The 57235-nt window shown below is 69.4% G+C and carries 54 protein-coding genes; 33 read left to right on the forward strand and 21 right to left on the reverse strand.

Annotated elements, in window-relative coordinates; genetic code table 11:
• Nucleotides 1-373 precede the first annotated feature (373 nt).
• From ABZ721_RS32185 to ABZ721_RS32200, 4 genes are all read right to left on the reverse strand, one after another.
• Nucleotides 374-1099 carry a hypothetical protein gene (locus ABZ721_RS32185; protein WP_358792300.1) on the reverse strand — a complete coding sequence of 242 codons (726 nt, stop codon included), beginning with the start codon at nucleotides 1097-1099 and terminating at the stop codon, nucleotides 374-376.
• The gene (locus ABZ721_RS32190) at nucleotides 1096-1557 is read right to left on the reverse strand and encodes a hypothetical protein (RefSeq protein ID WP_358792301.1); all 462 of its coding nucleotides are present in this window, start codon (nucleotides 1555-1557) and stop codon (nucleotides 1096-1098) included. Before ABZ721_RS32190 ends, ABZ721_RS32185 begins: the two co-directional genes overlap by 4 nt.
• Nucleotides 1558-1821: 264 nt before the next feature.
• Nucleotides 1822-2127, reverse strand: coding sequence for a hypothetical protein (locus ABZ721_RS32195; RefSeq protein WP_358792358.1), 306 nt, complete (start codon nucleotides 2125-2127; stop codon nucleotides 1822-1824).
• Nucleotides 2018-2635 (reverse strand): DUF3846 domain-containing protein, encoded by a 618-nt coding sequence (locus ABZ721_RS32200; protein WP_358792355.1) that lies wholly within the window; start codon nucleotides 2633-2635, stop codon nucleotides 2018-2020. The genes ABZ721_RS32195 and ABZ721_RS32200 overlap by 110 nt, the downstream gene beginning before the upstream one ends.
• A gap of 261 nt (nucleotides 2636-2896) precedes the next feature.
• Here ABZ721_RS32200 and ABZ721_RS32205 point away from each other — a divergent pair.
• A protein-coding gene (locus ABZ721_RS32205) for an IS3 family transposase (RefSeq protein ID WP_358792302.1) occupies nucleotides 2897-4065 on the forward strand; the annotation gives its coding sequence in 2 pieces (ribosomal slippage) (nucleotides 2897-3149 and nucleotides 3149-4065; 1170 coding nt in all).
• Nucleotides 4066-5054: 989 nt separating this feature from the next.
• Here ABZ721_RS32205 and ABZ721_RS32210 read toward each other — a convergent pair.
• Nucleotides 5055-6122, reverse strand: coding sequence for a DUF6292 family protein (locus ABZ721_RS32210; RefSeq protein WP_358792303.1), 1068 nt, complete (start codon nucleotides 6120-6122; stop codon nucleotides 5055-5057).
• 64 nt (nucleotides 6123-6186) lie between these two features.
• Nucleotides 6187-6576, reverse strand: coding sequence for a hypothetical protein (locus tag ABZ721_RS32215; protein WP_358792304.1), 390 nt, complete (start codon nucleotides 6574-6576; stop codon nucleotides 6187-6189).
• 698 nt (nucleotides 6577-7274) lie between these two features.
• On the opposite strand from ABZ721_RS32215, the gene ABZ721_RS32220 reads away from it, so the two are divergent.
• From ABZ721_RS32220 to ABZ721_RS32270, 11 genes are all read left to right on the forward strand, one after another.
• The gene (locus tag ABZ721_RS32220; RefSeq protein ID WP_358792305.1) at nucleotides 7275-8147 is read left to right on the forward strand and encodes a hypothetical protein; all 873 of its coding nucleotides are present in this window, start codon (nucleotides 7275-7277) and stop codon (nucleotides 8145-8147) included.
• A gap of 137 nt (nucleotides 8148-8284) precedes the next feature.
• Complete coding sequence (locus ABZ721_RS32225; RefSeq protein ID WP_358792306.1) at nucleotides 8285-8524, forward strand: hypothetical protein; 240 nt, start codon at nucleotides 8285-8287, stop codon at nucleotides 8522-8524.
• The gene (locus ABZ721_RS32230; RefSeq protein WP_358792307.1) at nucleotides 8521-9621 is read left to right on the forward strand and encodes a conjugal transfer protein; all 1101 of its coding nucleotides are present in this window, start codon (nucleotides 8521-8523) and stop codon (nucleotides 9619-9621) included. The genes ABZ721_RS32225 and ABZ721_RS32230 overlap by 4 nt, the downstream gene beginning before the upstream one ends.
• Before the next feature lie 35 nt (nucleotides 9622-9656).
• The gene (locus tag ABZ721_RS32235; RefSeq protein ID WP_358792308.1) at nucleotides 9657-9977 is read left to right on the forward strand and encodes a hypothetical protein; all 321 of its coding nucleotides are present in this window, start codon (nucleotides 9657-9659) and stop codon (nucleotides 9975-9977) included.
• A complete protein-coding gene (locus ABZ721_RS32240) occupies nucleotides 9974-10561 on the forward strand; it encodes a hypothetical protein (RefSeq protein ID WP_358792309.1) in 588 nt (195 codons plus the stop codon). The genes ABZ721_RS32235 and ABZ721_RS32240 overlap by 4 nt, the downstream gene beginning before the upstream one ends.
• Nucleotides 10558-13104, forward strand: coding sequence for an ATP-binding protein (locus ABZ721_RS32245; protein WP_358792310.1), 2547 nt, complete (start codon nucleotides 10558-10560; stop codon nucleotides 13102-13104). The genes ABZ721_RS32240 and ABZ721_RS32245 overlap by 4 nt, the downstream gene beginning before the upstream one ends.
• Nucleotides 13101-15434 carry a hypothetical protein gene (locus ABZ721_RS32250; protein ID WP_358792311.1) on the forward strand — a complete coding sequence of 778 codons (2334 nt, stop codon included), beginning with the start codon at nucleotides 13101-13103 and terminating at the stop codon, nucleotides 15432-15434. Before ABZ721_RS32245 ends, ABZ721_RS32250 begins: the two co-directional genes overlap by 4 nt.
• Nucleotides 15431-16528, forward strand: coding sequence for an NlpC/P60 family protein (locus ABZ721_RS32255; RefSeq protein ID WP_358792312.1), 1098 nt, complete (start codon nucleotides 15431-15433; stop codon nucleotides 16526-16528). Before ABZ721_RS32250 ends, ABZ721_RS32255 begins: the two co-directional genes overlap by 4 nt.
• 187 nt (nucleotides 16529-16715) lie before the next feature.
• Complete coding sequence (locus ABZ721_RS32260; protein ID WP_358792313.1) at nucleotides 16716-17237, forward strand: hypothetical protein; 522 nt, start codon at nucleotides 16716-16718, stop codon at nucleotides 17235-17237.
• The gene (locus tag ABZ721_RS32265; protein WP_358792314.1) at nucleotides 17237-19516 is read left to right on the forward strand and encodes an ATP/GTP-binding protein; all 2280 of its coding nucleotides are present in this window, start codon (nucleotides 17237-17239) and stop codon (nucleotides 19514-19516) included. Before ABZ721_RS32260 ends, ABZ721_RS32265 begins: the two co-directional genes overlap by 1 nt.
• Nucleotides 19516-20475 carry a replication-relaxation family protein gene (locus tag ABZ721_RS32270; RefSeq protein WP_358792315.1) on the forward strand — a complete coding sequence of 320 codons (960 nt, stop codon included), beginning with the start codon at nucleotides 19516-19518 and terminating at the stop codon, nucleotides 20473-20475. The genes ABZ721_RS32265 and ABZ721_RS32270 overlap by 1 nt, the downstream gene beginning before the upstream one ends.
• Before the next feature lie 497 nt (nucleotides 20476-20972).
• On the opposite strand, the gene ABZ721_RS32275 is transcribed toward ABZ721_RS32270, so the two are convergent.
• The 4 genes from ABZ721_RS32275 to ABZ721_RS32290 all read right to left on the reverse strand — a co-directional run bounded on the left by ABZ721_RS32275 (nucleotide 20973) and on the right by ABZ721_RS32290 (nucleotide 24938).
• A complete protein-coding gene (locus ABZ721_RS32275) occupies nucleotides 20973-21725 on the reverse strand; it encodes a hypothetical protein (protein WP_358792316.1) in 753 nt (250 codons plus the stop codon).
• Nucleotides 21726-21727: 2 nt separating this feature from the next.
• Nucleotides 21728-22303, reverse strand: a complete 576-nt coding sequence (locus ABZ721_RS32280; protein ID WP_358792317.1) for a sigma-70 family RNA polymerase sigma factor — start codon at nucleotides 22301-22303, stop codon at nucleotides 21728-21730.
• 536 nt (nucleotides 22304-22839) lie between these two features.
• The gene (locus ABZ721_RS32285; RefSeq protein WP_358792318.1) at nucleotides 22840-24168 is read right to left on the reverse strand and encodes a hypothetical protein; all 1329 of its coding nucleotides are present in this window, start codon (nucleotides 24166-24168) and stop codon (nucleotides 22840-22842) included.
• Between the two features lie 11 nt (nucleotides 24169-24179).
• Entirely contained in the window at nucleotides 24180-24938 is a 759-nt protein-coding gene (locus ABZ721_RS32290) for a hypothetical protein (protein WP_358792319.1), read from the reverse strand.
• A gap of 60 nt (nucleotides 24939-24998) precedes the next feature.
• Between ABZ721_RS32290 and ABZ721_RS32295 the strand changes: the two genes are divergently transcribed.
• Nucleotides 24999-25829, forward strand: coding sequence for a glycosyltransferase family 2 protein (locus ABZ721_RS32295; protein WP_358792356.1), 831 nt, complete (start codon nucleotides 24999-25001; stop codon nucleotides 25827-25829).
• Nucleotides 25830-25834: 5 nt separating this feature from the next.
• Here ABZ721_RS32295 and ABZ721_RS32300 read toward each other — a convergent pair whose 3' ends face one another.
• Complete coding sequence (locus ABZ721_RS32300; protein WP_358792320.1) at nucleotides 25835-26881, reverse strand: NAD-dependent epimerase/dehydratase family protein; 1047 nt, start codon at nucleotides 26879-26881, stop codon at nucleotides 25835-25837.
• Nucleotides 26882-27128: 247 nt separating this feature from the next.
• On the opposite strand from ABZ721_RS32300, the gene ABZ721_RS32305 reads away from it, so the two are divergent.
• The 14 genes from ABZ721_RS32305 to ABZ721_RS32370 all read left to right on the forward strand — a co-directional run bounded on the left by ABZ721_RS32305 (nucleotide 27129) and on the right by ABZ721_RS32370 (nucleotide 42459).
• Nucleotides 27129-28391 carry an XRE family transcriptional regulator gene (locus tag ABZ721_RS32305; RefSeq protein WP_358792321.1) on the forward strand — a complete coding sequence of 421 codons (1263 nt, stop codon included), beginning with the start codon at nucleotides 27129-27131 and terminating at the stop codon, nucleotides 28389-28391.
• A 206-nt stretch (nucleotides 28392-28597) separates the two neighbouring features.
• A complete protein-coding gene (locus ABZ721_RS32310; RefSeq protein ID WP_358792322.1) occupies nucleotides 28598-29944 on the forward strand; it encodes a hypothetical protein in 1347 nt (448 codons plus the stop codon).
• A 1139-nt stretch (nucleotides 29945-31083) separates the two neighbouring features.
• The gene (locus tag ABZ721_RS32315; RefSeq protein ID WP_358792323.1) at nucleotides 31084-31512 is read left to right on the forward strand and encodes a hypothetical protein; all 429 of its coding nucleotides are present in this window, start codon (nucleotides 31084-31086) and stop codon (nucleotides 31510-31512) included.
• Nucleotides 31513-31799: 287 nt separating this feature from the next.
• Entirely contained in the window at nucleotides 31800-32360 is a 561-nt protein-coding gene (locus ABZ721_RS32320; protein ID WP_358792324.1) for an ATP/GTP-binding protein, read from the forward strand.
• Between the two features lie 225 nt (nucleotides 32361-32585).
• Nucleotides 32586-33083: an SAF domain-containing protein gene (locus ABZ721_RS32325; protein ID WP_358792325.1), complete on the forward strand. Its 498-nt coding sequence runs from the start codon at nucleotides 32586-32588 to the stop codon at nucleotides 33081-33083.
• The gene (locus ABZ721_RS32330; RefSeq protein WP_358792326.1) at nucleotides 33083-33955 is read left to right on the forward strand and encodes a hypothetical protein; all 873 of its coding nucleotides are present in this window, start codon (nucleotides 33083-33085) and stop codon (nucleotides 33953-33955) included. The genes ABZ721_RS32325 and ABZ721_RS32330 overlap by 1 nt, the downstream gene beginning before the upstream one ends.
• Nucleotides 33948-35504: a CpaF/VirB11 family protein gene (locus tag ABZ721_RS32335; protein ID WP_358792327.1), complete on the forward strand. Its 1557-nt coding sequence runs from the start codon at nucleotides 33948-33950 to the stop codon at nucleotides 35502-35504. The genes ABZ721_RS32330 and ABZ721_RS32335 overlap by 8 nt, the downstream gene beginning before the upstream one ends.
• Before the next feature lie 112 nt (nucleotides 35505-35616).
• Nucleotides 35617-36531 (forward strand): type II secretion system F family protein, encoded by a 915-nt coding sequence (locus ABZ721_RS32340; RefSeq protein WP_358792328.1) that lies wholly within the window; start codon nucleotides 35617-35619, stop codon nucleotides 36529-36531.
• Nucleotides 36528-37421, forward strand: a complete 894-nt coding sequence (locus ABZ721_RS32345; protein WP_358792329.1) for a type II secretion system F family protein — start codon at nucleotides 36528-36530, stop codon at nucleotides 37419-37421. The genes ABZ721_RS32340 and ABZ721_RS32345 overlap by 4 nt, the downstream gene beginning before the upstream one ends.
• Nucleotides 37422-37443: 22 nt before the next feature.
• Nucleotides 37444-37632 (forward strand): hypothetical protein, encoded by a 189-nt coding sequence (locus ABZ721_RS32350; RefSeq protein ID WP_250980537.1) that lies wholly within the window; start codon nucleotides 37444-37446, stop codon nucleotides 37630-37632.
• A gap of 39 nt (nucleotides 37633-37671) precedes the next feature.
• Nucleotides 37672-38085: a TadE/TadG family type IV pilus assembly protein gene (locus ABZ721_RS32355; RefSeq protein ID WP_358792330.1), complete on the forward strand. Its 414-nt coding sequence runs from the start codon at nucleotides 37672-37674 to the stop codon at nucleotides 38083-38085.
• On the forward strand, nucleotides 38082-38534 hold the full coding sequence (locus ABZ721_RS32360) for a TadE/TadG family type IV pilus assembly protein (protein ID WP_358792331.1): 453 nt from the start codon (nucleotides 38082-38084) through the stop codon (nucleotides 38532-38534). Before ABZ721_RS32355 ends, ABZ721_RS32360 begins: the two co-directional genes overlap by 4 nt.
• 62 nt (nucleotides 38535-38596) lie before the next feature.
• Nucleotides 38597-38983: a pilus assembly protein TadG-related protein gene (locus ABZ721_RS32365; protein ID WP_358792332.1), complete on the forward strand. Its 387-nt coding sequence runs from the start codon at nucleotides 38597-38599 to the stop codon at nucleotides 38981-38983.
• Between the two features lie 8 nt (nucleotides 38984-38991).
• Entirely contained in the window at nucleotides 38992-42459 is a 3468-nt protein-coding gene (locus tag ABZ721_RS32370; protein WP_358792333.1) for a LysM peptidoglycan-binding domain-containing protein, read from the forward strand.
• Between the two features lie 206 nt (nucleotides 42460-42665).
• On the opposite strand, the gene ABZ721_RS32375 is transcribed toward ABZ721_RS32370, so the two are convergent.
• The 4 genes from ABZ721_RS32375 to ABZ721_RS32390 form a co-directional block, all read right to left on the reverse strand.
• Nucleotides 42666-42899 (reverse strand): hypothetical protein, encoded by a 234-nt coding sequence (locus ABZ721_RS32375; RefSeq protein ID WP_358792334.1) that lies wholly within the window; start codon nucleotides 42897-42899, stop codon nucleotides 42666-42668.
• Between the two features lie 238 nt (nucleotides 42900-43137).
• Nucleotides 43138-43692 (reverse strand): XRE family transcriptional regulator, encoded by a 555-nt coding sequence (locus ABZ721_RS32380; RefSeq protein ID WP_358792335.1) that lies wholly within the window; start codon nucleotides 43690-43692, stop codon nucleotides 43138-43140.
• A 3-nt stretch (nucleotides 43693-43695) separates the two neighbouring features.
• Nucleotides 43696-45813: a helix-turn-helix transcriptional regulator gene (locus ABZ721_RS32385; protein WP_358792336.1), complete on the reverse strand. Its 2118-nt coding sequence runs from the start codon at nucleotides 45811-45813 to the stop codon at nucleotides 43696-43698.
• Between the two features lie 133 nt (nucleotides 45814-45946).
• Nucleotides 45947-47119 carry a hypothetical protein gene (locus ABZ721_RS32390; protein ID WP_358792337.1) on the reverse strand — a complete coding sequence of 391 codons (1173 nt, stop codon included), beginning with the start codon at nucleotides 47117-47119 and terminating at the stop codon, nucleotides 45947-45949.
• An 830-nt stretch (nucleotides 47120-47949) separates the two neighbouring features.
• Between ABZ721_RS32390 and ABZ721_RS32395 the strand changes: the two genes are divergently transcribed.
• Both ABZ721_RS32395 and ABZ721_RS32400 read left to right on the forward strand, forming a co-directional pair.
• On the forward strand, nucleotides 47950-48237 hold the full coding sequence (locus ABZ721_RS32395) for a hypothetical protein (RefSeq protein WP_358792338.1): 288 nt from the start codon (nucleotides 47950-47952) through the stop codon (nucleotides 48235-48237).
• Entirely contained in the window at nucleotides 48234-48995 is a 762-nt protein-coding gene (locus ABZ721_RS32400; protein WP_358792339.1) for a hypothetical protein, read from the forward strand. The genes ABZ721_RS32395 and ABZ721_RS32400 overlap by 4 nt, the downstream gene beginning before the upstream one ends.
• 292 nt (nucleotides 48996-49287) lie before the next feature.
• Here ABZ721_RS32400 and ABZ721_RS32405 read toward each other — a convergent pair whose 3' ends face one another.
• Nucleotides 49288-49692 (reverse strand): DUF6233 domain-containing protein, encoded by a 405-nt coding sequence (locus tag ABZ721_RS32405; RefSeq protein WP_358792340.1) that lies wholly within the window; start codon nucleotides 49690-49692, stop codon nucleotides 49288-49290.
• Nucleotides 49693-49803: 111 nt separating this feature from the next.
• Between ABZ721_RS32405 and ABZ721_RS32410 the strand changes: the two genes are divergently transcribed.
• A complete protein-coding gene (locus ABZ721_RS32410; protein ID WP_358792341.1) occupies nucleotides 49804-50133 on the forward strand; it encodes a hypothetical protein in 330 nt (109 codons plus the stop codon).
• 23 nt (nucleotides 50134-50156) lie between these two features.
• Here the strand turns inward: ABZ721_RS32410 and ABZ721_RS32415 are convergent, their stop codons facing one another.
• The 4 genes from ABZ721_RS32415 to ABZ721_RS32430 all read right to left on the reverse strand — a co-directional run bounded on the left by ABZ721_RS32415 (nucleotide 50157) and on the right by ABZ721_RS32430 (nucleotide 53724).
• On the reverse strand, nucleotides 50157-51179 hold the full coding sequence (locus ABZ721_RS32415; protein WP_358792342.1) for a Ku protein: 1023 nt from the start codon (nucleotides 51177-51179) through the stop codon (nucleotides 50157-50159).
• Between the two features lie 124 nt (nucleotides 51180-51303).
• Entirely contained in the window at nucleotides 51304-52563 is a 1260-nt protein-coding gene (locus tag ABZ721_RS32420; RefSeq protein WP_358792343.1) for a PIN domain-containing protein, read from the reverse strand.
• Between the two features lie 70 nt (nucleotides 52564-52633).
• Nucleotides 52634-53476, reverse strand: coding sequence for a diaminopimelate epimerase (gene dapF / locus ABZ721_RS32425; RefSeq protein ID WP_358792357.1), 843 nt, complete (start codon nucleotides 53474-53476; stop codon nucleotides 52634-52636).
• Nucleotides 53477-53493: 17 nt separating this feature from the next.
• Nucleotides 53494-53724, reverse strand: a complete 231-nt coding sequence (locus ABZ721_RS32430; protein WP_358792344.1) for a hypothetical protein — start codon at nucleotides 53722-53724, stop codon at nucleotides 53494-53496.
• A gap of 140 nt (nucleotides 53725-53864) precedes the next feature.
• On the opposite strand from ABZ721_RS32430, the gene ABZ721_RS32435 reads away from it, so the two are divergent.
• From ABZ721_RS32435 to ABZ721_RS32445, 3 genes are all read left to right on the forward strand, one after another.
• Nucleotides 53865-54632 carry a GntR family transcriptional regulator gene (locus tag ABZ721_RS32435; protein WP_358792345.1) on the forward strand — a complete coding sequence of 256 codons (768 nt, stop codon included), beginning with the start codon at nucleotides 53865-53867 and terminating at the stop codon, nucleotides 54630-54632.
• Nucleotides 54633-54699: 67 nt separating this feature from the next.
• On the forward strand, nucleotides 54700-55650 hold the full coding sequence (locus tag ABZ721_RS32440) for a hypothetical protein (RefSeq protein ID WP_358792346.1): 951 nt from the start codon (nucleotides 54700-54702) through the stop codon (nucleotides 55648-55650).
• Nucleotides 55651-55690: 40 nt separating this feature from the next.
• Nucleotides 55691-56599, forward strand: a complete 909-nt coding sequence (locus ABZ721_RS32445) for a hypothetical protein (protein ID WP_358792347.1) — start codon at nucleotides 55691-55693, stop codon at nucleotides 56597-56599.
• A 154-nt stretch (nucleotides 56600-56753) separates the two neighbouring features.
• On the opposite strand, the gene ABZ721_RS32450 is transcribed toward ABZ721_RS32445, so the two are convergent.
• On the reverse strand, nucleotides 56754-56939 hold the full coding sequence (locus ABZ721_RS32450; RefSeq protein ID WP_358792348.1) for a hypothetical protein: 186 nt from the start codon (nucleotides 56937-56939) through the stop codon (nucleotides 56754-56756).
• Between the last annotated feature and the right edge of the window lie 296 nt (nucleotides 56940-57235).

The raw sequence follows: 57235 nt of genomic DNA on the forward strand, positions 1-57235 counted from the left end.
GCACCCCGGGAAGGTGTTCCGCGTCCGCGATCTGCACGAGCACCTTGGCCTGCCCACCGACGAGCCCTCGATCAACGTCACCCGCTCCCGCCTGGGACGACTCGTCCGCCAGGGATTCCTCACCCAGCCCGGACGAGGCCGATACCAGAAACGGACTTAACGTCCTCTCAGTACGAACCCGCCAGGCGGGCGCCAGGGGCCCGTGGAGGTTCCTGACGAAGGGAAGGGCGCGCCGCGTACTTCTTGATCCCGGAGTCGCACGGTCGCGCAGATGCGAGTCGTGGGCCGCGCCCCGCTGCGCACCGACCCGGCACGGCGGAAGGGGCGCGCTCTAGCCCGGGCCCGCGACAGCAGAGGGCCCGGGGACACACGGTTAGAGCCGCTGCTCCCTGGCGCGTAGGGCGCTCAGTGGCAGGGGCCGGCTGGTGCCGCCTCGGCGGTCGCGGAGGATGGCCACATCACCGAGCAGGTCGCGCAGCTCGTTCTCTTCGGACTCGGCTCGGGCGTACCGGTCGGGGAGGGTGGCCAGCAGATGTTTCCACTGGCGTTGTCCTGCTCGTACGCAGACACCCCCGCAGTTGTTGTGGGAGAAGCCGAGTTCGTAGAGCCGGGGCGGCGTGACGCCAAGGCGGCGCACTTCGGCGAGCAACTCTTCTTTGGTGGCGTCCGGGCCGTCGGCGAGAGGGAAGCGCACCGGCCAGGGCTGCCAATTGCGGACGATGGCAGGGATACGGCGGCGGTCGCGGTCGTTGGGTTCGATGCCGACGTATGCGATGGAGTCGTCCGCCGGCGCGTGCTGTTCCATCCAGCGGCGGCACGGCTTCTGCTTGAGGATGGTCGTGCAGGGCGCCAGTCGGTCGTTTCCCAGGAAGCGCTGGTCCCGGAAGACCTCCCAGGGGTTGCGGCCGTCGCGGACGATGGTCAGCGGCACTCCCAGGAAGGCGGCTGCGTCATCCGAGAAGCGCCATAGGTCCTCGTCCTCGGCGCGGGTGTCGGCGATCAAGAGCGTCATGTCAGCGGTGCCGTACTCCTCCGCGACACGGACTGCGACCAGGAAGGATCCGACTCCGCCCGAGAACTGGATGACGTGGCTGGTCATGCGCTCGCTCCCAGGTCGTGCAGCTCGATGCGGCGCGCGTAGCGGATGAGGTTGACCTCGAACAGGCGCAGCGTGGACAGGTCAATGTGGCCCTGCTGCGTCGCGATCAGCCACGCATGGTGCCTGCGGACGCAGTCGCCGGTAGGCAGCACGGCCGGGCCGCGATCGAAGCGGAAGAAGCGCTCCGCCGTGTGCGCACCCTCGGGCAGCTCCGGCGGTGTGGTGGCCTGGCCGGGCCCGGGAAGGTCGTCGTACGTGATGACGCGCTCGGTGCGGTCGATGATGTGCTCGGTCAGCTCCACCCGGTCAACGAAGGGCCTCTCGTCCCAGTAGCCGTACCAGCGAGAGGCGGCGTCGGCCGTCTCCAGAGACGCAGAGGTACACACCGGTCGGCCGCTGCGGTCGCGGGCTTCGCCGGTCCACCAGGCCTTGCGTGTCGCAGTATCGACAGAGCTCATGATTCCTCATTTCTCGTGCGGTGTTCTCGGTTGGGGTGGCTGCCACTGCCACCCCCTGTTGCTTTCGCGCTGGCCCGGCAGCCCGGGCCAGCGCGACCGGTCAAACGGCGTGCGGCGCGGCGCTCCTGTTCGTAGGTGCGTTCTCCGCCGCTGCTTCGGGTGCCCGCTGGCTCGCCTGGGCGTGGTCGGCTGATGATCGGGCCACCCGATTCCTCGCCCCGGCCGGGGCTGGCCCTGTCCCGCCCCAACGGCGGCGGGGCAGGGTCAACCCCAGGTGATGCACAGACCTTGGACCTGCGCGTATTCGGCGAGCTCACGCAGCTCATGCAGCCGCGATTCGGTGTAGCCCTGGGGCCGACCGCAGTCGGTGAAGCGCCCGTCCGCGATGGCCGGGCGTCCGGCGTCCTCGGGGTCGAGCGCAAGCGCGATCAGAACTCTGCCCAGGAAGAGCCGAGCATCCTCATCGCCACACAGCTCGGAGTAGCCGAGGGCATCCAGCACTCGGGCGGCGTTGGAGTTCGTCATGTTGACCGGCTCTCCGGCGAGTTCGGCAGTGAAGGTGACCGACATGGTGAGCACCTCTCGGAGGGTGGGTGGGGTTGCCAGACGGGGCCGCGCTGGGCCGGAACGGCCGTGAGACCGTTCCGGCCGGGGGATCAGAGTTCGTCGAGGCTGGTGAGCAGCCCGAGGAGCCCGTCCTGAGCGGCACCGTTTCGCCTTCGGAGTCAGCTCCACCGGTCAGCAACACGGGACCGTGGTACTCCTGCCACGTAAAGCCGAAACGCATAGCCAGGAGGGTCGCTACCTTGTTGACCGGGTGGTTGTAAATCCCCTCGTCGTCCAGCCACATGTCCAGCCGGTCCGTCAGCGCCACCACATCCACGCGCTCGCAGCGGATCACGGCCCGCATGACCACCAATCGGTCGTCCGGGCCGGGCAGGTCGATCGGGATGATGTCCGCTTCGGGGGTGATGAGCAAGGCGCCGGGTGTGCGGTTCATGGATGACTCCCTTTTCGCGGGTGTGTGTTCGGTGTTGGGCGACTGCCACCGCCGACCAACAAGACAACTATATCCCATATGAATCACCGAGTAAAGCGAAACGCTTGCCCAAGCCGCTTTTGCTGACACCTATTTCGCTCACTCGTAGCGCGAATGAAGCGCGCCATAGGCTGCAACTCGCCCTCAATACGAAACCGTGGGCGGATGCGCCGATACATTCCACTCACACTCGCCGCAGTACTGCTTATGGCGGGCTGCGCCTCAGTAGCTCTGAGGGGCCCCGAGGTTCTCGGACAGCGGTCCGTATAAGATCGCAGTTCGAAACGTTGGAGAGAGAACGTGGCACAAAGCCGTAGGAAATTTAGCCCTGAATTCAGGGACGAGGCGGTCAAGATGGTCGTGGTGGAGTCCAGACCGATCGCTGAGGTCGCCCGCGATATTCAGGTCAACGAGGGAACTCTAGGAACCTGGGTCAGCCGCTACCGCCAGGAGCACGTCGGCGAGGAGCCACCCTTGAACATCAGTGAACGCGCTCGTTTGCGCGAGCTAGAACGCGAGAACCGAGAACTCAGATTGAAGACTGAATTCCTGGGAAAAGCGGCGGCCTTCTTCGCCCAGGAATACCGGTGACGGAGAAGTACGAGTTCATCGACGGCGAGGCCGGCACATATCCCGTGCGATCGATGTGCATCTGGGCGGGTGTCTCCACATCAGGCTTTTACCACTGGCGGTCGCGGCCCGTCTCGGCCACCGCCGAGCGGCGCGCAGGGCTCAAGTCCATCATCCGTCAGGTCTTCCACGACTCCCACGAGACCTACGGCCACCGGCGCGTCCATGCGATGCTCCAGCGGATGAACGTGCAGGCCGGACCGGAGCTGGTCCGGCTACTGATGCGGGAGCTGGGCCTCGTTGCGTGCCAGCCGCGGCCCTGGCGGCTCACCACCGTGGCCGACGAGTCCGCACCGTCGACCCCCGACCTGCTGACCCGCGACTTCACCGCTGAGGCACCCGGCCGTAAACTCGTCAGCGATATAACCTACGTCCACACCTGGGCTGGCTTCCTCTATCTAGCGACCATCATCGACTGCCACACCAAAGCAGTCGTCGGCTGGTCCATGGCTGACCATATGAAGAGCTCCCTCATCGCGGACGCACTCGACATGGCGAACCGGAACCTGGATCTCGCCGACGACTGCATATTCCACTCGGATCGCGGAAGTCAGTACACTTCCCAGGAACTTCGCAGCAAACTACGCTCCTTGGGAATGCGGGCATCCGTCGGCCGCACGGGCGTCTGCTGGGATAATGCCATGGCCGAATCGTTTTTCGGTGCCCTGAAGAACGAACTCGTTCACCGCACTGCGTTCCCGACGCGCGCGCACGCCCAACGCGCGATCGTCCGCTACATCGAAGTGTTCTACAACCGTCAACGCCTCCACTCGGGGCTCGGCTACAGGACCCCCTCAGAGGTCCAAGCCGACTATGAGCAACGGCAATTCGCAGCATAGAAGCCCATCAAACCGCTGTCCGAGAAGCACAAGGCCCCTCACTCCCTTGAACACGAAGACGGGCCGCGACCTTGATCCGGCAGGCCGCCCCTCTCCTGCCGCTACGGCGACCTGGCCGAAGCCGGTACCGGCTCCCCTTCACGCGGAGCTCGCGATGGTCGGCCCCGGTAGCGCGTCGCCCGTTGATGTGAGCTCCGTTGAGGCGACCTCCGGTGGGCCAGCCGATCACGCGCGTCCCATCGCGTCCGGCACGCGCCCGTACCGAGGCACGATGAAGGGCCCGGGCCGTCCGGCGCGCCGCCCGGTCCAGGCTGCTCCTCGGTCGCAGTCGCGGCGCGGGACGGCGACCCGGCCGAACGTCACCTACGACAGCGGAATCGTCTGCTCCTGGGCAAAGAGCAGCGGCTTGGATCCCGCTGTCGTCAGCGCCTGTCGCCAGCAGCTCGGTCATCGCTGACACGAGGATCAGTTCTTCATCCGCGACTGCCGTTCGCACGGCGGCCCCTCCCGGTTCCGAAGGCCCGGATGGGCCCGGCCGGCGCCGACGGCGAGGAGCGGCAGAGCAGGACGTAGGACAGGAAGTAGGAATGGCTGTATTGACTTCTGTGCTGAGCACCGCTCGCCCGGCGGGGAGGGAAGCAGATTCCTCTCCCGGGTATACCGGGAAGAGGTGTCAATCTGGGAAGGGCGGTTGCACTCACCCGGTGACCTGCGCAAACGCGGAGGCGCCGAGTCAGGCGGCGAAACCTGCCGCGAAACCCCGTACGAAACCTCCTACGAAACCTCGTACGAAACCTGCCGCGAAACCTGCCGCGAAACCAGGTGGTCGCCCTGGTCGGCAGCGTTGCACCGCCGTTGAATGGCCCCGTCGTGGCTGCCGAGCGCACGGGTGATGGGTGTTCCTGAAGTGCAGCGCTCGCGTGCGATCCAGGATCCGAGCCGGTCGCGGAGCGGCGAAGCGCATTCAGTTGGCAGGAGGCTGGCGTTCCTCATCCTGCGGAGGGCTTGGGCCGCTTGGAGCCCTTGCGTCCGTCAGCAAGTGCTTCTAGCAGTTCGGCCGGCTCCGGCCTCGGGCTGCTGCTGAGGTAGCGGATCCCTTCCCCCTCGGGTGCCGTTCCGGATTCCTTGCCGAGCGGGTGGCGTCGGCTGTTGGCCGTTCGCCACCCGTAGCGCTCGTCCCAGACCAGCGCTGGTGCGGGCTGAGCCGCGGTGAGCGGGACGGCGGCCGCCAGGTGCTCGCCGGGCAGCTGCTGTACCTCGACCTCCATCGGTTCCGCGACGCCGGCCTCGGCCAGCGCATCAGCAACACGCTGCAGGTACGGATGTGCCTGCCGGGCGCGCTGCTCGGCCACCGTGACGGCCAGCGCGCGCCGGCGGGCGACGACCGGGTAGCCGAGGTGTTCGGCTGCTTCCTCGGCGGTGAGCTGTGGTTCGGCCTCGAGGAGGTCGGCGATGCGCCGGCCGCGCAGTTGCGCCAGGCCGCTCATGGCGGTGGTCGAGGCGACCTTCAGCTCGTCGACGACTGCGGCCGCGGTGACGGCCGGGTCCAGGTCGAGCAGCTCGGCGATGCGCGGCAGGATCTCTTCGCGCGGGACCATGTCGCCGCTGCCCTTGGGCCGGCCGGAGGTGGGCGACTGGCCCTTGCCCGGTCGGGCGGCCTTGAAGGCGCGGACCACGCTGCGCGGCCAGTGCTCCGTGCCTTCCTCGCCTGCCGTGCTCGCTGGGATCCGGACGACGTGCTCGGCCAGCTTCGATTCGTGCTTGTACTTGTTCCAGCTGGCCGGTGACACCCCGAGCTCGGCTGCTGCCTCGTGACGGTCCAGCAGGTCCTCGTCGCTGTCCACGGCCGGGAGCTGCGGGATGGGCTTGCCGGCGTAGAAGGCTTTGGTCTGCTCGCTGTCCCACAGCAGCGCCCGCGACTTCGGGGAGCTGATCGGGGCAGGGTGGCCTTCCTGGGCGTGGGGCTTCTTGTTGCGGAAGGTGCCCAGGGGCATGCCGAGCGCTGAGGCCAGGTCGGCCATGGTCTGGGCGTACTTGCGGCGGCCGGCGCGAATCATCTGGGGGCTTCTCCATCACAGGGCGGGCGGGGCGCCGTTGTCGGCGTCCCGCCCGGGTCGGGTGTTACGTGGTTGAGGGGTTCGGTACGCAGTTCGGGAGGCAGAGCTCGTTCGGGTCGGCGCCGCATCCCTCGCAGCCGCGGGTGGCTGCGTCGATGAGCGGCTGGAGGTACAGGAGGACTCCCCCGACATGGGTCAGCGGGACCAGGTCGTCGGCGGTGATGACGTACAGGGCGTGCGGGGTGTGGCCCGTGGTGTGCACGCGGATGCCGGCCCGCTCCGGGCCGCTGGCGAGAGTCGGCAGTACGAGGTCCCGGCCGTCGCGCTCCACGATGACGCCGGCGTCGACCAGCGCGGCGGCGAGCTGGTCGAGTTCGGCCGTGGCGGCCGCGGCGGTGGTCGGCCAGGCCAGTCGGGCTCGGTGATCTCTCGCCCAGGCGGCGGCGTGGCCCACGACAGTGCCTCGATTTCCCGGACTCGGTCCTTGAGGTCGTGCTGGGTGCGGTAGACGGGCATGCGGGTCTCCTTGCGGTGGGGCGTTTTCGGTGGTGGTGCGCTGCCACAACGCTCCATCGAAAAAACAATACCCCTCTTACGTCATTCACAGCAAGGATGCACGTATCCAGCACCGTGTCGGGCGGCTAGACTCGCGGACGAGACCGCCTCTCGGGTTCTCCCGCGGAGTGTGTGTTTTCGGTTGGCCGGCGCCCTTGCCACCCGCTTCGGCGGAAGTGGGCGCCGGCCGCTTACGTTTCCTGCCAGGCCCGCTCTCCTCGGAGTCCGGCTCCGCCGACACTCCCTTTCCACAGGCGATGCTGCCGTGGTGACTGCCGCCTTGGCAGGCGAACCCCCGCCGGATGGCCGGCCCTGGGCATCAACGACCCATTCTTCGTTCCGCAGCAAAGCCAGCCGCCAAGTCGAGCCCGTTCCCTAGTGCCAGCGGCAGCGGTGGTCGACGTGCACGCCCCCCGTTCTGGAGTCCCCCCTTCCTGTTAATGCGAGTGCAACCGCCTGCCCGGTTGCACTCGGCTCGTCCGAGCGGGTGATTTCAAAGTGCAACCGGTTGACCTGCAAAAACGGCGATTTTTGCAAGGAAGAGTGCAAGGGGTGGTGAGGAGAGTTCACGGCACCTAGACCGAAAGGGGCCGTGCCGTGACCAGCCACATCGTCGACTCCGTCGACCATCTGAACGCCGAGTGGTCGGTACTGTCCGCCGATTCCTCAAAGGCGGCGGCGGTGGCCGGCTGGCTCGTCGACGCAGGTGTCTTCACGCCCGACGAGGCGCCGACTGACCTCCGCACGCTGCTGAAAGAACTGAACCTCCGCGACCGCGTTCTCGGACGCGACCACACCGATTGGTGGATGGGCGCGCTGCTGCAGCACGCGATCGGCCCCGGTGAGACAGGGCGGTTGGCAGCTCGGGTGGTCATGCAGGCGATGTTGCCCGGAGCGGTCAAAACTGCGCGCCGGATGCAGAAGTTCGACCGCCCCTACGCCGAGGTCACCCACATCGTTGTCGCCTCACTGTTCGAAGTGGTGCGGCACTATCCGCTACACCGAAGGCCGGTCAAGATCGCAGCGAATCTGCTGATGGACACCGTACGGATCTCCTGCCGAGAGCTGCGGTGGGACGGGCCGTGGCTCCCGGGCAGCAGCCAAGCGCCGCTGGACGACGCGCGCCATTTGAGCGAGGACACCAACCAGGAACCGGAGCAGTGGGCGCTGCGCAGCGAGTTGGCTGCAGCCGCAGCGACCAGTGGCCTGCCGGGGCTGGAGTGCACCGCGGAGGACTTGGTCGGGTCCCGTCGCGACGTGGTCGATCTGCTGCTGTGGGCGTTGTCGGAGCGGGTCGTGGGTCCCGGCGGCGTCGCCGCCATCAGCGACCAATACCAGGGCGCGGTGGTGCCGGACGAGCTGGCGGCCCGAAGGGCGGGCGTGCGCCCTGCGGCATGGCGCCAACGCCGATCGCGCGCGGTGAGCCAGTTGCGGCAGTCGGCAGGGATCTGGCTGGAGCAGACCGCATGAACACCCGGGTGCCGCAGGACGGCGGCCGGGACGTGCAGACGCCTGGTGGCGGATTAGCCGACGCCAGGACACATCACACAGGAGAGGCGGCCGGGGTGGCTACAGGGTCGGAACAAGATCGGGACGGGAAGCAGGGCGTGCCGACGGAACAAGAGCGACAGCTGGTGGCAGCCCGCAAGCTCGCGACACGAGCGGCGGTGGCGCTGGTGCGCGAGCCGTTCGCGCCGGACACGGTCACCGCGGTGCAGGCGTATCTGGCTGATGCCGGGCAGGCCCTGGCTTCCTACGCGCAGTTGCAGATGCTGCCGTCCGAGGTCGTGCGGGCGCGGATCGCGGAACTGACCCGGGGCGGCCGGAGCGGGGAGGCCTGCTCATGAGCCGGCGGTGGCGGCGCAGCGAGCGCGCGGTCGACCCCGAGTGGGCCGATGAGGGAGTGGTTGGGGAGGCCGAGTGGGACGCGTCGCCGGTGGTCGGCGGCTGGTCGATGACCAGCGGTGCGGCCGCGAACCGGGCCGCGCTGGCACGGTGGGCGGCCTGGGCCGTGATCGTGGCCGGTCCGCTGCTCGGTGTCGGAGCGCTGTTGGCCATTCCCGCATCGGCTGGCAGCACCGTGCCCTCGGCAGCGGTGCAGCCCAGTGCGCCGGCTCCGGCGGGGACGGGCCCAGCGGGGTTCGCCGAACTGTTCGTCACGCAGTACGTATCCGCCGGCGAGGGCGACCAGTCGGCGTTGGCAGCCTTTTGGCCCGGCGCCCGGTCGGTGACCTTCGAAGGGGCGCCAGGCCGTCGGCAGGTGACCCAGATCGCGACCGTCAGGACAATTCCGCTGAGTGGCGGCCTGTGGTCGGTGACCGTCGGCGCGCGGGTGATCGAGCCCGATGCTCACCCGGCCTCCACCTCGGACGCTGCTGCCCCACGGGCTGCGGCGGGTCCCGAGGTGCGGTACTTCCAGGTCGCTCTCGCCTCCAGCGGGGAGTCAGCGGCGGGAGTGCCGTTCGGCTACGCGGCGCTGGCCGCCCCGGCCGAGGTCGCCGCTCCCGGGCAAGCCGCGGCCCCGCAGCTGGAGTACGGGGTGATGAAGTCCGCGGCCGCCACGGACGTGCGGGTGCAGACCGTCGGCCAGTTCCTGACCGCCTATCTGGCTGGCGGTGATCTGACGCGCTTCCTCACTCCGGGGGTGCAGATGACCGGCATCACCCCGGCTCCGTACACCGCGGTGGCTGTCGACCAGGTCGCCGCCGCCGGTCTCGGGTCCGATGCCGACACGGCTGGATCGCGCGTGCCGGACGACGGCACCCGGCAGGACGTGCTGGTGACGGTGCGGGCCACCGGCGGCGACGGCATCCGCACGCCGTTGTCCTACGCGCTGAGCCTGACCGCGCGGGCCGGCCGCTGGGAGATCACCGCGCTGAACGCCGCCCCCGTCCCTGCACTGGCCCCGGTCCCCACAACTGTTCCGTCCTCCTCGGCACGCTGACCGCGCGCCGCCCCTTTGAGAAAGCGAGCACACCGATGCATACCCTCCCCCAGACATTGGCCACCGGTTGGATCGAAACCGGCACCAACCTCGGGACCGAGTTCAAGACATTCCTGCTCTACATCGTCATTCCGATCATCGCGCTGATCGGCGTGATCCTCACGTGGTGGAAGACGCATTCCACCCCGGCCGCCATCGTCGCGCTCATCATGGGCTGCGCCGTGTGGTGGGGCGCCCTCCACATGGACATGCTGCGCGACAAGACCGGTGATGACATCAACCGCTCCAACACCGTCAGCACCACCTCCGGCGCAGGCACCGCCAACAGCGGCCCGCTGGGCACAGGCGCACGATGAGCACCGCCACCACGACCAACGCCAGCGACGAGCTAGTCGGCCGCTGCTACACCGAGGCGCGCCGCTTCCCGCTGGCCGTCGGTCGCCTCGCATCGGGGGGCCGGATCCCAGGCGGCCCGTACACCATGACGCAGCTGGCGGTCATGGTCGGGGGTTTCGTGTTGCTGGTGGTGACCCGCCCGCTGTGGGGCACCAACCCCCTGCTGGACGCGGCGGTCGTGGTGGCGGTCCCCTTCCCGGTGGGGTGGACGGTCGGCCGGGTGCAGATCGACCACCGCAACCCCCTGGCGGCACTGGTGAGTCTGGCCAGCCGCACCGCTGCGCCGGCAGCAGGCCGTCTGCACGGCCGGCCCTACCAGCAGCGCCCGCCCCGCCGTATCGCCCCGGTCGCCACCGTCGACTTCACCACGACGGCCCGGCCGGACGCTGGCGAACTGAGCGCGGAGCCGGAGCAGGCCGCCAGCACTGACGTCATTCCGCCTGCCCCCGCGCCCTCGGCGTCAGCCCCGGCGCCGGTGGTGTCTGGGGTTCAAGCCCTGCTCGCCCAACGGGCCGCACGCGCACGACAAGGAGCACGATCGTGAAACTCCCGATCCGGCACGTCGCCGGGAACGTCGCCTGGACGACGCACGGCACCGCCTGGGGGATCTGGCGGGTCAGCGCAGCAAACTACTCCCACTCCTCAGCCACCGCCAAGAAGACACGGCTGCGCACCATCGAAGCGTTCGTGAAGGCGCTCCCGACCGGGGGTGAGCCGATCCTGCTGTCGCTGTGCCCGCAGGTGGATCCGCGCAGCGTGGTGCGCGCCATGACGGCCGACGTCGATTTGGACCGCAGCCAGGAATACCAGGACCTCGCGGACCGGGTGCTGACCCAGCTGGAGAGCATGGAGCTGTCCGCGCGCACCGACTGGCTGGCCGTTCCGCTGCCGGCCGGAGGCCGCCTCCAGGCACTGGCTGATCTAGCCGATGCCACCCGGGCTGGGCTGGCGTTGACGCTCGGTCTGGTGCCCGCCGGGGTGAGCGCGAGCGAGCAGGATCGGCGTATCGCTCAGGCCGCTGCGCTGGCTGCGACCTGGCCGTCCGGGGTGGGTCTGCGGCCGGCCACCGAGGCGGAGATCTTGTGGATGTACGGGCATGCCGCCCGGCGCGGCACCGCGGGGCCGCTGCTGCCCGCGCCCGGCGATGAGCAGCCTGTCCTGGGCCGCGGCCGCGGGGTGGCCGCGCTAGCGGAAGTTCTGCTGGCCGAGGGAGGCCGCCCCCGGGACGAGGAGCCGAGCGGCCGGCGGATGCCTGGCAATCCCTTCGCCAACCGGCATCTGCAGGTGGCGACCGAGTGGGGCACCGCGTATCAGGCGCTGCTGGCGCTCGCGCAGATGCCCAAGCGTTTCGCGTTCCCCGGCAGCGAGTACCTGGCAAGCCTGGACGAGTTCGACTTCCCCATCGACTGGACGTGCCGGCTGGCGATCTCGTCCGGGGCGACCGCCCTGCGGCGGACCAAGCAGCGCGCCCGCAACGTCGCCCACCAGGACAAGGAGTACGAGCACGAGCCAACGGGGGTGCCGCCCACGCAGGTGGAGGCGGTGGCTGATCTGGCGGAGAACCGGGAGCGGCTGGCCTCATCCCACACGGAGGTCGACATCCGGTCCATGGTCACGCTGTGCGTGTGGGGGCCGACCCCTGCCGAGGCGCACGCGCGTGCGGAAGCCGTCCAGCACCACTTCGGGGGCGCCGACTACACCTTGGCCCGTCCTGTCGGCGAGCAGGAGAACCTTTGGTACGCCATGCTGCCCGGCACCCGCGCCCCCAAGGTATTGGCGTCGTATGCGCAGTACCTGCTGGCGCGGGACTGGGCCATGGCGATGCCGTGGTGCGGGGCCCAGCTCGGCGACGACAGCGGCCCCCTGTACGGGGTGCAGCTCACCGGCGGCGGCGAACGGCCCGTCCTGGTCGACTTCAGCCGCGGCCCGGCCGAGAACGCTTCCGCCTGCGCGGCGTTCATCGGGGAGCTCGGCGCCGGCAAGTCGGTCGCCTTGAAGACCGCCATGTTCTCGGTGCTCGCTGCCGGGCGCCGGGTGAACTGGCCGGGATCCCGGGGCCGGGTCGTGGTCGTGGACCGCACCGAGGACCGCGAATGGGAGCGGTTCGCGCGGGCCTGCCCCGGCACCACCCAGGTCATCACCGTCGACGACTCCGCGGAGATCTCCCTCGACCCGCTGCGGATCTTCGCCCCCGAACAGCGCTCGAGACGGACGAAGAGCTTCCTGACGCTGCTGCTCGGCATCAAGCCCATGGACATCGAGGGCGTCGTCCTGACCGAAGCCATCAAGGCCGTGCTGTCCCGCGACGGGGCAAGCATGCAGGCCCTGACCACCGAACTCGCCACACGCGGTGCCCACGATGCGACGGCCAGCATGCTGGCCCGCAAGCTCGCGGCCGCCGCCGAGGAGGACCTGGCCCGGGTCATCTTCGACCCATCGCTCCCGCCGGTCGCCACCGTCACCGCGGACAGCGTGGTCTTCTCCGTCAGCTCCCTGCAGCTGCCCAAGAAGAGCGAGCTGGAGAGCGAATTCCGCATGGAGCGCATGGAGACCGAGAAGATCATCGGCCGCGCTCTGATGTACCTCGTCGCTGCGTTGTGCCGCGAGATCACCTTCGGGTCGAAGGACGAATTCGCGGTCAGCGTCTGGGATGAATGCTGGTGGCTGACCTCCTCCCCCGAGGGCCAGGAACTGCTCCTGGAGCAGCTGCGCGACGGCCGCAAGCACCGTGCCGGGGCGCTGCTGGGTACCCACGACTCCTACGACATCGGCCCGGCGGACAGTCATCTCGGCGCGGTCCTGCGCGGTCTGATCCCGCACCGGTTCTTGTTCCGGCAGACCGACGAGACCCTCGCCGTGCGGGGCCTCGAGTTTTTGGGCCTGGACTCCGCCGACCGGAACTTGGTCGACCTGGTCACGACGGGCCTGTCCCCGATGGACCTGTCCGCTGAGGAGAAGGCGGTGCGAGCCGGCGAGTGCCTGTATCGGGACCTCAACAAGAGGGTCGGGACCATGCGCGTGCTCCTGCCGGCGGACCCCAAGGCGGCGGCGCAAATCCACTCCACCCCCGGCCGGAGCGCCGCATGATCCGCCGACTGCGGGCAGCGACCCGGGGCGCGTTCGGCCGGCGACAGATCGGCGTACTGCTCGCCCTGGCCGCGCTCACCGCCGTGCTGTGGACCGCCGGCAACGCCCACGCCGACCCACCCGTGCCCCGCCCGACCGTCAGTCCCACCACCCCAGCACCGACAACAGCACCGACCACGCCGGCGGCCGGGCCGACGGCCGGCAGCACCACGCCTCCCGTCGACGGATCCGGCGCCGGCGGGGGCGGCGGTCTCCCCCGTATCAGCGACCAGGACATCACCAAGCGCCTGCAGCAGGCCCAGAACATGAGTGAAGCGTTCTCGACCGCGACCCAGCGGGTGCTGATGGACCAGGCCACAGAGCAGCTGCGCAAAGAGCTGCCCGACGAGGGCGGCGTCCTAGGCGTCTTCAACACCACCGACCAGTACGGGGTCCCGATCCAGGTCTACACGATCAACCCGGACACCGGCGGTTGGTCCGACTGGTCCCTGAAGGTCTACGGCTTCCTGATCGAGATCTGCTTCGCGGCCACGAAGTGGATGATCGCCTTCGCATGCTGGCTGATCACCTGGGCGCTGAGCTTCGGCCTGGCGAAGATCCTCCTCAAACCGGTGCTGGCCATCGCGTCCAGCCTGCACTCCCAGGTCATCGTGGAACTCGGCCTGCCGGGCCTGTTCCTGGTAGTCGCAGCGACCGTGTGCGCGTGGCACATCATGGTCGGCGACCGGGTCCGCGGGGTCGGCGAAGCCGCACTCACCCTGGTCATCGCCGCGCTCTGCGCGACCGCGTTGGTCTCTCCCCCCGAGCAGCTCATGGGCGGCGAGAACGGCGGGATACTCGGGGCCGCCCAGGGATTCAGCCTGGAAGTGGCCGGCATCATCATCAACAGCGGCCACACCACCGGCACCCGCTCCCCGGTCTCCACCAACGACGTCAGCGCCCTGGCCCGGCCGATCAGCGACAGCCTGGTCGATGCCCTGATCGTGAAACCGGCCGAGCTCCTGCAGTACGGACGCACCTTCGACCGCGACTGCTCCAAGGCCTACGCCGAGGCGAAAATCCAGCAACTGGCGTGGGACCGGCAGGCCGACAGCAACATCCAGTGGATCAAGGACCACGACTCCCTCTCCCGCCTCACCGGGGCCCCCAGCCCCTTGGACCCGACGGGGATTCAGCAGTGGGGCACGGACCAGGTCGTCGGCATCGTCGGCGGGTGGGTCAAGGACCACTACGGCAAGCCCCCGATGGGCGCTTTCGAGGCCAAGTGCGTGCCTGGCGACGTCGCCTCCGCGAAGAAGGCCTCGGTCGACAAGCTCGCCGGCGCGCTGTTCGTCGCGCTGGCCGCGCTCATCGTCACCTTCTTCATCTGCCGCCTGGCCGGCAGTTTGCTGGCCGCGCAGTGCCGCATCGCGCTGGAAGCGATCCGCGGCGAGGGCGTCCTGGTCGCCGGCACCCTGCCGGGAGGTGGCCGCACCCTGCTGTGGCAGTGGTGCGCCAACCTGCTGAAGGTCTTCCAGACCCTGATCATGTCGGTGCTGCTGCTCGCGGTGTTCCTCGTCTTCATCACCACACTGCTGGACCCGTCCCTGGACGATGCGTTCCTCGGCAGCCTCGCCTTGCGGTTCCTTGTGCTGGACATCGTGTGCATCGCCGCCTTCGTCTACCGCAAGAAGGTCGCCACCGCGGCCCGGCGCGCTGCGGGTAATTTCCGTACCCGCATGGACGGCAACCGGGTCGGCGGCGCTGGCAAGGCGATCTTCCGGGCCGGCTACGGCGACGACTCCAGCCAGCGCAGCGGAGCCCTGGGGCGGGGCGCGCTCACCCTCGGGGCACTGGCCATCAGCGGCGGCACCGCCACCACCCTGCGCGGCACCGGCGCCCGTCTCGCCCGCCGCCTGCACACGGCCCCCCGGCGCGGTCCTCGGCCCGTTCCCCGCCCACCGCAGCGGCGCCCCAACGGCCGCGGCCCGAACCACACACCGCCGGCGCAGCCGCAGCCTCAAGGGCCGCCGACGCAGGCCGGACCCTACCGCCCGGCCGCCCCGCAGCTGGTCATGCCACCGCAGCCCAACAACCAGCCGCAGCCCACCACACCTCCTCAGCCCACGTCGCCGCCTCAGCCCCGAACGCCACCGAGGCCGCGGCCGCGACCTCGCCCCGGACCGCTGCCGCTTCCGCGCCCCGGGCCACGCCGGGTGCCCGCACCCGTCCCTCCCTCCACCCCGCCGCCCAACTCCACCCGGCAGGCCGAGCTCCGCCGGCGGCTGGCGCGCCGCACCCCGCCCGGCGCGCCCGCGCTCCGGCCCCGCCCGCGCGGTGGCAGCACGTGAGCCGCCGCACCTGGACGATCAGCGGAGGCGTCGCGCTCGCCTCGATCCTGGCGCTGTTCGGGGTCTTGGTGCTGTTCATCGCGATAGCCACCGGGACCGGCAACGCCGCCCTGCAGGCCGCCGCCCGTTCCCGCACCGCGCCGGTGGGAACGGGTGGCGGCACCCTCAAGCCCGGCAGCGTGCCGGCCGCCTATGAGCCGTGGGTCCTCCGTGCTGCCGCGGGCTGCCCCGGGCTGCCCGCCCCGGTTCTCGCCGCCCAGCTCCAGCAGGAAAGCGGGTTCAATCCAGCCGCCCGCTCCGAGGCCGGCGCGGAAGGTATCGCCCAGTTCATGCCCGGGACCTGGACCACCTGGAAGACCGACGCCAACGGGGACGGCGCCGCCAACGTCTGGGATCCCGCGGACGCCATCACCGCCCAGGGCACGTTCATGTGCAGCCTGCTCAAGCAGGCGACCGCCTCCGGCTACCCCGGGCAGCCGATCGAGTTGGCATTGGCCGGCTACAACGCGGGGTGGGGGGCCGTGCAGCGCTACCGGGGCGTTCCTCCGAAGGAGTTCGCGTCCGGTCAGACCTACCGTTACGTGCGCACGATCATGGCGGGCGCCGCACGGTACACCGCTGCCACCGGCGCCCAGCAGCTGCCCGCCGAGTACGCGCTGCCCGCGAACGCCCCCGCAAAGATCCGCATGGCCTTGGCCTGGGCCCTGCAGCAGCGGGGCGGTTGGTATCACCTGGGCGGCGACTGCACCCACGGTCTCGGCTCCGACCCGGCCCATCAGTGCGACTGCAGTTCCCTGGTCCAACAGGCTTACCACGCCGCCGGCGTGAACCTGCCGCGCACCACGTTCGACCAGGTCAACGCCGGTATCGCAGTCAGTCCCGATGCACCGCTCCCCGGTGACCTGGTGTTTTCCGCCGGTTCCGACGGCACCACCAGCAGCCCGGGACATGTCGGCCTCTACGTCGGGGGTGGCCAGCTCCTCGAGGCGCCCAGGACTGGACTGCAGACCCGTCTGGTCAGTTACGCCTCCTGGCGACAGTCCACCAGCAACATCACCCGGGTCGTGGCGGTCCGCCGGGTCGTGACGTGGTGAGCCCGACGTCACCGGCTCGCGGCCTCACCCCACCGCTTTCCCGCTATTTCCCGTCCCCGTGTCACATCCGGGGCCGCCCGCGCACTTCCCGTAGGTAGATGAGGTGGGATGGGCCCGCCTCACAGATCAGGAGGCCGCACATGTTCTGTCCCATGGGGTGCACCGGTGGTCTGCGCCGGTGGTCTACGTGAGAGACCCGCAGATCATCCTGCATGACATCGAGCACGTCCCGCAGCATATGGCGGCGTTCCTGGGCGCCCACCGGTGGTGGGCCGCCGTCGGCCTGCTCCTCGCCGGGGCCATTTGGGCTGCCGCAGCGGGGTGGTGGCGTCAGCGGGCGGCGGCCGCTCTGCGGGATCGGGTCGCCTTCGAGCTAGTGCCCGCAGCCACCTTCGAGGCCGGCCCGTCCGAGTTGCGCTGGTCGGCCGGACAGATCGCTTCGGTCCGCGCTGCCTGCGGGTCGATGCCCCGGCGCGCGGTGGCCACCCGGCTGCGAACCACCTATACCGACAGCAAGATGCGCACCTTGCTGGAAGGTCCGGTGCGCGCGGAGAGCTTGTTGCGGATGCCTGGCTATACCGACGTCGAAGTACTACACGCCCACCTGGGCAGCGGCCGCCCGACGGTACCGAGGATCCGCTTCGAAGGCGCACCCCCTCGGCCCACACCAGCACCCGCGCACACGCAACCCACCGGAGGGACGGCCTGATGAGCGTGAACCTGAAGAAGAAGCTGGCTACGGGCAGCGTGCGGGAAGGGCGGCGGATGTATGTGGCGCGGGCCGAGCTGGTGCTGGCCCGGCCCGATCACCGGCCGCTGGCCCGCTTGGGCTCCGACCCCGACCCGCTGCAACGCCTCGCCGCGGCCATGGCCGCCGTGCGCAGCCAGGACGGCGAACAGGCCGATGTGATGGTGGACCTGGTGCCCGTCCCAGATGGTCAAGTGGACCGGCGCCGCCGGTCGCTGATCGCCCGCGCGGCCCGGCGCGGGCCGTCCGCGTTCGGCGAGCGCCTGAGTCCTGGCGGTGGAGGCGGTGCTTGGGTGGACAGTGTGCGCACCGTCCTGGCCGACGGTATGGGGATCAGCTCCTCCCCCGGCGGCCGGCCACGGCCGGCGAAGGTGCCCCGGCAGGTCGACCTCGCCGACGGGGTCGGCAAATTCACGCTGGGCGAGCCGGTCTTCGCCGTCCAGGTCCTCATCCGGGTCAGCGCCACGCATCCGGTGCGGGCCCGCGCACTGCTGCACCAGTTGCTCGGCGCGATGGCCATGTTCTCCGGCGAGAACCGGTGGCGCCCGGTCGGCCCCCGCCGCACCGCCTGGCGGCCGTACAGCAACGTGTGGTGGCGCCGCCGCTCGTTCGACCGGCGCGTGGCCACCGGCGAGTTCGCTCCCGCCAAGCGGCAGTGGGTCACGACCGCAGAGATCGCCGGCCTGCTGAAACCGCCCACGAAGCACTGCGCGGCCACCAACGTCGCCCGGTGCGGCGGCGTCGTGCCGCCCGCCCCGGCCGGGCTGCCCAAATGGACCGGACAACCCGGCATGCTCCCGCTCGGTTGGGTGACCGGTGCCGGAGGCCGGGAGTATCTGGCTGCCGCGCACGTCGCTGATGTGCTGTTCGGCCTGGGTCTGGGCAAGTCTGGATTCGGCAAGACGGAGCAGGCCCTGGTCCAGATGGTCACCCTCGCCTACGGCGGATACGGGTGCTGGTTCCTGGACCCGCACGGGGAGGCGCTGACCCGTGCCTTGCCGTATCTGACGCATCCGGCGGTGCGGGACCGCGTCCAGCTGATCGACCTGGCCAAGCCCAGCATGGACAGCCCCTTCGGGTGCTGGAATCCCCTGGACATGCGCGGCCGCCCCATCGAGGACATCCAGGATGTCGTCGGCGCCATCGTCGGCGGCATCGCTTCAGCGCAGGGCTGGGGCAACAACGCCCCGCAGGCACGGGCGATCTTGAGCAATGCCGTGCTGGTGCTCGCCCACTTGGCGTACCAGCTGGTCGCGGCGGGCTGCCCTGAGCTGCAGCCCACCATCTTCCAAATCAAATCCCTGCTGACGGAGGACGACTGGCGGGCAGGAGTCCTCGAGAACATGTCTGACGACATCAGGCGGTTCTGGCGGGTCACCTTCCCGAAATACGCCGCCACCGCGGTGCCGACGGTCACCAACGCGCTGGACGTCCTGGAGACCTCCCTCAGCCTCAAAACGTTCCTGGGCGGCTCCTTGTCCACGTACAACGTGCGGCACGCCATGGACAACGGGAGCATCGTGCTCATCGCACCGTCCGGAACCGGCGCAGGCGATTCGCTCATCACCAGCCTGCTGATCTTCGATCTGTTCCTGGCCGGCACGTCCCGCCAGGACACCCGTGTTGAGCAGCGCCGCACGTTCTTTGCCTGGATGGATGAGGTCGCGGCCGTCGACGCCGCCGGCCGCGGCTTCATCGCCAAGATCTTCGAACAGCTGCGCAAGTACGAGGTGCGGCTCATGGCGATGACGCAGATGGCGATGCGCCTGTCGGAGACCACCCGGCAAGCGGCATTCCAGAACCAGTCCGTCCTGTCGTCGACTGCGTCCGACATCGACGAGGCCCGCTACGTCGCGACCCGAATGCCCGGCATTACACCGGAGACCCTCGCCGGCCTGGACAAATACGAATACATCGTCAGCGTCATGCTCCACGGCAAACGCACCACCCCGTTCAAGGTGAGGGGCGTTCCGGTCGACCAGGTGCTTTCCCGCTACTACGACCCGAACGCCCTGCCCGACCTGGACGCCGCCATCGACATCTCCCTGGGCCGGCGACCCGTCGCGAAGATCCTCGCCGACCTGTCCACCCTCGACGAACGGATCGGCGACTACCTCGCCGCCCACCCTCCAGCCCCGGCATCAGCGCCGTCCGGCCAGCACGACGTCATGCGCCATGACCTGTCCCACGACACCGGCACCGCAGACGCCGGCGACGACCGAGAAGAAGAGAACCTGTAATGGCCTATCCCGCCGGAATGCTCCGCACCCACGGCCTGCCACAGCTCGCCGAACAGCTCCTGCCGGTGCTGTACCAACACCGGCTGATGACCACCAGCCAGCTCCAACAGCTGCTGCAGCCGCACACCACGTACCCGGTGTACCTGCGCCGCCAACTGAACCTGCTGCGCAACCTGCAGCTCGCGGGCGCGACCGTGCGCCGCCGCGGAGGGCAGGGCGAACTCGCCTGGTACTGCACCAGTGCGGGAGCGGACCTCGTGGAGGCTGCCGGCGAGGTACGTCCTCGCGCCTACCGGATGACAGAGCAGAGCGCGGCCTCCCAGCTGCAGGAACACACCCTGGCCATCAACGCCACCGGCCTGGCGTTCGTCCAGGCCGCGCGGAGGGCCGGGCACGAATGCGGACCACTGGACTGGGAGCCAGAACTCGCCCACCGCCTGCGCGATGGCGACAGCCGCACCGGCGACGAAGCCTTCCTAGTCCCCGACGCCGTCCTGTCCTACATCCACCGGCACAGAAACACCCGCACGATCTGCAGCTACTTCCTGGAGATCGACCGGGCCACCATGACCCCGGACCGCCTCGCCGACAAACTGCGCGCTTACGCCCGCTACCAGAGCTATCACCCCACCCCCACCACCGGACGATCCCGTACCGGCGCTGCCTCGGCGGGGAGCGGGGCGGCCTGGCAAGACCGCTATCCCGCCTTCCCGCGCGTGCTGTTCGTGCTCACCGGCGCCCCCACCGCCACCTTGCACCGGCGCACGGCCGATCTGCGCGCGCTCGCGGCAGCCGATACCCGGTTGCGTCGTGCCGCCGCCCGCCTCCCCGCAGGCGTCACCACCCTGCACCAACTGCAAACCGCTGGCCCGTGGGAACCGATCATCACCCCTGTTTTCGGCGATGATGCCACCCCCACCAACGCCATGCTGCACGCAGCCGCACCGTCGGCCACCTGAGCTGAGCGCCCAGGAGGCCGAGACCTCCTCGCCCGGGTCCGAGCAGCGGGTCGCAGAGCCAAAGCGGTGGTCCCAGCGCAGGCGACGGCTGGGAACGTCGGACTCCGTCTGGCCCTGGGCTGGCACACCGCGTCGGGTGTGACCTCCGCTGATTCCAGACGTTGAAATGACCATGAGCGGAGAGAGCGGGATGGTGCGCGCCGTGCGGGAATGGCAGCGGCAAGTGCCCGAAGTGGGGGCAGGGCCGGCGCTCAACGCGCTCATTCCCGCTCTCGCAGCTGAGATGAACTCGGTGGGCAGCATGGCGACGTTGAGGGTTCACCTCGCTCTCCTCGAGGCCCAGCATCGGCAGCAAGCTACTCCCGAAGGCAGCGGCTGAGGGTAGGGCCGCGCGGGTCCGGCTGGCCAGGTAAGGGAGAAGCAGCTCCAAGACCTGGAGCTGCGATGGGGCGGTACCGCCGTGCTGGTCCTGAGGAGGCGCACCAGCACGGCGGCGGTCAGACGGCAGCCAGATCCTTGATTTCCTCGACGAGGTCCGGTTCGGGCAATGGAATGTCGCCGTAGTCGTCGTCGCCGTTCTCTTCAATGTGCAGCGGTCCGCGCGTTGCGGCCAGGAACTGCTCGCACATCACCTCCCACAACGTCACGCTTCCCATGCCGTCGGGGCCGGACTGCGGTTCTTGGACCTGCAGCAGCTGTGCGAGGAGCCGCACGGTCGCCCCGGGACGCTCGGTACGGAAGGCCACGACCTGCCGGTACCAATGGTGAGCTTCGGAGAGTTCCCCCTGCTGGGCGTGGTGCAGGACCAGGTAGTACGCCGAATGCGGGTCACCTGCTCCGGCGGCGAATTGCCACCAGAAGCGGGCGCCTTCGTCGCGGCCGGTCAGTTTGAGCAGGCAGGCGAAGAGTCGGGCGCCCTCGGGTTCGGTGTGGGAGGAGGAGATGAACTGCGCCATGGATGCGGACGCGCTTGAGGTCCGGACGGCCTGGGCGCACATCTGGCGGATGTGGCGGGCTCGCCGGCGCATCGCCGCTTCCAGGCGCGCAGGAGTAGAGGTGGTCTCCCGTGAGCGCGGGGAGGAGCAGTGGAAGGCCCCGGCCGCGGCCGCCGTGGCGTCCATCTGAGCCGCCCGCTCCATCAGGTGGGTGCGGACGAGGGCGGCGACGCGGCGTTCGGCTGCGCGGGTGTCGCGGGAGTATCCATGGGTGAGGATCTCCGCGCGGTCCAGGACCTCCTCGATGTGGTCCATCGTTAGTCCCCCTTCATCTCGGTGGCGGGCAGGTCGGGCCCGAGGATGGCCCGTAGGCGGCGGGTGGCCGCACGGCGGTGAGACGACACCGTTGCCGAGCTGACCCCCATCAGCTCAGCGACTTCCTTGGTGGAGAAGCCTGCGTAGAACCGCAGAAGGATCACGTCCTGCTGCCGGTCCGGTAGCAGTGTCAGCGCCTGGCGAACCGCGATTTGAGCCTCCAGGTCGGCGATCGGATCCTGGGTCAGGTGGAAGGCGACCGCTTCGAAGACAGTGGTGTCGACCACGATCGGTCGACGGGTCCGGGATCGTAGCTCGTCCCGTACCCGGTTGCGCACGATCGCGAAGGCGTAGGCCTCCGTGTTGGGCTGGCTCAGGACACCCGGCCAGTTCAGCGCCATCTGCGCGAATGCCTCATCGACGGCCTCGGCGGCGTCGGTATGTGAGCCCAGCCGGGCGTAGGCGTAGCGCTCGTAGGCAGCGCTGTGGAGCTTGTGGAACGCAGCGAAGTCCAACGGAAGAACGACGCGGAAGTCCTCGTCCACGTCCGAGATCGGGGCCGGTCGCGGCTCGTTCACCGAACCTCCTGCTGGGACTCGGTCGTCACCGGGTGCGCGGGGTAGGTGCGTTCCCGGATCTCAGCGGCGCCGATCCGCACGCCGGCTCCAGCCAGGCGGCGCAGAGCTATCCGCACATCTGGCACAAACACCCGCAGCAGTGCCGCGGCTGTGACCGCGTGCCAGGCCACATCGTGATTCACGCTGATCTCTTTTCCTCAACGCCAAGCACCGTTGTCCCGGGTCCGGTGCCCGAGAGCACATCGCTCTCTTGCCTCTATAGCGCCAGGCGTGAGGAAAACGCGCAGTCGTCCCACCAGAAACATGCGGAACATGCCCTCTCACTTTCCCGGTTCCTTGCGAGACCCTCTGCCGTTCTTCCGCTTTGCTAGACAGGACGGTCTGTAGGCGGTGCGGTATAGGGGGAGACTGCGGTGTCATTGCTCCCCAAGAGCGTGTCTGACGGCGGGATCGATCGCTGGCGAGGGCACGGTGCCGTCAAGGACAGCGGGGTAGTCCGTCGGCTGGGCTGGCAGGGGTACCGGTTGACGAGAGCGTCAGGCGACAGCTGGATGCCCGGCTGCCTTGCCCGCTGCGTCCCGGCGCATGGCGGTCATGCCCAGGTCTGCCAATCGGGGCACGAAGGCCACGTCGAGCTCGTCGACCGGATGGAGCAGGCCCCGCTCGCAGGTCTCCGCCACCCACACCCTGCAATCGGCGGCAGGGTAGGCGGGGTTGACCCCGATCTCTCCTTTGGGGAGGAACCCGTTGAACGGCGTCGCGAGCCGCTGTTTGTTCCAGTAATTCCATGCCCGAAGGGCCTTGGCCTGCTCGAAAGCGAGGTAGAGCTGCGGATAGCGCTGAAGGATCCGCATCTCGCGGAACAGAGTCTGCCCCAGCAGGGACGGCGCGGCCCGGGTGAGGTCGTCGAAGTCCTGGTCGCGGAAGGTGAGGGAGGTCGCGTCCTGGCCGGCATCGAGGGCCAGGGCCGTGAGCAGATGGGAGAGGCGGTCGCGGGTGTACAGCGCTGCTCCGGGTGCGAGACGGGGCTCGATGTCAGCGATCAGGTTGTGCAGGCGTCGGTGGCCGGGGTGGAAGCGGGAGAGGTCGAACAGCTTGTCCATGCCGTTGACCGCGGAGAACGCCAGGCGCTTGTAGAGAAGGTTGTTCATCTCTCCGACAGCGGCGTATGTCTTGGTCTGCGCGCTGGTGGAGTGGAGCAGCAGGTACTCGGACAGCACTTCGAAGTACAGGTAACCCAAGAACGGCAGGTCGCGGACGGCGGCGGCGAGCTGGTCCACGAAGGTGCCCGGCGGCGTCCGGTGTCCGGTGGCGTTGGCCAGAGCTACGTTCAGGAAGGGGGCGGCCGCGCGGATCTGGTGGAGCGCCTTCCGGCGCAGCCGGGTGTCCTCGGCCTCGGTGAGGAAACTCCGGTGGCCCAGGTAGGTCTGCAGGTGGACGCGGCCGAGCCGCAGGTAGTCGATGCCCTTGGCTGGTGCTGGGGCGGTGGGCGTGATCTCGATCATCAATGTGCGGGTGTGCGGCTTGGTCTGCAGCAGGTAGCCACCGAGGTTGTGCGGACGCAGGCCGGCGGAGGTCGGAGTCAGCGGCGCGCAGTACAGGGCGGCGAGCAGGCACCCGGAGGAGGCGTACAGCTGGCCGCTGGCGCGGATGGCGTCCAGCGCCGTCGTGGTGTGCATCAGATGGATCGGGTGGCCGCTGGTGAGGGCCTGGGTCATGGCGTTGTGGGCCAACAGCCAGCCGCCGGGGGTGTCGTGCTGCAGGCGGTCGCGCCAGTCCGCCTCGCTCTCGATGCACCCGCCGGCCACGGGCCGGGTGGGGGTGCTGGTGTGGTCGGTGTGGGCGTCGTCGAGGTCGGTGTCCACGAGAAGGTCTCCTACTGGCCGGGAGTGAGGCTTTGGCGGGCGCCGGTGAGGGCATGGTGGTGGGTGGCACCGTCCAGGGCGGCCTGCTCGCTGCGCACGACGAGGGCGAACGCGGCGGAGGGCAGCCAGTCGGGCACCGGGATCCGCAGCCGGGTCGTGTCCGGCCACCACCGCTGAAGCGGCAGGCGGTATCGGTCCAGGCAGTCGGCCGCCTTGAGGACGTCGACCAAGTGCGGGGCATGGCGATAGGCGTGCTCCTGGCGTGCGGTGAAGCGGTCATAGGGCACGTCGTGCACGGCGACCGCTTCCGCCGCCTGGTGCAGGAGAGCCACCGGTACCTCGCGTCCCAGGGCACGGGTGACCGTGGCGGTGTGGCGCAGGAACCACGATGCGGCGCGCCGACCGTGATCGGGATCCGCCCGGTCATCGTGCCGCCGGCAGTCGTGGACCGCCCCGGCGACGCACGCCGCCGCGACGTCGTCGCCCGCCAGCCCGTACTCCTGGGCCAGGAGCGCGGCGAGCAGGCTGACGCGGGCGTTGTGGCGGATGCCGTGGTTGGAATCGGCCTGACGCGTGGTGGTGAACCAGGACCTGGGCGGTTCGAGCATCAAGCCCGGGCGTGGGAGGCTGGGCTCGGCGTCGAAGTTCACCGGCCGGTTTTCCGCAATCCACTCGAGCGTCACCTGGTCCATTGGCTGGTGGGCGGGCAGTCGGCGCTGCGAGGCGAGTTCCTGCAGGCAGGCGCGGCCGGGCGGAGTCCGATCGGTCATGGCGTCCCTCACACAGATGGGTACGGAGCAGGCGTGAAGCTGGGCGTGGCGATCTTGACGATGGGCACGCGGCCCAAGGAACTGGCGGAGCTGCTGGCCTCGGTCCATGCGCAGACGGCTCCGGCGGTTCGGACCGTGGTGGTGGCCAACGGGTGCGCGATGCCTGATCTGCCGCCGTGGGTCGAGACGGTGCAGCTGGCGGAGAACCTGGGGGTGACCGGCGGCCGCAATGCCGCTCTGGAGCACCTTCGGGACATGGACCTGGTCCTGGACCTGGACGACGACGGCCTGCTGGTCTCCGACGACGTTTTCGCCACGATCACCACGCTGTACCAGGCGGACCCGCAGCTGGGGATCGTCGGCTTTCGCATCGCGGACGAGACCGGAGTGACCCAGCGCCGCCACGTCCCTCGGCTGCGCGCCGGTGATCCGATGCACGGCGGGCTGGTGACCGGCTTCCTCGGCGGGGCACACGTACTGTCCACGAAGATGCTGGCCCAAGTCGGCCCCTGGCCGGACGCCTTCTTCTTCGCACATGAAGAGACCGACATGGCCTGGCGGGCGATCGACGCAGGCTGGCGGGTGCGCTACGAGCCGCGGCTGCTGCTCCAGCACCCGCGCACCTCCCCGGCCCGGCACGCGTTCTTCTACCAGGTCACCGCCCGCAACCGGGTCTACCTGGCACGCCGGCACCTGCCGGCGGTGCTCATCCCGATCTACCTGGGCGTGTGGGTTGCCTTGACGCTGGCCCGCACCCGCAGCGTGTCCGGGTTGCGGGCCTGGTTCGGCGGGTTCGCCGAGGGCTGGCGCACCCCGTGCGGACCCCGTCGACCGATGCGGTGGCGCACCGTGTTCACCTTGGCCCGACTCGGCCGCCCCCCGGTGATCTGAGCCGCTCACGCGACGGCTCGGGCCTCGGCGCGGAGCCAGGCCGGGATCGCCTCGGGGGTCCGCTTCAGCCACTCCACGTAGCGGCTCACCCCGTCCTCGATGTCCACCTGCGGAGTCCAGCCCAGCACCTGGCGCATACGGGTGGTGTCTGCGCATGCGCCCAGCGGGTCACCCTGCGGCCGGGGAGTTGCCATGACCCGCGCATCGGGATAGTGGCCACGCACCAGATCGGCGACCTGTCGGATGGAGGTGGCGCGGCCGGTGCCGACGTTGAGCGTCGAACGGTCCGCGCTCTCGGTCACGGCCGCCAGCAAGGTCGCCTCCGCGATGTCGTCGACGTGCACGAAGTCCCTCACCTGCCAGCCTCCACCGTTGAGGTGGAGCGGCAGGCCGAGCGCGGCCCGCATGGCGAACCAGGCCACCACCCAGCTGTGGCTGTTCTCCTTGACCACCTGCGGTTCTCCGTAGACGGAGAAGTACCGCACGATCGCGTACGAGCCGCCGGTGCCGCCCAGGGCCAGGGCGGTCTGATGTTCGCCCCACAGTTTGGTGTTGGCGTAGATCGACCCGGGCGTCAGCGGATCGGTCTCGCGGAACCGTGCCGCCGCGTCTTCTGATCCGGCGCCGGTGCCGTAGACGCTGGCCGAGGAGACGAAGACCAGCCGCTTCAGCGTGCCGGTGTGCCGGGCTGCGGCATCCAGCACGGTCTGGGTGCCGTTGATGTTGGCCTTCAGCGCCGCCGCCGGGTTGCGGGTGCACTCCGCGACGTCGGCCAGAGCCGCGGCGTGGATGACGTAGTCGCTGCGCGACACCAAGTCGTCCATCAGTGCGGCGTCGGTGATGTCGCCGGCGATGACGTCCGGGTCTCTCGGAGAGATCTCGAACACGGAGGAGTAGACGGAACTGCCGTAGGCGTCCAGTCGGCCGACGGCCAGCGGCTTGGCGCCGACCGCGCGGAGCTGGTGCACGATGCGACTGCCGACCAACCCGAAGCCGCCGGTCACCGTGACCGTGGCGCCGGACAGATCAGCTAAGCGGTCCCTTGAGTTCACGCGGGCCTGCCCTTCTCGACAGCGCCGCACGGGTGCGCGGCTTCAGCCGTCAGAACACCACCGGCCATCCCTTGCGCCCCAGGGGATGGCTGTGTGTCCGGTGTGTGCCCGCCCGTGCGAAGCCGCCTCACCACCCGGCCGGGTACGGCATGGTGGAGGGAGAGGCATCGGCGGCGACACCTCGGGGGGCGGCATGGACCTGGATCGGCATCCGCTGGCGCATCTGCGCCGCCATCACCACTGGTCCATGGACGACCTCGCCCGCCTGCTTCGCGAGCAGTCCCTCCGGCGCGGCCTGCGCAGCGGTATCGATCGCAACCGGATCTGGCTGTGGGAAACGGGCGGCACCATGCCGAGCCAGGAGAGCCAGTCGCTGCTCGCCGGCGTCCTGAAAGTTCCCGCCGCCCAGATCGAACAGCTCGGATGGCCCCACTGGCTGCCGGCCTTCGAACAGCCCGCCCCCTTCAGCCCGTCGGGAAGCCGGGCCGCCCTGAGAGAGGTGCAGATCACCCGCATGGACCGACGATCTTTCCTGGTACTCAGCAGCAGCACCCTCATCGACGTCGCCGCCGACTGGGCCCGCATCGAACCACGCCACCTGTCCCAGGCCCTCGGCGGACAGCGCGTCGACGAGGAACTGCTGCAGTGGCTGGAACAGCGCTCCAGCGAGCTGCGCGCTCTCGCCGCCAGGCCGCACCCGCAGGTCTCCGGTCTCATCGACGCCCACCTGAACACCGCCATCGACCTCATCGCCCAGGACCGCTACACCCCAGCAGTCGGTCGCCGTGTCCACGCTGTGGCCGCTGACCTCGCACATTGCGCCGCATGGCTGCGCTTCGACGCCGACCGGCACGCCGACGCCCAACGCCACTGGCAAGCTGCCGTCCACGCCGCCCATCAAGCCGGGGACCGCGACCTCGCCGCCGTCGCCCTGTCCGACCTCGCCTACCAGGCCACCTGGCTGTCCAGGCCCGCCGACGCCGTCCAAGTCCTGGCGTACGCCCGCACCCGCACGCGCACTCCAGCCGCCCGCTCCCTGCTCGACGTCCGCCGGGCCCGAGCCTGCGCAGTACTCCAAGATCGCCAGGGAACCGAGCGCGCGCTGGCGTCCGCCGAGACCGAGTTGGAGCGGATTCGCCCACAGGACACGCCCCCAGTGGTCTCCTGGATGTCGATGGCAGATGTCAGCGCCGACGCTGGACGGTGCTGGCTTGACCTCGGCGACCCAGCCCGAGCCGACGTCGCGATCGGCGCCGGGCTGGGCGACCTCGATCCGCGCCGATCCCGCACCAAAGCAGTGTTCCTGACCTATCGGGCCGAAGGCTCGCTCCACGGCCGAGACGCTGCGGCCACCGCGACCGATGCCCGCGCCGCTCTCGACGCCGCCCTCGGTTCAGGAGCTGCCCGCTGCGTAGACCTCGTCTCCGCGCTCATCCGCCGTCTGGACAACCGGACCGAGCAGCCGATAGTCGAGTTACGCGAGTACACCCGGGAACGGCTCGCTGCCTAATGGGAGCTATGGAACCGAGGAATGCTTGGTTCCGTAGCCGCCAGCAGGTGAGCACTATCGCCGCCGGGTGGGACGCCACACGAATCCGCTCCTGCATCCCTCCCGTCCGGCGGAACGTGAGCAGAGGCCCTCTCCCTTTACCGGGCTTCACTGGGCAAGATCGCTTCATGCGCCCTGTGGGCGGCGAGGTGAAGGGGGAGAGTGCAGTGTCGGACGACAACGGATTCCGGATGATCGAGGCAGAGGATGCGCATGGCCTCGTCGTCACTTTGGACATGATCGGCCAAGATCCCCAGCCCTTCGCCAAGCCCCTCAAGTGCCGTCATTGCCCGCGCCCGGTCAGCGCAGTGCGCGGCTATCCGAAGTCGCGGGCCGGCAGTGGGCCGGCGTCCTGGGTCCATTCGCACCTGCGGCTCAACGGCCACCCAGACCATGGTCCGCAGTGCCCGCTCAACCCTTTGTGGGTCATCGAGCAGATCGCCCGCGGCTCGGAAGGGGTGGTCGCCGCCAATCCGGAGGGCGGCCTGCGGCTGGTGCTGCCCGATGGCTCCGGCTCTGTCCCCCAACCTCCAACCGACGTTGATCCAGTCGAACCGCCTGATGGTGTGCTGGACGATCTCACCGCGCTGCGCATCACCACGATCCGCCCGGTGCTGCCCCCGGCCCTGAACAGCGCCGTGAAGATCGTACAGTTCCTTCAGCTCAATGCCTTCGCACTGCCCGCGCTGCGGCTCTTCACCATCGACTACCGCGGCAAGCTGATCCACTGGCGCCGATTCTGTTACGGGCCGCCGGCCTACGCCAAGCTCCACCAGCGAGTCGCCACCAGCGGCAACGCGCTCCCGCATCCCGTCGCGGTGTACGGCACGGTCATCCGGTCCGGTGTCGCCAAGGGCAACGGCACAGCGTACGCCGTCCTCGCCAGCCAGACGCCGGGCGTCGACGGCCAGCCGCCGTTCGATGTGCTGCTCCGCAGCCGCCATCCCAGCCTCCTTGCCCCGCTGAAGCCCGGCATGCACGTCCTGGCCATCGGGGAGCGTTGGAAGCACCGGGCCGATCAGCCGGAGGTGCAATTCTGGGCAACGGCTCATTGGCAACTCGCCTACTGGACCACCAACCGCGCCACGGGACTCCCGACCGATCCCGCCTGCCCTCCCCCGCTGACCAAGACGCAGCCGCGGCCCCATGCCCCGATGCCCCAGCGGCACGCGCCCCGCACGACCACCCGACCGCCCGCCGCCCCTGCCTCGCCAGCGTCAGAGCCGAAGCCCCAAGGTCTGCCGGCAAACACCCCTGCGCCGCAACCGGTCATCCCTGAAACGACATCCGAGGTTCCTCCCGTCCCGGACGTGCCGATCGCTGTTCCCCCGCCGGAGCCCATCGCGGAGGCGGACCCTGCCCCGTCGCCCTCAGCGCCTACGCCGGCAGGTCCGCCGCCGGGTGATCCTCCGATTCCCCCACCGCCCATGTACCCGCCACACGTACAGGTTGCTCAACCGGATCCCCCTGGCATCCGGGACTGGCTTCGGCGCTTCGGAAGGAGATCGTCATGACGAGCGAGTAGGGCCCATGGGATGACCGACTCCACAACACCCACCGGGCCGCAGATGAGTAGCAGCGGACTGCCTGCCAAGAGTTCCCGAAATTCATCGCCCCGTGCTGTCACATCCCACCCGTTCGGAGGACTTCCCGTAGTTGTACAGCCGGAATCCGTCCGGCTGCCGACCTCAGGAGCTTCCTATGCGCCGTTTCCGCCGCACCGCCACCACGCCTCCTCGCCTCGGATGCGAGACGCCGGCCTCTGGCCCGGGCTTGTCCACCCCGCTGCTCGCTGAGCTGGAAGCCCTCTGCGATCACGCCCGCAACCTTCCGTGGCTGGGCAGCCGTGAACAGCGGCCTGAGGAGTACCAGCGCCTCGCGGGCATTGTTGTGGCGCGTCTGGTGGAGGGCTGGGCCGAGCAGACCGGTGGGCACGGCACGCTCCAGGACCTGCTGGCGTTGCCACTCACCTGTGCCGCGGTGCGCGGAGCGAGGAGTACGGCGCCCGTGAAGCACCCCATATTGAGCGCGGGGACCGCACTCGCAGAATCGCCGGCTCGATCGAATACAAGGGACTGATCATGGAGCGATGGGATGAAGGTGCCCTCCCTGCAACGCCTTTGGCCGCCCGTGGGCGAGCTTCAGTGGCTCGGCGGTGGTCTGGGGGTCTGGCCCCCGGCGGACAACTGGACCCGTGTGTCGATCGGTCGACTGCTGTTTCGGGGGTGCTCGCTCATGGACTGAGGGGCGGCATATCGCTCTTCGGATCTACTGAAAGGGATCGTGACGTTTCTGGGCCCGTCTTGTGCCTGGAACTGTCGATACGCGCTGGGTTGTTGACGGCTTCTTGCGTAACGTGTGGGCACAGAGTGATTCGGAGCGGTTACCTGATGCAGTTGGTGGTCGCGACGGTGCTGGCGTCTCGCGGAATCTGCGCAGATTGGCTGGCGTCAGTTCATAGGGTCGGGGAGGCGTAGTGGCACAGCCAGCACGTGCAGGACGAGAGATGCTTTGCCGTTGGAACCGAGTCCGTGCGGCAACAGGGGTTCTCGTTGCAGGCACTTTGATGACTGTGCCTGCATGCAGCTCCGGAAATGGTTCAACAGACAAGGACCGCACGGCTTCTCCATCGACGAGTACGGCAACGAAGACCGTGGATCCGACGGAGCGCGCCAAGACCGATGCGCTTGGCGTCTATAACGCGTACTGGCAGCAGCTGCAGCTCGCCTACGCGAAGGCCAGCACTGACGGCACCGACATCAAGAAGTACGCGGTGAGCCCGGTGCTGAACGGGCTCGAGGACGAGATGAAGAACCTCCGGACCGCCCACCGGATCGTCATCGGCCAGGTCTCAGTGGGGAACCCCACCGTCACCAGCATCGCGCTCAACCAGAAGGTGCCCAGCGCCTCTATCTCCAGCTGCCTCGATGTCGGCCACTGGGACATGGTCGACCAGGCCACGAAGAAGAAGGTCGCGCTGCCGCCCGAGCGCCGCACCAAGTACGTCACCTTGGCGACGGTCGAGCGGTGGCCGGATGGGTGGAAGGTCATCAAGGACGACCCACAGGACCGGCCATGCTAAGGCGCGGCGCTGCCATCGTCGCGGTTGCTGTGATCGCCACGGCGTTGGCTGGGAGCGCCTCCGCATCAGGTCCAGGAACCGCCGGCGACTGCGGAAAGTACTTCTGTGTGGGTGTCCAGGTGCCCGGCCATCACCCTGGACCGAAGCCCGTCGGTTCCGGAGGATCAGGCGGCACTGGGCAGGGAGACGATGGCCTGGTGCACCCGGTGTGCACGTATAAGCCGACCAGTCCTCAGCCGCCGGCGGGCAGCGCGATGTGGGAGGGTCACGCGCCGGGCGATGGTCTGGTGTATGACGAGCGCTGCGTCATCAGTCCGACGAACATCGTCAACAGGACGGTCTGGGCAGCTCAGCCTCCAACGGCCCCGGCGGTCGATCCGGCTGTTCTGGCCCAGCAGGCCGTGGACAAGATGCTGCTGCGCGGAGCGGACATCGGCATTACCCCTAAGCCGGGTGGTAGGGGCGTAGTGGGCATGCCGGTCTATCTCTGGACGACGAGATCCGCTGAAACGTACGGGCCGAACACGGCGACCGCGTCGGCTGGCGGTGTCACGGTCACCGCGACCGCGAAGGTCTCGAAGATCGTCTGGGCGATGGGTGACGGCCACACCGTGGTCTGTACGACGGCCGGCACTCCCTACCAGGCGGCCTACGGCAAAGCGCCGTCGCCGGACTGCGGCTACCGCTACACCCAGCCGTCGTCCACGCAACCGGGCGGCACGTTCCCTGTGACAGCAACGTCTACCTGGACCATCGACTGGCAGGGAGCCGGCCAGACCGGTCAGCTCACCGAGGTCCGCAACAGCGCCGTGAACATCACCGTCGCTGAAGTCCAAGTCCTCAACTAAACGCACTGCGCACCCTGAGAGGCCGATCACCGTATGGAACCCCCCGTCACCGCGCCGTCGGTGCCGCGCCCGCAGAGCCCGGGCCGTCCCGAAATCCCCATCACTACCGCGGCTCCGGTCAAGCGGGAGCGCCGGTGGGCTGTCGTCGCTTTGTGCATCGTCCTGGCTGCCCTAGCCGGGCTCGGTGCCGCTGCGGCCGTCACCTCCGCGAGTAACCGCGTCAAGGTGCTGGCCATCGCCCGCGATGTCCCCGCCGGCCAGACCCTTGCCGATGCCGATCTGGCCGTGGCGGAGGTATCCGCCGATGGTGCGCTGACTCCGGTACGGGCGACAGACCGCAACAGCGTCGTCGGCAAGCGGACCGCCGTCGACCTCCGCAAGGGCGGCCTGCTGACCAGCTCCCAGCTCGGTGCCGGCACCGGCCTGGGTGACGACAAGCAGCAGGTCGGCGTGCAGGTCAAGCGCGGCCAGAGTCCCTCGGGAACGCTCGCAGCCGGGGACAAGGTCCTCGCCGTGACCACACCCGCTCAGGGTGACCAGTCCAACGGCAAGAACGACAGCCCGCCGTCAACCATCACCGCCGTGGTCGTGTCGGTCTCCCGCCCCGACGCGTCCGGCACAGTCGTCGTCAACCTGGCAGTAGCTACCAGCGATGGGCCGCTGCTGGCGACCCGCGCCGTGATGGGTCGCATCGCGCTGGTCCGTGAACCGCGGAGCAGCTGATGCCGGTTACCGCGCTGGTCTCCGCCAAGTCGGGCGGCGTCACCACGACCGCCCTCGCGCTGGCTCTGGCCTCCACGCGCCCCTCGCTGCTCGCCGAGTGTGATCCGGCGGGCGGCACGATTCGGGCCGGCTTCCTCCAAGGCCAGGTCGGCGCTGGCTTCGGGCTGTACCACCTGGCCGCCGCTGAGCGAACGGGCCCTGAGGCGATGGCCAACGCGTTCGCCTCGCACTTGTGGGCGATGGATGAGGCCGGTCACCGCCGGCTGCTGCCCGGTCTGACCGACCCGGCGCAGGCTGCTGCGCTGAGCCGGACCTGGCCGGCCCTGTCGGATGTCCTGCATGTCATGGCCGCTGAGGCCGGGTACCACGTCTTCATCGACGCCGGCCGGCTGGCGTTGGAGTCAGGGCATCTGCACCCCACCTTGACGCCGGCGCCCTTGCTGCACCGGGCCGACCTGGTGCTGCTGGTGGTCCGGGGCACTGATCAGTCCCTGACGCTGGCCCGGCATGTGATCGAACCGCTCCGCGCGGAACTCGAGGAGCACGGCACCGGAGCCGATGCGCTCGGGCTGCTGCTGATCGAGGAAGCCGCCTACCGGGCCCATCAGGTCGCTGAAGCCCTCAAGACACCGGTGCTGGCCGCTCTGCCGTGGGACCCGGATACGGCCGGTTACCTCACCAACGGCGGTCGCCCGCCGCGCGGCCACGGCCGCAGTCCTTTCCTGCGGTACGCCCGAACCGCTACCGAGCAGCTGGAAGCCGCCGCGTCCCGGCGCCGCATCCATCAGCAGTTGCCTGCCTGGCAGGGCAACCCGCAACTGGCTGGGGCGCTGCAGCGGTTGACCCAGACGAAGGGGCTTGGACGTGGCTGACACCCACCAGCGGGCCGGCGTCAACGGTCACCCCGCCCCCCTGGGCCGCGACGAGCTCGCCAACCTGCTCACCACCCACATCGGGCAAGGCCGCCCCGGCCCGGCTCAACCCCACCCGCTCCCCGAGCAGCCCGCACCGCCAGCAGCACCCGGGCCGGCCGTGGTGCCGCGTCTGGCTGATCTGCCGGGCGGGCTTCCGGTCGGCTGGGACGTCATCGAGGACCTGCAGATCAAGGTCTCCCAACAGCTCAGCACCCGCGACCCCGACCGGACCTTGGCCGAGGACGACCGACGCGCCCTGGCCCGGTCCCTGGCCACTTCCACTGTCGCCGAGTGGGGGGCTCTGTACGCCCAGGGCAATGCGCCGCTGACCGCCGAGCAGGAAGCAATCATCGGCACGGCCGTCTTCGACGCGATGTACCGCGGCGGCCGACTGCAGTCGCTCCTGGACCAGGACGGTGTCGAGGACCTGATGGTCGATGGCACCCGGGCCTTCGTCGAATACTTCGACAAGCCGCGGCGCACCATCGAGCGCGTCGCCGACACGCACGATGAGCTCATTGCGTGGGTCAACCGGATGGCGGGGCTGTCCGGGCACGGCGAGCGGGCGCTGACGCAGGCCTCGCCGATGGTGGGCTTCCGGATGCCCGACGGATCGCGCGTGACCGCGTCGATGCTGACCAGCCGCCCTTCGGTGGTGATCCGCAAGCACCGCATCCGGCAGCACGGCATGGCCGAACTCGTCCGCTGGGGATCGATCAACCCGCTGCTGGAGCGGTTTCTCATCGCCTGCGTTCATGCCCGGATGAACATCCTGGTCGTGGGAGACATGGGCGCCGGCAAGACGTCCCTGCTGCGCGCGCTGGGCCGGGAGATCCCGGAGGCCGAGCGCCTGGTCACGCTGGAATCGGACCGGGAGCTGTACCTGGACGAGCCCGGCCTGAAGCCCGGCCCGGTGACCTTCGCCTTCGAGGCCCGCTCCTCCAACGGCGAACGCACGGGCGACAACCGGCTCGCCGGCGAGGTCACCTTGTCGGACATGTTCGCCACTGCCCTGCGCTACAACGCCACCCGCGTCATCGTCGGTGAGGTGCGCAGCACGGAGATCGTGCCGATGTTGCAGTCGATGTCCGCCGGTGGTTCCGGGTCGATGTGCACCATGCACGTGCGGCGCCCGCACGCCATCATCAGCCGCCTGGTGCAGCTGTGCACCGAGGCCGGCATGGTCAGCGAGGCAGCCCACCACCTCATCGCCTCGTCCATCGACGTGGTCATCTACCTCACGTACCTCGATGAGACCGGCCAGGGCGGGCGCAAGCACCGGTTCGTCTCGCACATCTACGAGGTCCAGGACGTCGTCGGCGAAGGCGGCCGCCCCACCACCAGTGAGCTGTTCGCCCCGATCGGCACGGAACGCCGGGCCCTGTACCGGAACATGCCGTCGTTCATCGACGACTTGGAGCGCACCGGTCAGTTCCACCGCACGTGGCTGACCGACAATCCCCACGGCGCGTGGGGACCCGCCCTGCAGACAGTGAGCCCCCGATGACCGCCCCCGACCTGGATGCGGTCTTCCAAGGCCTGCCCCTGAACAGCGACCTTGAGCGGGCGGGCCTCGGCCGCTGCTGGCGCCAGGGCTCCGCGCGCACCTGGAGGTCGTGGTGACTACCTCGCAACTCGCTCTGGTCGCGGCCAGTTGCTCGGTCCTGGCGATCCTGGCCGTCATCCTCATCGTTCGGGAGGTGCGCGGCCGTATCCCGGATCCGACCAAGCCTGCGTCCCGCACCACGGGCCGGATCCGACGCGCGAAGGCGGAACTGCCCGAGGCCTGGCGTGCCCGCTGGCGCCTGCTGGTCACCACGGCCGGCATCGTCACCGTGAGCGTGTGGGCCTGGACCGGGTGGCCCGTCCATGGCCTGCTCGCCGGCGCCGCCGTCCTCGGCCTGCCGTTCGTCCTCAACCCGGGCACGGGTGCGAAGCTGCGCATCGAGCGCCTCGAGGCGCTCGGGCAGTGGCTCAATCACCTGGCCGGTGTGCACACCGCGGGCATCAGCCTGACCCAGACCATCCGCGCCTCGGCGAAGAACCCGCCCGCACCCATCGCGGTCAATGTGCGGTTGCTGGCCGAGCGGCTGCGCAGCGGCGTCGATGCCCAGCGCGCTTTCGCGCAGTTCGCCGATGAACTCGCCGACGGGGTCTCCGACCATGTGGTGCTGCTCTTCCAGTCCCACGCCGTCTACAAGGGCCCGGGCCTGTCGGATGCTTTGGAGGCGCTGGCCGTCACCATTCACCAGCAGGCCGCTGACGCCCGCGATGTGGAAGCGGACCGTGCGAAGGTCCGCAAGAGCTCCCGCATGGTCTCCGTCGTGATCTGCGTGGTCGTGATCGGCTGCATGCTCAACGGCGCCTGGTCCGCCTGGTACCAGTCGCCGGCCGGGCAGATCGTGCTGGCCTTCCTCGGCGGGATGTTCGCCTGGACGCTGTCGTGGCTGCGCCGCATCGCCCGGACCAAGCCCGACCCCCGGCTGCTGGACCCGCTGCCCGCTCACCTCACCACGCTCGGGGGGACGCGATGATCCCGGTCCACGCGGTCCTGCCCGCAGCCGCGGCCGGCGCCCTCATCGGGCTGGCCGTGCGGGCCGCGATGCCCGCCCGCCCCAATCTGGCCAGCGCCCTGGACCGCTTGGACGCCAGCAAGGTCACGGTCGGACCAACCTCCGCGGACACCGCCCGCACCGGCTCGCTGCCCGAACGCATCGGGGAGCGCCTGCTGCGGGAGTTCGGCGGCCGCCTCACGCTGCCGATGAAGGACCTGAATCTGCTGCGCAAATCGCCGGCCGAGCACCTCGGTAAGCGATTCCTCTTCGCCCTGTACGGGCTGCTGCTGCCGCAACTGCTGCAGGCCCTGCTCGCCGCAACCGGCAGCCCTTTCCACTTCATCGCCTACGGGTTCGTATCCCTCGGCTTCGGCGCCCTGTTCTGGGTGTGGCCGGGTAAGGAAGTCGCCCGGGACGCCGCCGCTGCGCGGCTGATCGTGCGGCACGCCGCCGCCTCCTACCTCGAGCGCGTCGCGCTGGCCCGTATCGCGAACTCGGGCGCGGCCCAGGCCCTGACGCAGACCGCGGAGGTCGGCGACGGCTGGATCTTCGTGCGGATGCGGCAGGTGTTCCACCAGGCCGATCTATCCGGCGTCACCGTGTGGGACGCACTGAAGCAGCTGGGCGAGGAACTCGACATCCCGGAACTGACCCGCCCCGCCGACACCCTGGCCCTGGCCGGTGACGGTGCGGCGGTCTACGCCACCTTGCAGGCCCAGGCACGGCAGCTGCGCATTGCCCTGTTGTCCGATGCCAAGGCCGAGGCCAACGCGGCCAGCGCGGTGATGATCCTGCCCGTCACCGCCGGCGTGATCCTCATGCTCACCTTCGTGATGATCCCGATCACGATCACCATCCTCGGCAGCTGAACCCTAAGGAGACGAACAGCTCATGGACATCCAGATCCTCACCGTGTGGATCCGCAGCCACTACGCGACGCTCAAGGCGGGTCGCGATGCCGGCCAGACCAGCACCGAGCTGGCGCTCATCGCCGGTGCGCTCCTGGTCGGCGCCGGCCTGCTGGTCGTGGCCATCCGCGGCAAGCTCCTAGAGAAGATCGGCATCATCAACGGCGGCTGAGCAATGAGCACGGACCAAGACACGGAGAGGGGGAACAAAGTGAAAGCCCAGCGAAGCCGCTGGCGGGCCATGGCCGCGCGCCTGCACGGCAGTCGGGGATTCGCCAGCGTCGAATTCGCGACCCTGGCCGTCGTGGTCCTGGCGCTGATCTTCACCGCCCTCCAGGTCGGCCTGTACTACCACGCCCGCAAAGTCGCCCAGTCCGCCGCACGCCAAGGCGTCGAATCCGGCCGGGCCTTCGGTGCCACCCCAGACGACGGAGTGCGCCAGGCCGACGACTTCCTCGCCAAATTCGGCAACAGTGTGCGCGACGCCCAGGTCTCTTCCGCTGGCAGCACGCCGGAGCAGATCCGCATCACGGTGACCGGTCACGTTGCAACCCTGGTGCCCGGGCTGGAACTGGACGTCACCCAGTTCGCCGACGGCCCAATCGAACGCTGGACCGCCCCATGACCCGCCCGCACCGCTTCCGCATCCGCAGCGACCACCGAGACCGGGGCAGCTACGCGCTGGAGACCGCGGTCCTGGCGCCCGTCGTCATCGGCCTGCTGGGGTTGATGGTCGCCTTCGGTCGGGTCGTTGACGCCGAGGGTGCTGTGGACTCCGCGGCCCACGCCGCCGCACGCGCCGCATCCTTGGAACGCGACGGCGAGCACGCGCAGTCCCAAGCGCAAACCGCGGCCGACCGAAGCCTGGAGGGCGACGGCATCACCTGCCAGACCTCCAGCGTGCTCGTGGACACCGCCGGCTTCTCCCTGGACGTCGGCACGGAAGCCACCGTCACGGTGACGATCTCCTGCACCGCCAACCTGGCCGACATCGGGCTGCCTGGCCTGCCAGGCTCCAAAACCCTCACCTCCACCTGGACGAGTCCCATCGACACGTATAGGGGCCGGCAATGATCCGTGCGCTGCGCCGATGCGCCCACCGGTGCCGGCCTTCAGGAGACCGGGACCGGGGTTCGATGTCCCTGTTCTTCGCCGTGGCCGCGCTGGCGATCTTCATGGTCATGGGGCTGCTCGTGGACGGAGGCGGCGCTCTGAACGCCGCCAACCGTGCCACCTCCCTCGCTCAGGAAGCCGCCCGCACCGCAGGCGAGCAACTCGACCCGGCCCAGGCCATCGAGGGCACCGCGATCACGATCGACCCGGACGCCGCCCGTACCGCCGCGCAGGACTACCTCGCCGCGGCAGGCGTGCAAGGCGACGTGGAGATCACCGACGGCGGGCAAACCCTGAGCGTCAACGTCCACAGCACGTACCAAACGCTGTTCGCCTCCATGGTCGGCAAGTCCACGATCCAGGTGACGGGTAGCGCGACAGCCCATCTGCAGACCCAAGCTGGAGGCTGAGCCGCACCATGGCCCCCCACACCCCCGGACCGCTGCGCACCCTCGGCGTCCTGCTGCGCGCCCTTGCCGGCCTCGCCCTCCTGCTCGCCCTGATCGCCGGCGTCCCCTACGCGCTCCTCGCGATCGGGCACCAGCCCACCGAACTGTCCGGCGGCCTGGACCTGCTGCTGCGCCAGGACGACGGCACGCTCTTCCTGGTCGTCATCACCCTCCTGGGCTGGGCCGCCTGGGCCGCCTTCACCCTCTCCGCGCTCGTGGAGCTCGTGGCGGTACTGCAGCGCCGCTCCGCCCCCCGAATCCGCGGCCTGAGCAGCATGCAGTCTCTCGCCAGCTTCCTCATCGGCGGGATCGTGCTCCTCGCGCCGACCGCCGCATCTGCCGCAACCGCCACCCACGCCGCCGCCGCCGTCAGCGTGACGCAGAGCGTCACCCACAGCCAGGGCAGTGCGAGCGCCTCCTCATCGACAACGCCCTCAGCGGATGCCACGCACTGGCCCACCCACACCGTCACCTCGCCCACCGAATCCCCATGGGACCTCGCCGAGCACTACCTCGGAGCCGGCCAGCGGTGGAAAGACATCGCCGCGCTGAACCCCGAGATCCACCAGCTCGCCGCCGGCGACGGCTACCTGCCGCACGGCGCGGTCATCAAGCTGCCCGCTGATGCCCGCACCACCACACCGACCACCAGCCCCGACCCCGCTGCAGACGCACTCACCACCACCCGGACGGAAGGCCCGCAGGAACATCCGGCACAGCCCGCCAGCACCCGGGCGGCCACCGCCGGCAGCGGGCCGGAGGTGCCGACCACCTACACCGTCGTACCCAACGACTCCTTGTCGGGCATCGCGCAGGAGCAGCTCGGCGACGCCGACCAGTGGCCGAAGATCTACCACCTGAACGCCGGCCACCTTCAGCCCGGCGGTCACCATCTCACCGACCCCGACCTGATTTACCCCGGCGAGCACCTGAAGCTGCCCGCACCGCCCGAGACCACCCCGCCCTCGGCCCCGGCCACACCCCATCCTCAGCAGAAGCCCTCCGGCCCCACCGAGCACCCCCCGACGCACGCGCCGACCGAGCACCCTGCTCCCGCGCCGTCCACCACCGCCCCGGACAGCCGACCTTCCCGTGAGCAAGCGTCGCCGAGCACGCAGTCGCCCAGGCCGAGGACCACGCCGTCCGCGCCAGCCACCCGGGCGCCGGCCCCGAACGGTGTCCCCTCCCCCGCCGCCCCGGTGCCGGCGGGCACCACCACGGCGGAGAGCACGGCCACCGGCAGCCGGATGCCGGTCTACGCGCTCGGCGGCGGACTACTGGCCGCAGCGCTGCTCACCCTGCTCGCCACCCGCCGCAAACTGCAGCAGCGCCGACGCCGCCCCGGCCGCCGTATCCCGCTGCCCACCGGCAGCGCGGCCGCCACCGAGAGCGCCCTGCGCGCCACCCAGAACCCCGACGGCGCCGAGTTCATCGACGCCGCGCTGCGCACCGCCGCCGTGCACCTGGCCGCCACGGGGAGGGAACTGCCCGAGCTGGCCGCCCTGGTGTACGCACCGGCTACGGGTCTGGTGCTGCATCTGGCCGCGGCTGCCGCCCCAGTGCCGCCGTTCGTGGCCACCGATGAGGACAGGAGCCGGTGGCACTGCCCGGCCAACACCACCGAGCTCCGTAAACCTACGGACACCCGCACCGTCGATGCCCCCTATCCCGCGCTGGTCACCCTCGGCGGGGACGCAGCCGGCCAGACAGTGCTGGTCGATCTGGAGCACTATGGAGCCGTGCAGATCACCGGCCCCGACCGGCTATCGGTCCTGCGGGCTCTGGCCGTGGAATTGGCCACCTCGCCGTATGCCGACCACCTCGATATCGCTGCGCTGGGCAACGCCGCCTTCGGCGGGCTGCCCGCCTTGCTCCCCGAGTGGTTCGCCGCGCCCGTCGATGTCGCGTCCGCGCTGCGGGCGGTAGCCGCTCACCACACCGATCAGCAACAGGCACTCGCCGCCGTGGGCGCCGACAGCCTGCGCCAGGCCCGGCTCGGCGAGGATGGCGCAGCGTCCTGGACCCCGTACCTGCTCCTCGCCGCCGACGACCTCAGCGAGCACGGTGCGCACGAGCAACTCGCCGCCGTCACCGACGCGCACCCCCGCACCGCCACCGTCATCATCACCACCAACGACCCGGGCTCTGGTGCCGCGTCCCTGCCGTCGGCGTGGACGATCGACGCCTCCCCCGCCGCCGTGGTGCAGCTTCCCGGCACCGACATCGTCTGCACTCCACAAGCCCTGTCCGATCAGGACTACGCCGATGTCCTCGAGCTGCTGACGCTCTCCGATGAAGCCTCCCCCGACGTGCCGGCGCGCCCCGACCCTGTGCCCGCCGTTGCCCTGGAGTCCGTCCCAGCCGAGCCGCCGCAGTCTCCCGCTATGGCGGTGCCGGCCCCGTACCACCATGATCCACGCGTCCACGCACGGATCACCGAGGACGACGCCGACCTCTCCCCCGCCCCATCGTTGCCCTCTCCCCCTGCGGGTCCGGTCGCCAACGGCCTGGACGGCATCGGCCAAGACAACGACCGCGGGCTGCTGGCCGGCCTCGCGGATTTCGGTGGCGACCTGGACGACGAGCCGGAGCCGACGTCCCCGGACACCGCCCCGCCGACGCCCACCAGCATTCCGATCACCGCCCCGCGCGCTGCCGCCGAACCTGCCCCGGCGCCTGCGGCCAAGGAAGTCCTTCGTGGTCCGGTCATCCAGGTGCTGGGGCCCGTGGATGTGGTCGGCGCGCAGGGCACTTTGGAGACGAAGCACCGCCGTACCTTGACGGAGCTCGCCGCGTGGATGGTGCTGCATCCCGGCCTCGACCATCGCGCCCTGGACGAGGCGCTGTGGCCTGGCAGGGACGTCGACCGGAAATCCCGCAACCCGTGGATCAGCCGCCTGCGCGGCTGGCTCGGCGCGAGCGCCGACGGCGCCAAGCACCTGCCCCTCATCGCCAATACAGCCGACGCCCGCTACCGGTTCGCCGACACCGTCACCTGCGACTGGCACCAGTTCCAGATTCTGGTGGCCGCTGGAAAGCGCGCACCGCTGGCCGACGGCGACGCGATGCTGCGCACCGCGTTGGAACTCGTCCGCGGCCGACCGTTCGCCGCCGTCCCGCCACGTCGCTACCACTGGGCCGGGCATCTCGCCCAGGACATGATCGACGCGATCATCGACGCGGCCGCGACGCTGGCCGAGCGCCGGCTTCAGGCTGCCGATCCGCGGAGCGCGTTGTGGGCGGCGACCAAGGGGCTGGACGTCGCGATGGAATCCGAGCGGCTACACCGGCTGGCGTTCCGGGCGCACCATGCCCTCGGGGACTACGACGGGTTGGAACGCGCAGCAACCCAGCTCGAGAAGCTGTGCGACGAGCTGCACTCCGACATGGAGGACGCGACCGCGGAGCTCCTACGGACCCTGCTCGCCCCCGCATAGGAAGATCCAGGCGGCACGGCGCTGACCTGCGGTGCAATCGGCCGGTGCAAGCATGTGTGCAACCGGTCCCCCACGTCCTGCAGCGTCGGCACAGTCGACCTCCACCGTCTCTGGTCCCCTGCGCAGCCGGCGCTCGAGACGCAGGGAGGCTCGCCAGCCCGGCCGGGTCGGCGGACCAGCCTGATGGGAGGCCGGGCCCGCCGTACTCACCATGCCTTCGGCAGCGCGGCCAGGGCGTGGTGTTCCTCGCCGTGGCCCTTGCCGACGACCCGCCACACCGCCGCGCCCGCCCCGTCCTTCATCAGCAGGGGCAACGTCGTGGTCGCCACGGTGAGCTTGTAGTTCACGCTCCCGACGTGGCGGGCCCGCTCGTGAAAGGCCGCCTCCCTGGTGTCCGGGGTCGCACGGCGCGGCGTCGGGGCGAACACGAACAGCACCACCGGGAAAGAGCAGATCGGTGTTCGCGACGATGGAGTCGCCGAAGCCAGGCGCTGGTGAGACAGGGCGATCAGTCAGTGGACGCGAACGGGCCTTCCACCTCCGCGGTTCCGGCGTCCCAGTACCTCATCTGGCCAGGGCGCGGGCGCCAGCCGCTGGCGACGTGCCCGTCTGCCTATGCGACAGCTACCGTGCTTTGGCTCATCCAAATAGTTAGCGCTCGCCATAAAGCGCTCCGAATCAGTATTCGAGATCCAGGTAATCAATGTCATTCAGGGTTACGTCCGAGAGTCCTGTAGCGCGACTTCCGCCGTCCTGGAAATAGATTTCCTTGAATCCTTCGGCGATGATCCCGCGCAGGTCCTGGTCGCTGGCGCCGGTGTCGCGGGCGTGGAAGAGGCGCTGTGCGTAAGCGGCGGGGAGGCGGACGGTGAGGCGGCGGAAGCGGCCGTCGTCGGTCGATCCGGCGGACGACTCGTAACCGAACCGGGCCCTGGTCTCCACGGTGATCCCGCTGGCGGCGGCCTGCTGGCGCCGGCGCTTGCGTACCTGGGGCTGCCATCGCTGCCGTACGGCGTTGTCGATCTTCGCGGCGATGTCCTTGGGCGGGTTCTTGCGCGCGCCGCGCCGGTAGCGGTTGACGGAGTCGGCGGTGATGCCGAGCTCCTGTGCGACGGCCTTTGCGCTACCGAGCTGCTTGAGGAGGTAGTTGATGCGGGCCGGAAGGGTCTTGGGCGGTTGACGGGTAAGGGCTTCGCGGTCGGCCCGTTCGATGGCGCTCTCGATTTCGCCCATGGCCTACTCCCCTTCGTCCAGGACCGCGTCGCCGCCCTTGATGTGACGGGCCGGGTTCAGGCCCTGCTCCATCAACTCGACCGCCCACAGCATCGACTGCACGCCCTCCAGCTTCGCCAGGCCTGGCGTGGCCCCCAGGCGGAACCCGCCGGGCTGCGGCCTACCCGAGGCGGCATAGGGCAGGAAAGCGAGCGGGCTGTCGCCGGGGCTGGGGTAGACGACGCAGTCGGAGAGCACGGCGAGCGGGTACAGGCCGGTCATCTTAACCATGTTGCCCAGCTTGCGATGCATATTGACCCGGGCCTTGCTGATGACCGCGGCCCGGATGTCCGGGCGCCAGGTGGGCCGCTGCAGGGCCGGCCACGGCTCGCCTTCCTTGTAGGACTTGCCCTGGGGGCGCTCACGGAGCTTGCCGACGCCGCCCTTGACCGTGGCCTTGATCGCGGCCAAGACGGCGGCCAGGGCCGGGTCGTTCTGCTTGTGCTGCTCCATCGCGGCCAGGAACGCCGCGTCGTCCAGGTCCTTGGTGACGCCAAGGTCGGCGAGGGTGTCGACGTACGCGGTCTTGAGGCGGTCGTGCCACGGGTCCAGATACGCGCCGGTCTGCCGGCGCAGGTACGCCTCGATCGGGGCGACGTTGTGGCCGAGTTCCTGGGCGTAGGCGACGGTGTGCGTCTGGTACCAGGCCGGCCCCGTGGGGCGGGTGCCGTCGGGGGTGAACGGGGAGGGCAGGCGCGGGTCCAGGTCGATGGTGCTGAGGTCAACCAGCCAGGACCCGGGGATCTTCGGGTTGAACGTCGGGGCGTGGAAGTGATCCGGTGCGGACAGGCCCACGGTCAGGCGGGCGGCTGCGGCGAGGAACGCGGTGTTCAGGTCCAGGCCGACCGCGTACGGCAGCAGGCACTCCTCATCGGTGAGCGAGTCCACCGACCGCACCCACTGGTAGGCCTCTTCGTTCAGGAAGCCGCCCGTCCAGCCGGAGTTCACCACGACAGGGTGCTCGGGGGTGGCCTCCGGCGGCGCCGGGTCCATCGGCTCCGTGCCGAGCGAGCCCGGGTTGTAGCCGGACACCCAGTTCCCGGTCGCCGGGTCCTGCACGGCCTTCGTCGGCGGCCGCAGCGCCGTCATCAGCTCCAGACCGGACACGGCCGTGGAGCCGCGCGGGGTGATGACCCGCTGGGCGTACACCCCCAGCACGCGGGCGACGTCGGCCGGCTCCATCTCCGCCACGCCGGGCCAGGACCGCTCATCGAGGGCGTCCCACGACAGGATCGCCAGCTGCACGCACTGCCGGTCACGGCCCTGCGCCGTGCGGTAGATCCGCGCCCACGGGCCGAACCCGCGCTGCGTCAGCTGCCACTTCGCGCGTGCGACCTGCTTGACGACGGGGTGGTCCTCCGGCAGTCGCAGGCTACGGCGCTGCTCGTGGCCCTCCAGGCGCTCGGGCAGCCCGAGCTGCACCGCGGCGGCCGCGGTGAGCGCGATCAGCGGGTCGGAGTCCTTGCCATGGCGGTTGAGCTTCGTGGCACCGAGTCCGGACTCCTTGAGGGTCCACTCCACCAGCTCCGGGATCGTGGTGGCCGGGCAGTCCAGGACGATGCCGTCGACGCCGTACGCGAAGCCGTCACCATCCAGCACGGCGAGCGGACCGTGCGGAAAGCGCGGGTCCCGCGCAGCCTTGGCGGCCTTCTTAGCGGCCGGGCGGTGCGACGACGCAACCGGACGGGCGGGGCGCACCGGCTGCGCATCGGCGGGAGGGTCGGGTTCGGCCAGGTCTGCCTCGACGGTGGGCACGGCGGTGAACGTCTCCGGCACCGGGGCGGGCGGCGGCGCGGCCACGGGGGCTTGGACGCGCGGGGCGGGAGTTGCGTGGGCGGGGAACTTCGCGGCCCATCCGTTCAGCAGCCGCTGGTACGCCGAAAGCCGCGGCTCCTTGGGCTCGCTCCTGCCGTTCTCGTAGTTCTTCACCGTCTGCGTCGTGGTCTTCAGCGCGGTCGCGAGACGCGCCTGCGTGATGCCGGCCGCCTCCCGCAGGCGGGCACGCTCCGCCGGGGGCGGGAGCTGTGGCTCCTCCTGCAGCAACGCATCGATGTTCGCGTACAGCTCTTCCTCGGTGGCCATGGAGAGCCTCCTTTCGTACCTCATCCTAGCAGTGCTTACCCTAAAATTTAACCCCTTCTTTTAACCCTTACTGATGATTCTGGGAGGCGGCAGGGTCAGGGCGGCGCGGCGGGTCGGCCGCCGTGCGGTGAGCTCAGGGCCGGACGGTGACGGAGGCGGCGGACTGCGCGGGTAGCCAGCCGCGTCTGCGCAACGTGGTCTGGCGGGTGTGGCACCAGGCGGAGCACCAGGCGCGGGTCACCCCGGCAGGAAGGGGCTGGGCGCACACGTGGCAGTGGCCAGCAGGGATGACGGCGGCGAGTTCTTCCACGAGCCGGTCAGCGGCCGGGTTGTCACCGAAGACGTGAGGGTCGGCGTCAGCCTGGCAGCCGGCCAACAGGTCGGCGAAGACCCTGCGCAGTTCCTGGAGCTCGCGGCGGCGAGCTCCGAGCAGATCGAGGTAGTCCTCAACGGGCCAGGTCACCAGGCGAGCGCTACGGGTGAGATAGAGGCCGACGGTGTCGATGCGGTAGCGGTCCGCCGTGTCGAGCAGGAGATAGCCGAGCAGCTGCCAGACGGTCTGCTGGGGCAAGTTGTGGGGGCGGGAGGCGCTCTTGAAGTCCAGCAGGAGCCCGTCGACCAGGAGGTCGGCGTCGGCGCTGATCCGAGCACCGGGGAACGTCGGGCCGCCGCGGCAGTCGGCCGGTGTGCTGGCCTGGCGCAGGAACTCCAGGGGGCCGCCGACGGCGTGGTGGACCTGGTGGACGACGTCGTCCACCAGCACCTGGTCGGGAAGCTGCAGGAGCCGGGCCAGGGTGAAGGTCGCGGGATCCTCGCGGGCGGCTTCGTACAGCGGGGTGAAGGTGAAGCCGTACCAGTTGCGGTAGGCGACGGCGAACCAGGCGGCCGCGAGCAGCATCCTGGCCAAATATTGCTCTTCGTCGTGGGCGCGCTCGAGGTCTTGCCGGCGGTCGTCGAGGGACAGGGCGTGCACGGTCGCTTCCAGGTGTTCCACCAGTTCGGCGCCGACCGCGCCCATGCGGTCGCCGGCCAGAGTGTCCGACATCGTGGCGGCGACGGCGATGCCGTCCAGGCTGGCGTCGTCGACCGGGGCGGCCGCGGTGAAGGCCAGCCGCAGTCGCTGGTCGATCGCCGTGCCGATGGTGCCGGCCTCGCCGCCGATCCCCGGCGGCGGCATCAGCACGCGGTCGGGCACGTGCCGGGCGCGGAAGTCCGCGCGCAACGGCTTGGGGCCGGCGGACAGTTCACGGTCCAGGAAACGGCGCAGCGGGGTGCGGGGGCTCTTCAGCCCGGACGTCAGGCTCATGCTTCACCACCGAACCCAAGGCGGCACGTTGGCCGGCGAGCTCGGGCCTGCGCGCAGAGCGGGGACAGGGGCAGTTCGCTGCAGTGCGGTCATGCCCGCACGGTAGGAGCGGGCGCTGACAACCCATTCACCCGATCGGGTGACTCGATCAAGGTTCGCGTTCTCGCTGACGGGGACGGTTCACCCCGGTGAGCTGGGCTTTTCCCTCGCACGAATGTCCCAGTAAAGGCGGTAGACGAAGTGGGTCAGCGAACCTCTGGCGGTTCATCCCCGCAGCCCGTTGACTGGTTGGCAGCCGCAACCGGGCACCACGGTCGGCAGCGCGTTCCCCAGGGAGGCGGTGTCGGCCACGGCGGCGGGTGACGGTCCGGGCGTGCGAAGGGGCGGACCCCTGTAGAGGGCCCGCCCCTGATGTCCCGCGGGGCTAACGCGGAACGCACAACTGGGTGTCCAGACAAGACTCCCCCGGTGCCGGCCAGCCGTAGCGCGAGACGGCACCGTCCTCCATTAGGCCCGGCTACGCGTCTGTTTGCAACATGATGTTTCATGTTTCGGGCCGTTTGTGCAGGTCAGGGGGCGTCATCGCTCTTCAAGGGAAATCACGGATCCCACTTTGTGCTAGGTCCGATGCCCAGCGTTTCATGATTCGCGGCATTTCCGCAGGTCAGGGACATTCCTGCGCACTTCATACAGCTACCGAGGTGTAACAGAAGGTGATCATCGTCTAGCTTGTCGGCAGCGCGATGAGCGGTGCACCTCCGATGTGGGCTAAGCACCGGATCCGCCCCTCGCCCCAGACAAGACCAGATGCTGTTGATCAAGGAGAAAGCGTGAACAGCCGTAGCAACCCGAGCGGACTCGGCCTGCTCATAGCAACTGTCGTACTCTTCGGCGGCCTGGCCGTCGTCCTGTACGCGATGGGTCTGAGCGAGGTGGCGGTCGTCCCCACCATCGGTGCGGTGGCCGCGGCCGCCGTCGCCGTCCAGCGGACCTTCAGTGGCCCGGCCGCGCCGGCCCGCAACGACGTGCCGCTGCCCGACCCGTTGGAGCGCAGCGCGAGCGCCGAGGACGCGCAGAGCGCCGAGGGCACGATCACGAGCCAGGAGAACGCTGCATGACGCTCTCCGAGCAACAGCCCAGCACGACGACGCTCGGACCGATCGTCGACGGACTGGGCCCCAGAAACTACGAGTTCGTGGCGTACCTGCGCCTCGTCTACGACAGGAACAAGGCCCGCGGCCACTTCACCGGCCTGCGCGAACTGCAAGAGCGGTCTACCGCCACGATGCATCTCACGGTGCCGGTGATCAGTCGCATCCTGTCCGGCGCCCGCTTTGCGTACTACAGCGAGACCTGCCACCTGTGGGAGCTCTTCACCGGCAAGCCGGCGACCAGGAAGCTGGAGAACCTGTGGCGTCGGGCGGCCGCCGAACGCGGCAATCCCAAGAAGGACATCGACGGACAGATCCGCAAGATGTCTGAGAAGACCACCGGCCTCATGCCGCGCATCGTCGGCGGCAGGGTCCGCATTATCGGCAGCGCCACGGGTTCCCGCCGGACGCCCGCCATCATCATGGCGACCGCATCGGCGATTCTGGTGATCGTCGCCTTCGTGATCCGCCAACCCTGGATCGCAGGAGTCGCCGGTGCCCAGGTTGTCGCCACCGCGACGCTACTGGGCTGGATGATCCGGGCGCAGCGGCTGAGCGATGTCATCCGGACAGGAGTCGCGGGGCTAAGGCTCCTGGTGGATTACTTCTTGGCAGGACTATGGCTTCTGGTGGATTACTTCTTGGGAGGGGGCGGTGAACGCCCCCTGCGGTACCGGAGAAGTGAACGCCACTTGCAGAACCGGAATCGAGACGACACGGACTGACGCCCCCGGTGCATCATGACCGTGCCCCTTCCCGACGGTTACCGGGAAGGGGCACGGTCGTACGGCCGCAGCGGGATCTGCTGCCGCTCCACCGCGGGCTGCCGGCATCCGCCTTGCCGCGGAAAGACGTACGCCGCGTCCCCGGGTCTGCCAGCACGCCGTCGGCCCTCAGGCACGCCGGCGGAGCGGGGCGGCCACGAACCGCTCTACCGCAGGGGGGCCGAACGGGCAGCCCTCGCGAAGGCCGGCTCGGCCTACAAAAAGGGGCCGTGCCGGGTAGATCCGGCCTTCCTCATTGGGGGTCCCTGGCTACGGGCTCATCGGGCTGCCGGAGGCCTTCCGCCGCGTCGCACACGTCGCAGCCCACCCCGGACGTCGACGCCAACAGCGCACGCGCCCGCTCCAAGGTCAGTTCAGTCTCGCCCGAAAGCCAGCAACCGCCGCGGTGTATCTCCCACGTCTCGCCGTCGGCGAGATGCCGGCGGTTGGCCCGCCAGCCGGCAGCCGGCGGCGGCCAGCCCCTCAACGGCGACGGGACCTGGGTGGCCGCAGGCTCCGGGACCGGCGACAACTCGTACCACCAGGTCCCATCCGGAGCCTGCAGACGCCGGCCGACCACGCATTCTCGGACCTCACCGCCTGGCAGGTGCACCACCGCCACCGGTCGGCCGTCCCGCGGAGCCTGTACCTCACCCATGTATCGAATAATAGTTCGAATAACGTCATTTCGGGTACCCTCGCCGTCACCCTGTCCCAGCACGCGCGCCCAGATCCCCACGATGTCAGGGCCGCCGCGTAGCCTGCCTCCATGCCTGACCTGCCCGAACCGTCTCCGGACCTCATTGCGCTCCAGCGTGCATACGACCGCGCCCACGCGGCGGCTTCCGCCTATGCGGATGCCGTGACCGCCGAGCGGCGCGCCCTGCACCCCGACCCGGACACGGGGTGGGACCCCAAGCAGGCAGCTCTACGCAACGCCTGGCCGGTCGAGCAGGCCGACCAACTCACCCGGCTCCAAGCCGAACGTCTGACCGCCCTCAAAGCGCTGACCGGGCACCCAGAGGTAGCTGCCGCAAGGTACAACGGCACGCTGAAATCGCTTCGCGCGCGCCTCCAGGATCTCGCCCAGGACCACTAACCACAGTCCTTCAGCGCCGACGGTCAGGCGCTGCGCTTGCGGGCAGTGGTCTTCTTCGCCACCGTCTTCTTGGCAGTCTTCCTGGCAGCCGCGGTGGACTTTTTGCCCTCGTCGGTCTTGGGTGTGCCGCGTGTACGGGTGTGGGCGGTCGACGCCGATGCGTGGCCGGCGGTGGTCTTCTTCGCTGCCGCCTTCTTCGCCGTTTTCTTCGCTTGGGCTTTCTTGGCGGTCTTCTTCGCCGGGGTGATGTCGTGGACGGTGGCGTCCTCGTTGTGGCCGCGGTTTTTCCTCGCCTGGGCGAGGCTTTCCTCGAGGGCCTGCATGAGGTCGACGACCTTGCCGGGCGGCGGGGCCTTGGCCGGGGTGAGGTTGGCGCCTTCGACCTTGGCGTGCACCAGGTCGGCCACCGCGGCGGTGTACCGGTCCTCGTACGCGTCCAGGTCCGCCTCGCCCAGGGCCTCGATCAGCGCGATAGCCGCCTCGATCTCCCGCTCCGCGAGCTCCACCGTGCGCGTCGGCGCCGCCTCGGCGGGGGACTTCATCTCGTCCGGCCAGTGCAGGGCGTGGGCGATCAAGACGTCCTCGTATGCGTAGATCAGCACCAGCTGCTCCTTGTTGTGCAGCGCCACCTTCCCGACAGCAGCCTTCCCCGCCCGGGCGAGGGCTTGGCGCATCAGCACGTAAGGCTTGTCCCCACCGGAGCTGGGCTGCAGCACGTACGGAGTGTTGTACTGCGTGGCCGGGACGCGGGCCATGTCGAGGAACCCGCTGATCTCGATCGTCTTCGCGGTTGGCAGCGGCATCGCGGCGAGCTCGTCGTCGGTGATCTCCACCAGCGTCCCGTCCGGCGTCTCATAGGCCCGGCCGATCTCTTCCGGTTCGAGAACCTGCTCGTCCAGCTCACACTTCTTGCGATGCCGCACCGGACCTTGGTCCGCCTTGTGCATCTGCCGGAACGGAATCTTGTGGCTACTGACCGTTGATCCCAGACGCACCGGAATGGAGACCAGGCCGAAGGAGACCGTCCCGGACCACAGCGGCTTCATCGCACGCATCCCATGCCTGAGCTGGTCATATTCCGACGCTACGACCGACCCCGTAACCCCGCGACCGCAGCGAACCGGTGACACGGCCCTTGGTGGGGGCGGTAGCTCTCCGCTGGGGCCGACATCAGCGTGTCTCGTCCTCGGCAATCAGCGTGGGAGACCAGTTTGATCCGCGGCTTTCGGCGCGCTGATCGTTCAAAGCACGGAACAACCGGGATCTCATGCTGGGGTGCTTACTGGCGTCCCTCATGAGTTGCTCCAGTGACGAGTACACAGGTGCCGTGTGGGATTCCAGATTGGAAAGTGCTGCTTTCATCCTCTCGAAGTCGACTAGCTGTCGGGGCTCCTCGAGTTCGTGATCAACAGCGCGCGGCTTTTTGGTGCGCAGAACGGTCAGCGCAGATTTCGTGTCCGTCAGCGACAGCAGGAGATGGGTTTCGAGATGCGTGACGGCGTGCACGAACGCGTCCTCCTCGGTGAGCAGCGTGAAGCCGGACAGCTCCCATCCGACGTTGGCAGTAGCCCACACGTGCTTGCCGATGCGGTACGCGTGGACATCAGTCAATGAGGTGCGGCAAGCTTTGATGCCGCCTGGGTCCAACCAGCCGCCAGCCCATCCTGTGTGGCTGCCCTCATCGCTCGCCCACGTACATTCGAATCCGGGTGCGTGGATATCGAAGAGCATGTCCCAGCGACGGGCTGCTTCTCCCACCACGACCTGGTCTGTACCGGGCCGATCGCACGCCGCGGCCACCAGATCTTCGTTAACGTCCGTCGACTGCGCGAAGCGCCCCATGAGGTCGTCGAGCTTCGTCAGGTGCACGAAACGGTCTTCGATGCCGTAGAGGTCCTGGTCCATGGGGTGCTCGTAGCCCGATTCACCGTCCCCGAAGTCCTTGCTGTTCCCGCTGACGAAGTAGACGATCTCATCGGGATGCTCACGGGTGTACTCAACAGCGGTGAGCCAGATCGCGGCGTCCCGACCCCCGACCTTCAGCGGTTTTGAGGCCGTGCCCTTGAGCTGGCACGGTGCTAGAACATTGGCCTCTCGAATCATCGCCTCCTGGAAGGCCGTCTGACTGGTCGGGATAACGCTCACCAATTCGCCGTACCGCTGTCGCCAGTACTCGCGGACACCGTTCGCATCACCTGCCCCGACAGCCGGAACCTCCCAGGGACTGGCCTTCGCGAATTTCTCCAACGCCAAGATGGCGGCCTTCCACGCCTCCAGGTATGCCGCAGCTTTCTGCCCGGCCAGTTCCTCCATCACGACCCAGGGAACGCCGACGCGTTCAGCCTCTGACTCCTTGATGGCGCGCAGCAGGTCGGCACTGTTGTTGTTCAAGCCGATACTGCGGATCGTGCAGGTGTCCAGAATGATCACGGAAAGCACACTCCCTGGGTCCGGTGGAATGTGCGCAAGCATCTCAGGACTGCCCAGACGGGTGGGCAAATTACGCGTAGCTGAGGCGGACCATCCCTTCGGCCAAGATCAGTGCCGGGCCGGTGAGCTGCATCGTCCCATCGTGCAGTACCGCTATGTACAGGCGTCCACCGGCGGTGTCGACGATGTAGTGGGCCGAGCGGGGGCGTGTTTCGCGCTGCCGCATGGCGGTGACGGCGGCGCAGGCCCCGGTGCCGCAGGAGCGGGTTTCCCCGACGCCGCGTTCGTGCACGCGCATGGTGCAGTGGCGGTCGCCGACGACGGTGACGAATTCGACGGTGACACCGAGGGGGTAGGCGTGGGCCGGGCGAACGACGGGTGCGGTGCGCAGTTTTCCGGCGTGGGTGAGGTCGTCGATGAAGACCACGGCGTGCGGGTTGCCGACATCCACGTGCAGAGCCGGCCAACGCTTGCGGCCGACCGTAACCTCGATGTCGCCGGGGCCTGCGAGGCCCGGGCGTCCCATGCCGACGGTTACCGGCCCGTCGGGGTTGGCTTGGAGAAAGACGTTTCGGCTGCCGGCGCGGGTTGCGATGTTGAAGCGGCCGGGGGCGGCCAGGCCGCTGGAGACGAGATAGCGGGCGAGGACCCGGATGCCGTTGCCGCACATGGCGCCCTTGCTGCCGTCGGCGTTGCGGTAGTCCATGAACCACTCCGCCTCCCCCGCCATCGTGGCGGCCTCGGGGTCGGCGGCGGTGCGCACCGCCCGCAGTAGGCCGTCAGCGCCCAGGCCGGTGCGCCGGTCGCACAGCCGGAGCACCTCCTCGGCGCTCAGATCGAGGTGGCCGTCGGGGTCGGGGAGGATCACGAAGTCGTTCTCGGCGCCGTGGCCTTTGACGAAGGGGTGGTCCATGAGGTGGGTCGGGGTGGTCAGCACGAGGGGGCGATTCCTAACGCGATGCGGAGCCAGGCGGTCTGTCCGGCTTCGGTGGCGGTCAGGCCGTAGGTGTCGCCCAGATCGAGGACGGCCAGGAGGCGGGGCCTCTGCCGGACGAGAACGGGGGTTATGTCGATCTCGATCCGGACCGCGCCGGGTTCCTCGATGGCGCGGGACGCTTCGCCGGCGAGGGCGGTCAGTTGCGCGGCGGCTGAGTGGATCACGGTGAGATGGCGGTCGTAGCCCACTGCACGCACCATTCGATATGCAAGCGATTACCCACAGCTTTACTAGTCCACTAGTTTTTAGCTAGTGGACTAGGTTGTCAATCAGTACAGGTCAGCGCCGTAAGCAGAGGAGAACCATGGCTGACGGCACTTCCCCACTGGCCCCCTACCTGCGGGTCGCGGCCACCTTCCGAGCCCGCATCGCAGACGGCACCTGGCCCCCCGGCCACCGCATGCCCTCCCGCCCGGAATTGGGCCAGGAGTTCGCGGTCGGCGACAACGTCATCCGCCGCGCCCAGGAACTCCTCATCGCCGAAGGCCTCCTCGAAGGCCGCCCCGGCGCCGGCACCTTCGTCCGCGCCCCGGCCGAGCGTCGCACCCTGCTGCGCACTCCCTCCCCCGAGGCCGGCGCACCGCGACCGGGACTGGCCCCGGCCGGCTTCGACGGAACCTGGGAAGCGGACAGCACCGCGAAGGTGCCGGCACCGCCGGACATCGCGGCCCGCCTGGCCGTCGATCCCGGTGCACTGTGTGTGCGGACGGTGTACGAGCTGCTGCTGGACAGGCAGCCGGTCCTGCTGTCGAGCAGCTGGGAGCCGATGGACCTGACCGGCGGCACCGTGATCGTGCTGCCCGAAGGCGGCCCCCTGGCCGGCCACGGGATCCTGGCACGGATGGCCCACATCGGCATCACCGTCGCCCGCATGGTGGAAGTCCCCCGGCCTGTCCAGATCGACCGCGACCAGGCGCAGCAGCTGGCCGTCGCTGCCGGATCGCAAGCCACGCTCATCGAGCGCACCCACTACGCCACCGACGGCCGGCCCGTGGAGACCGCCGACATCGTGGTCCCGGCCGGGCTGTGGGACATCACCTACGACATCCCGATGCCCGCCGCCGGAAGCTGAGGCTCGGCCGCCCGCAGCGCCGGCCCGCAATGCGGGTCTACAAGGACAGATGGATAGGGGGAAGGCAGTGACGGACGTGACCGCTGGCCAGCAGCCCGCCGAGATCAGGTTCGACGAGCACTTCAGTGGCCTCGATGACGGCGTCGAGCATCTGCGGCAGATGATCCTGGCCCGGCAGGAGGCGGAGCGTTGCGTCGCTGCAGCCGAACAGGCCGTCCTCGCGATGGTCGACGGCGCCGTGCGGGTCGGCGGGACCCTTGAGGACCCCGTCATGAAGAATGTGCTGCGCCGTCTGCACTACCGGATCCGGTTCTTCCCCTCGGCCGCGCTGGCCAGGACGCTCGGCTTCATCAACAAGAACGGCGTCGCGAACGTCCAGGCCATGGCCCGTCAGCTCGGGCCGGCCGCCGCCGAGGAGCCGTGCACCGCATGCGGCAAGACGATCCTCACCTACTCGGGCTCCGGTGCGACCGATGACCTGTGCCCGAAGTGCCGCAAGGCGGTCAAGGACGAATACTTCCAGCAGGCGGCCGCCCGTTGGGAACCGCGTAACAGCCGGCATGAACACATACAGAGGGGCACAGTGACGGCCCTGGTCGCTGACTGGCGGGTGGCGGCCGCCCTGGTCCTCGCCTACCCGCCGGCCACCACCGAGCGAGACCACCCGGACACCGGGTGGACCTGGGCGCAGTACGAGCACGCCCGCGCCACCGAGCGGCACCTGGCCACCCTGCTTCCCGAGGACTGCGCCGATCTTCCCATGGACACCGCCGCGCCGCTCCTGGCGGCCGCGCAGGTCGCCGCCGACTGGCACCCCGGCCGGGCCTGCTCGATCACCGAGCACCTCACCGAACGCAGCCCCACCGCGATCCTCACCCAGCTGAAGACCGCCGTCACCCGGCGCCGGCGGGAGCTGGAAGCAGAGGCCCTGGTCCTGCACCCGGATCTGCCCGACCCCGCGGACACCCGCCCAACTGGTGCTCTTCTTGTGGCCGATGGGACCGAGCGGCAATCATGAACCCCTCAGGCCGTCCGGCCTGACGAGGGGGGAACCTGCTATGCCCGCACCGCGCCGCGACCCGGTGACCCGGGCCGCCGACGCGCTGGCGTCACCGGTCTTAAACGCGCTCATCGGCCTGGCGGGGATCATCATCCCCATCGCCGCCTGGGTCAGCGCGAGCGCCAGCGTCAAGAACACCCTGCTGATAGCCGAGACCGCCATCGTGATCGCGCTGACCGGCAATCACCTGTGGCTGCGCAAGCGCTTCATCACCCTGCGCCGCGCCACTAACCTCAAAGCCATGGATGACGCCCAGTACTACGACCTGGTCCGCGCCCACCTCGAGCAGGAGCTGATCTCCGACTACGGCGAGATCGCCGACGGCCACCTTCAGGTCTACGCCAGCGAAGTCCCCAGACTGTCCGTCCTGCTGGTCAAGACGCTCCTGGACTCCCCCACCCAGCCCAAGCGGATCTTGGCGGCCGACCTCACCACCAACCCCGGCCTGCTCACCCAGCGCCGCGAGTACCTGGCCGCCAACCGCCGGCTGCTCGAGGCCGGCGGCACCATCAACCGGCTGTTCATCGTCTTCCAGGACGACCTGCGCCGCGAGGACTACGCCAAGGACTTCCTCGCGCTGGTCAACCACCACCGCCAGCTCGGCGTCACCTGCGGCCTGGCCGTCCGCGACCGGCTGCGCGCCGACCAGGCCGTGGACGTCGTCATCATCGCGACCGCCGCCGCCCTGGTCGAAGAAGAGCAAGGAGACGCGGAGTACACCCGCGGCCGCTCCAGCGTGTACTTCAAGAACGTGGAACGCTGGATCGGCCGCTTCGAGTCCGTCTGGGGCCATGGGGCCGACTCCGCCCCGATGGTCCTGCAGACCTATGAAGCCACCGCCCGCCCCATGCTCGACGGCGGCACCTGGGACACCGACCGGACCCGCCAGACCGTTGACACCCTGTAGCAAGGCCACCCGAAGGCGCCGCGGCGCTGCGGGGCGTGCAGAACAAGGTGCCGATGTCCCACCGCCGGCAGGCGGGCAGGACCGGCACGCGAAGGTGCCCGTCACCGGGATGGTGACGGGCACCCTTCATGCGCTGGGCGGGCTGTTCAGGACGTCAGAGGCGGTGACGGGCGTACAACGCGACCAGGCCGACGGCGCCCGTGCCGACGCCGGTCGCCGCGCCGCGCACCGTGTAGAGCATGACCGTCCGGCGATACCGCTTGATCCCGCAGGTGAGACAGGATCCGCGGTAGCGCAACATCTTGTGCGCGCAACTTCGTTTGCGCTGTGTACTCTTCATTGAGTACCACTCCATCTCTATGAACTCGGGGTGGATGCACCACGCGAGGCCCCGTCGGTCCCCCGCAGAGGGATCGAGAGCACGGGGCCTTTCGTGTGCGTGTCCACTGTAGATGTCCCGCGAGACCGGCGCCTTACGCCGGGTCCGTGCGCACAACGGCGCTGGGATTCATGGGTAGTTCAATGTGACGTGACAGTCCCTCATGTGACGCGCTGTCAGCTAGTGAAGCGGCTGACGCTGTGACCCAGATCACGGTAGATGGGTCGTGCGGACCCCTCTTCGCTGCGGCCACATGC

Source organism: Streptomyces sp. NPDC006733 (genome assembly GCF_040636125.1).
GTDB lineage: Bacteria > Actinomycetota > Actinomycetes > Streptomycetales > Streptomycetaceae > Actinacidiphila.

Bases quoted from the DNA above. Each gene is read 5' to 3' on its own strand.
- ABZ721_RS32185 (WP_358792300.1), bottom strand. From the start codon at position 1,099: ATGACCAGCCACGTCATCCAGTTCTCGGGCGGAGTCGGATCCTTCCTG.
- ABZ721_RS32190 (WP_358792301.1), bottom strand. From the start codon at position 1,557: ATGAGCTCTGTCGATACTGCGACACGCAAGGCCTGGTGGACCGGCGAA.
- ABZ721_RS32195 (WP_358792358.1), bottom strand. From the start codon at position 2,127: ATGTCGGTCACCTTCACTGCCGAACTCGCCGGAGAGCCGGTCAACATG.
- ABZ721_RS32200 (WP_358792355.1), bottom strand. From the start codon at position 2,635: ATGGGATATAGTTGTCTTGTTGGTCGGCGGTGGCAGTCGCCCAACACC.
- ABZ721_RS32210 (WP_358792303.1), bottom strand. From the start codon at position 6,122: ATGATTCGCGCCGGCCGCCGCAAGTACGCCCAGACCATGGCCGACCTG.
- ABZ721_RS32230 (WP_358792307.1), top strand. From the start codon at position 8,521: ATGAGCCGGCGGTGGCGGCGCAGCGAGCGCGCGGTCGACCCCGAGTGG.
- ABZ721_RS32235 (WP_358792308.1), top strand. From the start codon at position 9,657: ATGCATACCCTCCCCCAGACATTGGCCACCGGTTGGATCGAAACCGGC.
- ABZ721_RS32240 (WP_358792309.1), top strand. From the start codon at position 9,974: ATGAGCACCGCCACCACGACCAACGCCAGCGACGAGCTAGTCGGCCGC.
- ABZ721_RS32250 (WP_358792311.1), top strand. From the start codon at position 13,101: ATGATCCGCCGACTGCGGGCAGCGACCCGGGGCGCGTTCGGCCGGCGA.
- ABZ721_RS32265 (WP_358792314.1), top strand. From the start codon at position 17,237: ATGAGCGTGAACCTGAAGAAGAAGCTGGCTACGGGCAGCGTGCGGGAA.
- ABZ721_RS32270 (WP_358792315.1), top strand. From the start codon at position 19,516: ATGGCCTATCCCGCCGGAATGCTCCGCACCCACGGCCTGCCACAGCTC.
- ABZ721_RS32275 (WP_358792316.1), bottom strand. From the start codon at position 21,725: ATGGACCACATCGAGGAGGTCCTGGACCGCGCGGAGATCCTCACCCAT.
- ABZ721_RS32290 (WP_358792319.1), bottom strand. From the start codon at position 24,938: ATGACCGATCGGACTCCGCCCGGCCGCGCCTGCCTGCAGGAACTCGCC.
- ABZ721_RS32295 (WP_358792356.1), top strand. From the start codon at position 24,999: ATGGGCACGCGGCCCAAGGAACTGGCGGAGCTGCTGGCCTCGGTCCAT.
- ABZ721_RS32305 (WP_358792321.1), top strand. From the start codon at position 27,129: ATGGACGACCTCGCCCGCCTGCTTCGCGAGCAGTCCCTCCGGCGCGGC.
- ABZ721_RS32330 (WP_358792326.1), top strand. From the start codon at position 33,083: ATGCCGGTTACCGCGCTGGTCTCCGCCAAGTCGGGCGGCGTCACCACG.
- ABZ721_RS32345 (WP_358792329.1), top strand. From the start codon at position 36,528: ATGATCCCGGTCCACGCGGTCCTGCCCGCAGCCGCGGCCGGCGCCCTC.
- ABZ721_RS32350 (WP_250980537.1), top strand. From the start codon at position 37,444: ATGGACATCCAGATCCTCACCGTGTGGATCCGCAGCCACTACGCGACG.
- ABZ721_RS32360 (WP_358792331.1), top strand. From the start codon at position 38,082: ATGACCCGCCCGCACCGCTTCCGCATCCGCAGCGACCACCGAGACCGG.
- ABZ721_RS32365 (WP_358792332.1), top strand. From the start codon at position 38,597: ATGTCCCTGTTCTTCGCCGTGGCCGCGCTGGCGATCTTCATGGTCATG.
- ABZ721_RS32370 (WP_358792333.1), top strand. From the start codon at position 38,992: ATGGCCCCCCACACCCCCGGACCGCTGCGCACCCTCGGCGTCCTGCTG.
- ABZ721_RS32380 (WP_358792335.1), bottom strand. From the start codon at position 43,692: ATGGGCGAAATCGAGAGCGCCATCGAACGGGCCGACCGCGAAGCCCTT.
- ABZ721_RS32385 (WP_358792336.1), bottom strand. From the start codon at position 45,813: ATGGCCACCGAGGAAGAGCTGTACGCGAACATCGATGCGTTGCTGCAG.
- ABZ721_RS32390 (WP_358792337.1), bottom strand. From the start codon at position 47,119: ATGAGCCTGACGTCCGGGCTGAAGAGCCCCCGCACCCCGCTGCGCCGT.
- ABZ721_RS32400 (WP_358792339.1), top strand. From the start codon at position 48,234: ATGACGCTCTCCGAGCAACAGCCCAGCACGACGACGCTCGGACCGATC.
- ABZ721_RS32405 (WP_358792340.1), bottom strand. From the start codon at position 49,692: ATGGGTGAGGTACAGGCTCCGCGGGACGGCCGACCGGTGGCGGTGGTG.
- ABZ721_RS32410 (WP_358792341.1), top strand. From the start codon at position 49,804: ATGCCTGACCTGCCCGAACCGTCTCCGGACCTCATTGCGCTCCAGCGT.
- ABZ721_RS32415 (WP_358792342.1), bottom strand. From the start codon at position 51,179: ATGAAGCCGCTGTGGTCCGGGACGGTCTCCTTCGGCCTGGTCTCCATT.
- dapF (WP_358792357.1), bottom strand. From the start codon at position 53,476: ATGGACCACCCCTTCGTCAAAGGCCACGGCGCCGAGAACGACTTCGTG.
- ABZ721_RS32435 (WP_358792345.1), top strand. From the start codon at position 53,865: ATGGCTGACGGCACTTCCCCACTGGCCCCCTACCTGCGGGTCGCGGCC.
- ABZ721_RS32445 (WP_358792347.1), top strand. From the start codon at position 55,691: ATGCCCGCACCGCGCCGCGACCCGGTGACCCGGGCCGCCGACGCGCTG.
- ABZ721_RS32450 (WP_358792348.1), bottom strand. From the start codon at position 56,939: ATGAAGAGTACACAGCGCAAACGAAGTTGCGCGCACAAGATGTTGCGC.